General features: G+C 42.6%; 40 protein-coding genes and 1 pseudogene. 21 read left to right on the top strand and 20 right to left on the bottom strand.

The annotated features are described in order from the left end of the window. Positions 1-595, top strand: a 595-nt coding sequence (locus EO95_RS06905) for a bile acid:sodium symporter family protein (RefSeq protein WP_048133488.1), incomplete at its 5' end; no start/stop codon positions are given. A 228-nt stretch (positions 596-823) separates the two neighbouring features. Here EO95_RS06905 and EO95_RS06900 read toward each other — a convergent pair. Further along, positions 824-1,708, bottom strand: coding sequence for a hypothetical protein (locus EO95_RS06900; protein ID WP_048133484.1), 885 nt, complete (start codon positions 1,706-1,708; stop codon positions 824-826). 591 nt (positions 1,709-2,299) lie between these two features. Here EO95_RS06900 and EO95_RS06895 point away from each other — a divergent pair. Then, a complete protein-coding gene (locus EO95_RS06895; protein WP_048133483.1) occupies positions 2,300-4,513 on the top strand; it encodes a CHASE4 domain-containing protein in 2,214 nt (737 codons plus the stop codon). Between the two features lie 221 nt (positions 4,514-4,734). Here the strand turns inward: EO95_RS06895 and EO95_RS06890 are convergent, their stop codons facing one another. Then, on the bottom strand, positions 4,735-5,427 hold the full coding sequence (locus EO95_RS06890) for a YkgJ family cysteine cluster protein (protein WP_235282899.1): 693 nt from the start codon (positions 5,425-5,427) through the stop codon (positions 4,735-4,737). Positions 5,428-6,279: 852 nt separating this feature from the next. Here EO95_RS06890 and EO95_RS06880 point away from each other — a divergent pair. Both EO95_RS06880 and EO95_RS16725 read left to right on the top strand, forming a co-directional pair. Beyond that, positions 6,280-8,382: a CHASE4 domain-containing protein gene (locus tag EO95_RS06880; protein ID WP_235282898.1), complete on the top strand. Its 2,103-nt coding sequence runs from the start codon at positions 6,280-6,282 to the stop codon at positions 8,380-8,382. A 127-nt stretch (positions 8,383-8,509) separates the two neighbouring features. Further along, complete coding sequence (locus EO95_RS16725) at positions 8,510-9,286, top strand: toast rack family protein (protein ID WP_052733533.1); 777 nt, start codon at positions 8,510-8,512, stop codon at positions 9,284-9,286. A gap of 357 nt (positions 9,287-9,643) precedes the next feature. On the opposite strand, the gene EO95_RS06870 is transcribed toward EO95_RS16725, so the two are convergent. From EO95_RS06870 to EO95_RS06840, 7 genes are all read right to left on the bottom strand, one after another. Then, positions 9,644-10,891: an ABC transporter permease gene (locus tag EO95_RS06870; protein WP_048133479.1), complete on the bottom strand. Its 1,248-nt coding sequence runs from the start codon at positions 10,889-10,891 to the stop codon at positions 9,644-9,646. A gap of 29 nt (positions 10,892-10,920) precedes the next feature. Next, complete coding sequence (locus tag EO95_RS06865; RefSeq protein WP_048133478.1) at positions 10,921-12,333, bottom strand: COG1361 S-layer family protein; 1,413 nt, start codon at positions 12,331-12,333, stop codon at positions 10,921-10,923. Then, positions 12,330-13,271: an ABC transporter ATP-binding protein gene (locus tag EO95_RS06860; protein WP_048133477.1), complete on the bottom strand. Its 942-nt coding sequence runs from the start codon at positions 13,269-13,271 to the stop codon at positions 12,330-12,332. Before EO95_RS06860 ends, EO95_RS06865 begins: the two co-directional genes overlap by 4 nt. An 809-nt stretch (positions 13,272-14,080) precedes the next feature. Beyond that, positions 14,081-14,272, bottom strand: a complete 192-nt coding sequence (locus EO95_RS06855; RefSeq protein ID WP_048133476.1) for a hypothetical protein — start codon at positions 14,270-14,272, stop codon at positions 14,081-14,083. Positions 14,273-14,666: 394 nt separating this feature from the next. Then, a complete protein-coding gene (locus EO95_RS06850) occupies positions 14,667-15,881 on the bottom strand; it encodes a hypothetical protein (RefSeq protein WP_048133475.1) in 1,215 nt (404 codons plus the stop codon). Positions 15,882-16,100: 219 nt separating this feature from the next. Next, entirely contained in the window at positions 16,101-17,240 is a 1,140-nt protein-coding gene (locus tag EO95_RS06845) for a hypothetical protein (protein ID WP_200895014.1), read from the bottom strand. 116 nt (positions 17,241-17,356) lie between these two features. Continuing rightward, positions 17,357-17,761, bottom strand: a complete 405-nt coding sequence (locus tag EO95_RS06840; RefSeq protein ID WP_235282897.1) for a transcriptional regulator — start codon at positions 17,759-17,761, stop codon at positions 17,357-17,359. Between the two features lie 1,506 nt (positions 17,762-19,267). Here EO95_RS06840 and EO95_RS06830 point away from each other — a divergent pair. Then, positions 19,268-20,215, top strand: coding sequence for a hypothetical protein (locus EO95_RS06830; RefSeq protein ID WP_048133472.1), 948 nt, complete (start codon positions 19,268-19,270; stop codon positions 20,213-20,215). 75 nt (positions 20,216-20,290) lie between these two features. Then, positions 20,291-20,506 carry a hypothetical protein gene (locus EO95_RS18200; protein ID WP_048133471.1) on the top strand — a complete coding sequence of 72 codons (216 nt, stop codon included), beginning with the start codon at positions 20,291-20,293 and terminating at the stop codon, positions 20,504-20,506. 181 nt (positions 20,507-20,687) lie between these two features. On the opposite strand, the gene EO95_RS06820 is transcribed toward EO95_RS18200, so the two are convergent. Further along, positions 20,688-22,061 carry a HEAT repeat domain-containing protein gene (locus tag EO95_RS06820; protein WP_048133470.1) on the bottom strand — a complete coding sequence of 458 codons (1,374 nt, stop codon included), beginning with the start codon at positions 22,059-22,061 and terminating at the stop codon, positions 20,688-20,690. Between the two features lie 468 nt (positions 22,062-22,529). Continuing rightward, positions 22,530-23,228, bottom strand: a complete 699-nt coding sequence (locus tag EO95_RS06815; RefSeq protein ID WP_048133469.1) for a hypothetical protein — start codon at positions 23,226-23,228, stop codon at positions 22,530-22,532. A gap of 208 nt (positions 23,229-23,436) precedes the next feature. On the opposite strand from EO95_RS06815, the gene EO95_RS06810 reads away from it, so the two are divergent. Further along, positions 23,437-24,180 carry a carbonic anhydrase gene (locus EO95_RS06810; RefSeq protein ID WP_048133468.1) on the top strand — a complete coding sequence of 248 codons (744 nt, stop codon included), beginning with the start codon at positions 23,437-23,439 and terminating at the stop codon, positions 24,178-24,180. A gap of 971 nt (positions 24,181-25,151) precedes the next feature. Here EO95_RS06810 and EO95_RS06805 read toward each other — a convergent pair. Together EO95_RS06805 and EO95_RS06800 are read right to left on the bottom strand one after the other, a co-directional pair. Then, positions 25,152-26,324 (bottom strand): type III PLP-dependent enzyme, encoded by a 1,173-nt coding sequence (locus EO95_RS06805; RefSeq protein ID WP_048133467.1) that lies wholly within the window; start codon positions 26,322-26,324, stop codon positions 25,152-25,154. Positions 26,325-26,975: 651 nt separating this feature from the next. After that, positions 26,976-28,271: an APC family permease gene (locus EO95_RS06800; RefSeq protein ID WP_048133466.1), complete on the bottom strand. Its 1,296-nt coding sequence runs from the start codon at positions 28,269-28,271 to the stop codon at positions 26,976-26,978. Between the two features lie 344 nt (positions 28,272-28,615). Here EO95_RS06800 and EO95_RS06795 point away from each other — a divergent pair, with 344 nt between their 5' ends. Next, complete coding sequence (locus tag EO95_RS06795) at positions 28,616-29,473, top strand: hypothetical protein (RefSeq protein WP_048133465.1); 858 nt, start codon at positions 28,616-28,618, stop codon at positions 29,471-29,473. A gap of 240 nt (positions 29,474-29,713) precedes the next feature. On the opposite strand, the gene EO95_RS06790 is transcribed toward EO95_RS06795, so the two are convergent. Next, entirely contained in the window at positions 29,714-30,895 is a 1,182-nt protein-coding gene (locus EO95_RS06790; RefSeq protein WP_048133464.1) for an FprA family A-type flavoprotein, read from the bottom strand. A gap of 499 nt (positions 30,896-31,394) precedes the next feature. On the opposite strand from EO95_RS06790, the gene EO95_RS06785 reads away from it, so the two are divergent. Next, entirely contained in the window at positions 31,395-32,915 is a 1,521-nt protein-coding gene (locus tag EO95_RS06785; RefSeq protein ID WP_048133463.1) for a glutamine synthetase family protein, read from the top strand. Between the two features lie 374 nt (positions 32,916-33,289). Here the strand turns inward: EO95_RS06785 and EO95_RS06780 are convergent, their stop codons facing one another. Both EO95_RS06780 and EO95_RS06775 read right to left on the bottom strand, forming a co-directional pair. Further along, positions 33,290-33,613 (bottom strand): YbjQ family protein, encoded by a 324-nt coding sequence (locus EO95_RS06780; RefSeq protein ID WP_048133462.1) that lies wholly within the window; start codon positions 33,611-33,613, stop codon positions 33,290-33,292. Positions 33,614-33,621: 8 nt separating this feature from the next. Further along, positions 33,622-33,843 carry a hypothetical protein gene (locus EO95_RS06775; RefSeq protein WP_048133461.1) on the bottom strand — a complete coding sequence of 74 codons (222 nt, stop codon included), beginning with the start codon at positions 33,841-33,843 and terminating at the stop codon, positions 33,622-33,624. Positions 33,844-34,396: 553 nt separating this feature from the next. Here EO95_RS06775 and EO95_RS06765 point away from each other — a divergent pair. Further along, the gene (locus tag EO95_RS06765) at positions 34,397-35,236 is read left to right on the top strand and encodes an ion transporter (RefSeq protein ID WP_048133459.1); all 840 of its coding nucleotides are present in this window, start codon (positions 34,397-34,399) and stop codon (positions 35,234-35,236) included. Positions 35,237-35,710: 474 nt separating this feature from the next. Here the strand turns inward: EO95_RS06765 and EO95_RS06760 are convergent, their stop codons facing one another. Further along, positions 35,711-38,353, bottom strand: coding sequence for a pectinesterase family protein (locus EO95_RS06760; protein ID WP_048133458.1), 2,643 nt, complete (start codon positions 38,351-38,353; stop codon positions 35,711-35,713). A gap of 483 nt (positions 38,354-38,836) precedes the next feature. Here EO95_RS06760 and EO95_RS06755 point away from each other — a divergent pair, with 483 nt between their 5' ends. From EO95_RS06755 to EO95_RS06745, 3 genes are all read left to right on the top strand, one after another. Next, positions 38,837-39,733 carry a D-aminoacyl-tRNA deacylase gene (locus EO95_RS06755; RefSeq protein WP_048133457.1) on the top strand — a complete coding sequence of 299 codons (897 nt, stop codon included), beginning with the start codon at positions 38,837-38,839 and terminating at the stop codon, positions 39,731-39,733. 80 nt (positions 39,734-39,813) lie between these two features. After that, positions 39,814-40,176, top strand: coding sequence for a DUF3147 family protein (locus EO95_RS06750; protein WP_048133456.1), 363 nt, complete (start codon positions 39,814-39,816; stop codon positions 40,174-40,176). 131 nt (positions 40,177-40,307) lie between these two features. Continuing rightward, on the top strand, positions 40,308-40,736 hold the full coding sequence (locus tag EO95_RS06745; RefSeq protein WP_048133455.1) for a DUF3147 family protein: 429 nt from the start codon (positions 40,308-40,310) through the stop codon (positions 40,734-40,736). 85 nt (positions 40,737-40,821) lie between these two features. Here EO95_RS06745 and EO95_RS18005 read toward each other — a convergent pair whose 3' ends face one another. After that, a complete protein-coding gene (locus tag EO95_RS18005; protein WP_200895013.1) occupies positions 40,822-40,983 on the bottom strand; it encodes a hypothetical protein in 162 nt (53 codons plus the stop codon). Positions 40,984-41,308: 325 nt separating this feature from the next. On the opposite strand from EO95_RS18005, the gene EO95_RS06740 reads away from it, so the two are divergent. The 4 genes from EO95_RS06740 to EO95_RS18195 all read left to right on the top strand — a co-directional run bounded on the left by EO95_RS06740 (position 41,309) and on the right by EO95_RS18195 (position 47,131). Further along, positions 41,309-42,460 carry a DUF2157 domain-containing protein gene (locus EO95_RS06740; protein WP_048133454.1) on the top strand — a complete coding sequence of 384 codons (1,152 nt, stop codon included), beginning with the start codon at positions 41,309-41,311 and terminating at the stop codon, positions 42,458-42,460. Positions 42,461-42,551: 91 nt separating this feature from the next. Further along, complete coding sequence (locus EO95_RS06735) at positions 42,552-43,127, top strand: GDYXXLXY domain-containing protein (RefSeq protein ID WP_048133453.1); 576 nt, start codon at positions 42,552-42,554, stop codon at positions 43,125-43,127. A 403-nt stretch (positions 43,128-43,530) separates the two neighbouring features. Next, the gene (locus EO95_RS06730; RefSeq protein WP_048133452.1) at positions 43,531-44,019 is read left to right on the top strand and encodes a MarR family winged helix-turn-helix transcriptional regulator; all 489 of its coding nucleotides are present in this window, start codon (positions 43,531-43,533) and stop codon (positions 44,017-44,019) included. Positions 44,020-44,455: 436 nt separating this feature from the next. Further along, the gene (locus EO95_RS18195; RefSeq protein ID WP_048133451.1) at positions 44,456-47,131 is read left to right on the top strand and encodes a hydrophobe/amphiphile efflux-3 (HAE3) family transporter; all 2,676 of its coding nucleotides are present in this window, start codon (positions 44,456-44,458) and stop codon (positions 47,129-47,131) included. 390 nt (positions 47,132-47,521) lie between these two features. On the opposite strand, the gene EO95_RS06715 is transcribed toward EO95_RS18195, so the two are convergent. Beyond that, positions 47,522-48,658, bottom strand: a complete 1,137-nt coding sequence (locus EO95_RS06715; RefSeq protein ID WP_048133449.1) for an aldo/keto reductase — start codon at positions 48,656-48,658, stop codon at positions 47,522-47,524. A 278-nt stretch (positions 48,659-48,936) separates the two neighbouring features. Here EO95_RS06715 and EO95_RS06710 point away from each other — a divergent pair, with 278 nt between their 5' ends. The 3 genes from EO95_RS06710 (at position 48,937) to EO95_RS06700 (ending at position 51,052) form a co-directional block, all read left to right on the top strand. Then, positions 48,937-49,296: a carboxymuconolactone decarboxylase family protein gene (locus EO95_RS06710; RefSeq protein ID WP_048133448.1), complete on the top strand. Its 360-nt coding sequence runs from the start codon at positions 48,937-48,939 to the stop codon at positions 49,294-49,296. 220 nt (positions 49,297-49,516) lie between these two features. Further along, complete coding sequence (locus EO95_RS06705; RefSeq protein WP_082105960.1) at positions 49,517-50,065, top strand: DUF6141 family protein; 549 nt, start codon at positions 49,517-49,519, stop codon at positions 50,063-50,065. A gap of 453 nt (positions 50,066-50,518) precedes the next feature. Continuing rightward, positions 50,519-51,052, top strand: coding sequence for a DUF6141 family protein (locus EO95_RS06700; protein WP_235282896.1), 534 nt, complete (start codon positions 50,519-50,521; stop codon positions 51,050-51,052). Between the two features lie 184 nt (positions 51,053-51,236). Here the strand turns inward: EO95_RS06700 and EO95_RS06695 are convergent, their stop codons facing one another. Continuing rightward, a complete protein-coding gene (locus tag EO95_RS06695) occupies positions 51,237-52,157 on the bottom strand; it encodes a hypothetical protein (RefSeq protein ID WP_048133447.1) in 921 nt (306 codons plus the stop codon). A gap of 304 nt (positions 52,158-52,461) precedes the next feature. Between EO95_RS06695 and EO95_RS06690 the strand changes: the two are divergent. After that, positions 52,462-52,799 (top strand): annotated as a pseudogene (locus tag EO95_RS06690) (magnesium and cobalt transport protein CorA); the annotation flags it as partial.

Below are 52,799 nucleotides of genomic sequence, written 5' to 3'. Positions count from 1 at the left end.
CTCTATAGTGCTCACATCTGTCTCTACAATGGTTGCCTTTCTCGCAACTCCCTTCCTTACCTGGCTCTTTATCGGACAGTCTGTGGATGTGGATGTCATGGGCATGCTTGTAAGCGTTGTAAATATTGTTATTGTGCCTGTAGTGCTCGGGCTTTCAATCAATTATTTCTTTGAAAAAAGGATAACAGCAGTCAGGGATGTCTTTCCGGCAGTTTCAGCTCTCGCAATCGTTGTCATCATTGCCATAATCATAGGGACAAACAGCGAAAACCTTGAACAAAGCGGCCTTCTGGTCCTTGTTGCAGTGGTCCTGCATAATGGGCTGGGCCTTGCAGGCGGCTACGGGGTCGCAAAAGCTTTCAAGCTCAGCGAAAAAGAAGCAAGGACCCTGGCAATTGAGGTCGGAATGCAGAACTCGGGCCTCAGTGTAGCTCTTGCGATAAAACATTTCACTGCTGCGGCAGCGCTTCCGGGTGCAATATTTAGCATCTGGCACAACCTGTCCGGAGCTTTCCTTGCAGGACACTGGTCAAAAACCAGTGTGCCTGATACCGATAAAAGTGAGGTGCCCAGAATTAGCGGGCATATACATTAAGAAATTGGGGTAAAACCTAATGGGTTTTGCAAAAGTAGAAACGAACAAAGGTTGGAAATCAAAGAAAAGATTCCAGGGTCCACAACATAATTTCCTGGAATCTTATCCTACTTCACTTTTCCTTTTTTACTTCACTTTTCCTTTTTACTTCACTTTTCCTTTTTACTTCACTTTTCCTTTTTTTACTTCACTTTCTTTTCGAAAACCACGGCCTTCTGGAAACTGTTGTTACATATCATGCACGACAGATGGCCCGAAAGCGGGGTAAGTGTGCACATTTCGGATATTTGCCTGGACATTTCCGTTTTCAAGCGTCTGGGTGTAAGATATTCCCTGTGCTATCCCTTCACCCCATGGAGCTATCGTCGTGCAGCGGAAGGTTATTCCGTTATTTATCGTGTCCGGAATTATCGGCTCAGCGGACTGGTAGTGTATTATTAATGGGCTTGTCTTTTTGTCGCAGTAATTTTTGCATTCGTCGCAGTAATTTTTGTATTCATCGCAGTAATTTTTGCATTCATCAGATAATGTTGTTTTTATATTGTAGTCCCCGTAGACTATGAAAGAACCTGCGGGCACATTTTTCCCTTCACTTCCTCCCCAGTTCCCGTACAGTTTTGTCTTTTTCGGGAAATTGACTATAAATCCCCCATCTCGTACGACCCAGCCTTCCGGAGGGATGTTCTCGCAAGAAATTATGTATGCCCTGTACTCATTTCTCGGGTCTACCCCAAAAGCAACCGGTTCTGGCAGGCCCGGGCCGAACTCATCTTCAAAATATTTCATTGCGGCTTCTTTTTCGGCCTGTATTTCCGTATCGTTACGTCCCATTATTGCCTTGTGATACCAAACTGCCAGGTCTCCTTCGGCAGGTGGCAAACTTGCATTGTACTGGCCTGCAGCCATGAATACAACCACCTTATCAAATCCATCTAGCGTGCAGAAGGATGAATATGCACATGCAGGCGTTGAATCCGGTAGACCTCCGGGTGTCGAATCCGGTGGACCTCCAGGTGCCCAGTCAGGTTGAGATCCGGGTGCATAGGCGATTCCTATCGTGGCAACCAGCATTATAACTGCCAGCACAAGGTGTTTTTTTCTGAATAGATCCATATTTCCACTCCCTCTTACTGATTGATGCTAGCGTATTTTTTCCTTATGAATCAATTTCCCCATAGACCAATGGTTTGCAAAAAATCTTCTAATCCATGTTATTTTCGCCTTGAATCCCGCGCTGGCACTGAGGTACAGTTGAACAAAATAATAGTTTTTATTAAAGTTTCTGCCAAATACAGGATCTGTTAATATATCATCAAATTTAATATATATATTTGTTTAATTATAAATAGGGATCAATGTTCCGGGATAAATTACAGACAAATCTGAAATTCCATTTATATTCGATTAAGGAGTTTGGTTGCCCTAAATGGATACTCAAAACAATAATGCAGATGGATTTTCCATATTTAAGCTTTCATAAATTCCATTAATATAACACATTCCTGGCATTTTGTGTCTTAACCGATAACCAATGAAGTACTTTCTAATTTTTCCGTGGCACTATACTTATAAATATAAATATCGGTAATATATTTCTTATTAAAATTATTTAATAACTTTGCTAAATTTTATATACTTTCTTCTCTTTTTAATATTTATAATATCTTTAATTTTAAGCTCCTTTTTAATCTCAAGTCTCTAGAGGTGTCCACAATAGATATCAGTAAAAAGGTTCTCATAATAACCCTCTTGATTTTTGCTGTCCTTACGGCTGCGTTTACGTTCACCCATAATATGCAGCTGTCAAACTTTTTAGAGCTTGAGCAGGCTGATACCTTGGAGAATGTAGAGCGTGTGCAAAACGCAGTCTCCAACCGGCAGGGATATATTGATTACATCGTCCAGGACTGGGCTTGCTGGGATGATACCTACCAGTTTATCGAAGACGGGAACCAGCAGTACATCGATGTGGACCTTCAGAATGAAACACTAGCGGGGATTAGAGTTAATGTAATGCTTTTTGTTAATGAGTCCGGGAGCGTGGTCTATACAAAATCGGTGGATATTGATTCTATGGAAGAAAGACCGGTTCCAGCAGGGCTTCTGAAAATGATCGAAAACGGAACTCTTCTGACAACAGGAGAAAACGATACCATAAGCGGTATTGTTTTACTAGATGAAGGTCCCATGTTTATTGCGTGCCATCCTATTCTTACGACAAAATACGAAGGGCCTTCGAAGGGTACTCTCATTTTCGGGAGGTTTTTTGACAATTACCTCCTTGAATCCTTCAAAGACACTACCCGTTCTTCCCTGTCTATGTACAGGACCGATCAGGAAATGCCTTCCGATTTTCAGGAGGAATTTCAAAAGTTTTCGGAAACTCCTGACATGATCCTTGTGGAACCTCTCAGTGAAGAGAGGGTAGCAGGTTATTTTGAGTTGAGGGATATCTCAGACCAGCCTGCCCTTATCATCAGAGCCGATTTCCCAAGAGAACTCTATTTGCATGGTGAGAGAACCCTCAACTATATGTATTTATTTTTGCTGTTTACCGGGCTCCTGACCGGTATCGGGGTCAAGTTTGCTCTTGACAGGCTGTTTATCTCAAGGTTGGTAGAAATCGATGATTTCGTTACAAAAGTCCGGTCGGAAAAAGACCTATCCAAACGTTTGTCTCTCAAAGACAACGACGAACTCTACCGGCTTTCAAGGGAAATAAACGGGATGTTAAACGAAATCGATCTGGCGGAGCAGGGGGTAAAGGCCCAGGAACGTGAAAAGAAAGTCCTGCTCGATTCACTCAACGAACTTGTCGTTTTTGTGAACCCTGAAATGAAAATCATCTGGGCAAACAAGGCTGCTCTCAAATATATGCAAATGGACCTGGAAAAGGCAGTAGGGCTTTTCCTAAAAGCTGCTCCTGACATAAGTGGCCAGTTAGTTGAGTATCCTCAGCTTGAACAGGTCTTCGTGACAGGTGAGAAAAAGTCAGGAGAGTTTACTTCAAAAGACGGAAGGATCTGGTTTTTCCAGGCAATTCCCGTGGCAAATGAAAATGGAAAGATTATAGGGGTTATGGAAACCCGCAGAGACGTTACTGAAAGCAAGAAAGCCGAGCAGCTTCTCCGGGATAAACAGATCGCAGAGGTCGCAAACCGTACGAAGAGCGAATTTCTGGCAAACATGAGTCATGAACTGAGGACCCCGCTTAACTCAATCATAGGCTTCTCCGATCTTCTGTACGAAAAGGTTTACGGGGAACTTAATGTAAAACAGATCAAGGCCGTTGGGAATATTTCTAGGAGCGGAAAACACCTTCTGAATCTGATAAACGATATCCTTGATCTTTCTAAAGTGGAAGCCGGAAAGCTTGAACTCGATTATGAAGAGTTTGAGCTTGCCAGTAAACTTAATTCAATAAAAAATCTGCTATCTCCTATTGCAGACAAAAAAATGATTGAGGTTGAAATCCAGGTGGATAAAAACCTTGCCACAATCCGTGCTGACGAAGCTCGCTTTGTTCAGATCCTGTACAACCTGCTGGATAATGCTATAAAGTTCTCGCACGAAAATGGACTTGTGAAGATAGAGGCAAAAAAGAAAGGGGACTTGGTAGAAGTAACGGTTAAGGACAATGGAATAGGGATCAAAGTTGAGGATCAGAACAAGCTTTTCAAACCTTTCAGTCAGGTAGATACCTTTTCCTCAAAAAAGTTCCAGGGAACAGGGCTCGGACTTGCACTGGTTAAACAGCTTGTTAACCTGCATGGAGGATATGTCTGGTTCAGCAGCAAGATCGAGGAAGGAAGTACCTTTGCCTTCACACTTCCGATAAACAGAGATGACAGAAATGGGGATAACGGCGAAATAAAATCCCTTAACCGCGCAGAAACGGCTGAAAACCCGGACTTTTAAGAGGAGCCCGAAAAATAATAAATTTGAATAAAATTAAATAAATTTGAATAAATTTGAATAAATTTGAATAAAATTGAATAAATTTGAATAAAATTGAATAAATTTGAATAAAATTGAATAAATTTGAATAAAATAGAATAAACTATAATAGAAGCCAAATTGACTGAAAATCGTTTCAATATACCATTTCGCCCTTATCCATAAATTTTTCAGTCTCTTATTTAAAAGGTAGGCTCATCAATTTCCTGACCGAAATCAATACCTGAAACTGCTGTTTTTATCTTATACGTTTCTACCTTATACGTTTCTACCTTACTTGTTTCGACCTTATATGCTTCTACACTATCTCTCTGAAGGTTTAAAAGTTCTTCCAGAGTAAAAACTGCGTACTGATTTTTTCCTTTTCTGCATTTTCTTAACTGGTCATAATCAAAATAAAGGTCATCATAGCTTACCACATGGTTGAACCATTCAACCGGGATAGGAAGACGGGACAAAAGGGGGATTGCAGATTTGAAATAGTTCCTGCAAACTTTTTTTCTTGATAACTGGCACCAGTTATCTATTGTGAAATTTACCTTTCCCTCTTCAACTGTAAAAACAACAGGATATATTTTACAGATTATAGGTTTGAAATCACTACATTCACATGCTTCTGTTTCTTTGTTCAAAAAAGGACATAATTCCCCAAGCTTTAATACATGAACAAGAGTTCCATCATTCATTTTCAAAATATCCAGATACCTGAGTTTGAATTCGGAAACACTGATACCCATTTTTTTTGCCATATATTCTTTTTCTCCGGGCAGCAGAGTTCCTATTTTGTTGTGCTCGCAAGCTCCTCCGCATTCCCTGCAGATATTAAAAGTATTCTGGTTACTTCCACTAAATATCTTATGAAAGTTCTCATACATATGCATGGGTATCTTTTTAAATCTCAATCTAAAAACCTCGACCATGTAAAACTGAGTATATTGATTATATTTTTATTAAGTCATATTTACACCTATGCTTCAGGAAGCTTTTTTGTCAGGCTTAAAAAAACGAAATAACGAGTTTAACTTGTAAATAAAAATATTAACAGATTTATAATTTCTGAAAGCTAAAGTGGGTATAAAAAATTTACCTGGCTAACCTAAATTTTTTATGGTTTAAGCTGCAAGTCGCAAAAATGGTATATACAGGATACCTGTGGCTGTGGGCAGGAGGACACTCAATAAATTATTGTGGATAGCTTCAAAGCAGTTTATTACTTTTGTTTTATCTTACTTTACACGTATAGGTATGCAGTTTACAGCTTCGGCAAATGCTCGGAAAAAATATGAGTTTAAGGACCCTGCCCTGCATCCTAATTTTATCTCAAAATATAATGGCTTAATATTGACCTTTATCTATTATCAGGAAATCATGCAGTCAGGGCGGAGAGTTTTACTTAATTCATAATTTTGTTTAAATGTATGGATATTTATCCATAAGATCCAGGTCTAAACACACTTCTTTTTCTTTTTCTTCTTGAAACATAAAAATGATGCTAATAACTGTAATGGGCTTGAGTATCTACCTGAATTATACAGAAATTTCTGTTTCACTTCGCAACATTTATATATAATTCTATCTGATATATATATATATTAGATATCTGCACTTTAACTTTTGTCATGGACAAAGCTTTATGCTACCCAGTTGCAGGTATGTGATTTTGCTTCCTGCAGCTGTTGGTGATGTGTATGAATGTCAGTAAAAAACTGTTTATAGTTACATTCACAATGTTTGCTTTGTTAACTGTACTTTTAATAGCTGCATCTCATACCATCCTTTTATCGAGTTTCTCTAATCTTGAAGCTCAGGATACTATCAAGAATACGGATAAAATCGAACAGGCAATTGCCTGGGAAGCTTTATCTATCGACAGAACCGCAAGGGATTGGGCTTACTGGAACGATACATATAAATTCGTAAATACCTTAAGCCCTGAATACATAGAGTCGAACCTGGACGAAAATACCCTTTACGATCTGGACCTCAATGTTATGCTTTTTGTAAATAAATCCGGGGTCGTGGTCTATTCAATGTCTGTAGACCTGGTAAACGGGACAAATGTTCCGGTTCCGACAGGGCTTCTGGAGAGGATTGACAGTGGGCTCCTTATGCTTCGGGAAAATAGGGATTATATGCAGGGAGTCATACTTCTTGAAGAGGGACCGATGCTTATCGTTGGCCGCCCCATTCAGGCAGGTTTCGAAGAAGGTCCTTCTGCGGGAACTCTAATTCTCGGAAAATATATTGACAGCTCTTACATTGCCTCTCTTGAAGAGCGTACCCAGTCTTCCCTATCTCTCTATACTTTAAATGAGGAAATGCCCCCGGACTTTCAGGATGCATTTGATGAGGCTGTCAGTGGAGGGGGAAGTGCTGTTAATATTCTTGGAGATGAGAGGGTAGCCGGGTATTTCATACTAAGAGATACTACCGGGGAGCCTGCAGCCATCATGAGAGCTGATTATCCCCGTGAACTCTATGCACAGGGTAAAAAGACTCTGAATTATATTTACGGTTTCCTGCTGCTCAGCGGGATATTTATGGGAACTGCGACCAGGTTCAGCCTGGATCGTCTCCTTGTATCAAGGCTAATTGCTATTGACAGTTTTCTTGACAAAGTAAAAAGAGAAAAAGACACCTCAAAGCGGCTGGAAATGGAAGGTGAAGATGAGATCCACAGGCTTTCAAAAGGTATCAATGAAATGCTTTCCAGCATCAGACTTGCTGAGCAGGAGCTTAAGTCCAAGGAGTATGAAAAAAAGTTTATTCTCGATTCCCTTGAAGAAATAGTGGTGCTCAGAGATCCGAACTTCAATATTCGCTGGGCAAACCAGGCTGCCCTCAAAAACAAGGATCTGCTAATGGTTGAGGCTAAAGAATTGACCTCTGATAGCCCTCAGGCTGCGGATAAGGACATTATCCCGAAATCCCGATATCCCCAGGCTCCCGGCTGGACGGATCAGGAGTTTACCTCTTCTGAGGGAAAGACCTGGCTTCTCAGGTCAAAACTCGTGTGTGACGAAACCGGAGATACCATTGCAATTCTTGAAACCGGGGTGGAAATTACGGAACGGAAGAAATATGAAATTGAACTCTTCCGTGCAAAACAGGATGCCGAAGTCGCAAACCATACCAAGAGCGAGTTCCTTGCAAACATGAGCCACGAACTGAGGACCCCGCTTAATTCAATAATAGGCTTCTCCGACCTTTTATATGAAAAGGTTTACGGGAACCTTAATGCAAGACAGCTCAAGGCTGTCGGAAATGTCTCATGTAGCGGAAAAAACCTGCTAAACCTGATTAATGAGATCCTTGACCTTTCAAAAGTAGAAGCCGGGAGCTTTGAACTGCATTACAGTACTTTCTGGCTGGCTGAAGCACTTGCTGAAGTTCGGGATATGCTATTTCCATTTGCCGCCAGCAAAGGAATAAAAATAGAATTTGAGCTTGAAAATAGCCTGGCCAGAATTTCTGCAGACAAGGAGAGAATCATGCAGGTTCTCAGTAACCTGATGACAAATGCAGTCAAATTTTCAAATGAAAACGAGTGTGTAAGAGTTAAAGCAACACAAAGCAACGACTTTATACAGATAGCCGTAGCTGATGACGGAATAGGTATTGCGGCAGCTGACCACGACAAGCTCTTCAAGCCTTTCAGCCAGATAGACTCTTCCTCATCTAAAAAATATCAGGGAACCGGACTTGGTCTTGCCCTTATAAAAGAAATTGTGCAGCTCCACGGCGGCAGTGTCTGGTTTGAAAGTGAGGTCGGAAAAGGGAGTACCTTTGGTTTTTCGATTCCCCTAAAAAGGGGAAAAGCTGATTTGTAAGCTCTAAATCCCTCTGACACTTATATTTATTATTTCATAGTTTTGACTTATTTTCCGGCTAAATTGCTTATAGGTTTGCGGCTATTTCAGACTATGTAATTAATTAAAAGAGGGATAGGCGAGATCTATGAGAATTTTCAAATTTTTATGTTTATTTGCTCTTATAGCAGTCCTGGTCCTGACTTCCGGCTGCACCGAACCCGGAGAACTGCGTACTGAGTCCCATTCTGTAGATTTGGGAGATGCCAAATCGGTCCATGCTCTGGTCCGTATGGGTGCAGGAAACCTGGAGCTTTCCGGAGGCTCAGAACAGCTTCTGAACTCAACTTTTACTTATAATGCTGATGCCCTGAGACCTGAGATCGAGTACGAAGTTACCGATGAGAGCGGCAGGCTTGTTGTCCGCCAGAGGGACGTCTCCGAAAGCATCACCAGACGCGAGTTCCGGAATGAATGGAAGCTCCGCTTCAATAATGATGTGCCGCTTCTGTTGAGTATCGAATTTGGTGCTGGTGACGGAAACCTTGAGCTTGGCAGCCTGAACCTGACCGAGGTGGACCTTCAAATGGGAGCAGGGGATGTTCAGATGAACCTTTCCGGCAGCCAGGCCCTTACCAGGTTATCCCTGGAAATGGGGGTTGGAGATGCCGTTGTGGATCTCAGGGGAGATTGGGGACAGGACCTGGATGCCAGGATTGAAGGAGGGGTCGGGGCCCTCACCCTGCGGCTTCCGGAAACATCAGGAGTGCGCATAAAAGTTAAAGGAGGGCTTGGAGAAATCAAGGCAGGTGACCTGGTACAAGATGGAGATGCCTACGTAAATGAGGCTTATGGAAGTTCGGATGTTACTCTAGATATTGAGGTTGAAGGGGGTGTAGGAGAGGTCTTTTTGGAAACCGGGTGAATGGAAGGTAGATAAATTGAAAGGCAGGAAGAAGTCCTGCATGCGGGGCCAGCTCCAGAGACCACCCCGATAAGGATTGCGAGACCAGGCCCAAAAGCCATCAGGTCAGGGGGAAGAGGAACTCTAGCTTCCTGCTCCCCTCATCTGGGTCACGTTACCAGGGCAGCTAGAAAAAAATAGTGATTCTTTTCACGCTGTGCCTGCCTCCTTTTCTTGTTATCTTCTCTAATTCTCCCTGGTAATTAATAAAATTAAGAATGTAAAATTAAGAATGTAAAATTAAGAATATAAAATTAAGAATATAAAATTAAGAAGGGTTTGCTCCCTTCTCTTTTTCATTTATTCGTATCCTTCCGTTTATTCGTACCTCAGTGCATCCACAGGTTTCAGTTTCGAAGCCCTGTATGCTGGTACAGCTCCAGAGACCACCCCGATAAGGATTGCGAGACCAAGCCCAAAAGCCATCAGGCCAGGAGAGAGAGAGGAACTCGAGCTCCCTGCTCCCCTCATCAGGGTCAGGCCCAGGTAGGGGAAGAGGGTGGAAATAAAACCTCCGAGCATCACTCCAAAAACACCTCCCACGAAGCCTACCATTGCGGAGTTGAAGACGAAAATCATCAGGATGTCCCGGTTTTTCGCTCCGATGGCTTTCATCGTGCCTATTTCCTTTGTCTTTTCAAGGACCGAGGTAAACATCGTGTTTGCAATCCCTACGGCTCCGACAAGCAGGGACACGGCAGCAATGGCTCCCAGGAAAAGGGTTATTGAGGAGGTCATCTCGGTTACGGATTCGGCCATAGACTTTGAAGCTGACACTGAAAAGTCCCTGTCCTTTTCCTGATGGATCTGGCGGGAGACCATGAGTTTTTCTTCGATATCTTCTACTACGGTGTCAACCACATCTTCACTTTCGGCTTTAACCCGGATTGAATCAAAGACATCTTTTTCCGCGTCTTCAAGCAGGTTCACTGCCGAATCAATCGGTATGTAGATCTTCCTGTCCTCACTTCCGCCTTCCTCTGCCAGAATTCCGACGACGCGCACGGACTTACCGTTGATAGTTATCACCTGGTTGATTCCTATGTCCTGGTCGAAAATTCCACTGGCAATGCCGCTTCCTATGACCGCCACGTACTTATCAGCCGGTTCGAGCAGCCTGCCAGAATCCACTTCCAGAGAGTTCATGTACTTCCAGACCTGGGGGTCAACTCCTGTAATGGAAAGGGTTGAGCTTTCCCCGGTATAAGTTACTTCTTCATTTCCGGAGATCTGGCCGGTAACGTACATTATGCCGTCTATACCCTGGAGGGCGTCTATATCATCATCTGTCAGTTCGACATCCGTGGTCGTATCTCCTCTGTCTCCGCCCCCTCCATGTCCTGGCATTCTTGATTGGGCACCTGAATAACCCGGGGTGATGGTGATGCTTGTCAGGTCCATGTCGGAAAGGCTGCTCTGCACGCTTGCTTCCATGGCATCCCCGAGGGAGATTATCCCGACCACCGCCCCTACCCCGATAACAATCCCTATGATGGTCAGCCAGCTCCGGAGTTTGCTGTGCAGGAGCATGTTCAGGGCCATTTTCACGTAGGTTGCGTTTCTCATTGCACATCCTCCAGTTTTTACTGATCTTTTCAGTTCTTCAGCATTCCTGAGCCGGAGTTGTTTTCAGATGTTTTATCTTCAACTTTTTGAGTTCCCATTTTAACTCCCTGTTTTTTCCTGCGGTAAAGGAAAACTCCTGCCCCTGCAACTACAACGATAAGGAGATAGAGCAAATAGGAACTGGTTCCGCTGCTTGTGTTGGTTTTTCCGGCTCTGCCCGTGCCTGTAACTCCGGCGGAGGCTGTCATCTGGACAGGGACGTCCTTCTGGACCGTGATTCTTTCTCCCTTTGCATCTGTATATTCAATTTGAACTTTCATGGTGGGATCGGTTCCGGAACCAGCAGATCTGGTGACCGCAGATTTGTTTCCTGAGGGTGCTGCAGTAGCTTTTCCGGCACTTGATGAGTCTTCCGAGTTTGTTCCTGCAGCCTGTGTATTAATGACATTGAAAGATGTGATTGTGTAGTCTCCTTTCTCCAGGTTCCCCACAATTGTAGACGAACTTCCGGTTGTACTGTACCCTGCCTGCTGCGGGACCGAGACTTTTACGGAATAAGCGATGTTATTACCTATGTTTGCAATGGAAAGGGAGATCTCCCCTGCGTTGCTTTCCGAAAAGGAAACATCAAAATCGGTTTCTCCCCCAACAAAGAGCCCTGCATTGGTTTCTATCGTGTTAATATTGGATTCGTAGTCTTCAAAAGTCAGGTTAATGTCAAGTGTATAAAGTCCTGGCACTGCGTTTACGTCTGCCATGACCGAATAAGCTATGGTTATGGATTCCCCTGCATCAAGGTATTTGATGTACTTGGTGTTGTCCGAGTAGACAGGCAGGATCACACCTTTTGGGTCTTTCCAGGAGATAACCATGTTTTTCAGGGGTGAGTTCCCGGTGTTGGTGATGATGAAGTCAAGGGGCTCTTCCTTTGCCAGGTCGATGTTCGACTCGCTGATGGTCACGATCTGAGCGTATTCCTTTCCCCTTACCTCAAGCTCGAAGGTTTTTGTGGTGGTCGTGGTTTTTGAGGAGGACCCGTCAGCGGTTTTGGCAGAGGTTGTGATGTCGATCTCGTACGTGCCTTCGGAAGCAGCAGCATCGGTCATGAGTTTGAACTTCACGATGGCAGCGTCGTCATCGTCCTGCCGGGCGTTGAGATAGGATATCTCTTTTGTCAGGCTCTCCCCGGAAACCTGGCTGAAAGGGTACTCGGGCGTGATTTCAAGAGTGATATCTTCCAGGTCATTATACCCGATGTTCTGCACGCTGAAGGTAAGCTCCACAGGCTCTCCGGGACGGGCAGCATCAGGGTTCTGTTTTGTAAGGCTGATCTCAACTGAAGATGAGTCTATCAAGCCGGTGGAAGCAAGGGCTGGTCCGGAGCTCAGCGGTATGATTGATGAAAGTACCAGCAGGAGCGTCAATAAGGATAACGTTTTCATTTCATTCCTCCATCATTTTTTCCCAACTTACAAAACTTTCCTTTTGTGTTCTCGATTTTTTCTATCTCGCCATCCCTGATGTACACGACTCTTGTCGCATACTTTACCAGTTCCAGGTCGTGGGTGACAATGATAATCGTCTTACCTTCCTTTTCGTGTAAATTCGCCAGAAACTCCAGGATGTAATTCCCGGTCTTGCTGTCCAGGTTTCCAGTCGGCTCATCTGCGAGGATTATAGGTGGGTTAACGGCAAGGGAACGGGCAATTGCAACCCTCTGCCTCTGCCCGCCTGAAAGCTGTGAGGGAAGGTTGGATTTTTTGTCCGAGAGCCCCACGATTTCGAGCAGGTATTCCCCCCTTTGCCTGGCTTTTTCAGGTTCTTCTTCCTGGAATTCCAGCGGCAGGACGACATTTCCCATAGTGTTCAGGGTAGGAATGAGGTTGAAACTCTGAAAAATAAAGCCGATCATCTGTCCCCGGATGCGGGCAAGCTCTGATTCATCAAGTTCTGAGATATCCCGTGAGTTCAGGAAAACCGTGCCTTTTGAAGGCAGGTCCAGGCATCCCAGTAGGTTCATAAGTGTGCTTTTTCCGCTTCCGCTGGGACCGAGCACCACCAGAAACTCCCCTTCGTAGATCTCCAGATCTATTCCCTTTAAGGCTGCAAACTCGACTTCCCCCATCCGGTAAATTTTCCAGACATCAGTCAGTTTGATAAGTGGTGCTTTCTCGTTAAGGGCGATTCTGGTTGCTTCAGAGCTTTTGACAGACCCGGTGGCTGAATTGCTGTAAGGGTTTTTTAGACTCTCTCCGGAATCACTTTCTTCTGAGCCACGATCTGATTCATCGTAGAAACTCGTTGTTTTTTCGAGTGAATCCATAATTTTTGAGGAATTTAACTTCGTTTTAAATGTCTCTATAATTTCGGTGAGTGTCATAAATTACCTCTAAAAAGCTAGTCATATCTGAGCTGAATCTTTCAGGCTGAGCTGAATCTTTTCAGGGTAGCTTGAATTTGAGTAGCTTGAATTTGAGTAGCTTGAGTTTGATCTTCCTTTTTTTCGTCCGGTTTCTATCTTTCTCACTACCTTTTTCGTGATCCGATCTGATGTTATTAGACAGAGCATCAGGTTGATAGTATATATCAACTTATGTTATTTATTTTATCTGCAGTGGCATATTTTGTTGAGGTCTTAATTATTGTGGTCTGGTTGGACCTTATAATATGGTCCAATCAGATCCGATGTGGTTTAATGAGATATTTATAGGTCAATGAGGCACCTGCGAGATGCACAGTGCCTCACCTTCTGGGGTGTAGGGTTTCTGTTTGATTGCTTTTTCCTCAATTCTTAAACAGGTAACACCTGGCTTTTGTGAAGGGTTTCCAGTTTTCTGGTGGCGAGGTATCCTTTCCAGATGTTAGTTCCCGTTTATTCCTTCTGACTGAAGCACCTTTCATATCGATGCTTTGTCAGGTGACTGCTCAGGAGGGACTTGAGGCAGTCAACCCCACCATGGGCATTTAATAATAAAAGCATACTTAGCTGAGAAAAGGAACTCTAAGGAATGAATTTCGCAATGAAGCTTTTCTAGGGGATTTTTGGCTAATTTATTCTTTAACCAGCCTCTAATCAATAATCAGAATCTCTATAAAGTATTATTATCTGTAAGGATTATTCAAAAGGGCATGCAGGCTTTCCCTGAAAGCTGTTTTCATTGGAATAAATTTCGGGATTCGGATATTGTATTAGTTCCACCATTCCGTTTGTCTCCATTTTTCATGGTTGATGTTTATGAGTAAAAATGAGACATGGGCAGCTCGAAATCCCGGAGCCTGAATATTGACCTTTGCAACGTCATTCGTCGTATCATGTCGTTCCTGGAAGTTAATCCATGAGTAGCTTGGTATTCTGATGCTGGTCTTCTTTATTGCCCACATTGTTCTCCGCTGGAGATAGCTAGTGTGCACCACAAAGAACTTTTTCAGAAGAGAAATGGAAATGAAAGCCTGTGTAATTATTGAGGTGAACTATATTTCTGTTGATTAAGGTTCAAGAAAAGCGGGGAAAAATTCCAGTTATTTGGAAAATTCCAGTCATTTGGAAAATTCCAGTCATTTGGATATACAAATAAGTTATTCAAATATACATACAGGTTATCCGGATATACAAATAAGTCATCCGGATATACAAATAAGTCATCCGGATATATAAATAAGTCATCCGGATATACGAATAAGTTGCTAGAATTTGCAAAGTTTGCGTGTGTTATCACGGTATGCAGATATGAAAAAACCATCGAGGATGTGAGATCGAGGGAAAGCACCGGGAACTTTATCTTCCCTCATCCCGCAGGATCACAACATTCCCGCGTCCCCGCTTGAACTTCTCTATCAGCTCTCTTCTTTCCAGGTCTGCAAGCATGAGGCTGACTTTTCCTTCGGAATATTTCAGCTTGCTGCGGAGATCTTTCTGGGTAATCCGGCCTCCCTGGCCCCGGATTATATCCATGATTTCCTGGAGATCCGCCGGAAGAGGGAAGTTCTTTTTGATAACAGGGGCTTCTGGTTCGGGAATCTTAGTGGGCTCAGGCACCAGTACTGGTTCTTCAGGAGATGTTTCTTTGTCTTCTTCTGCTTCCTGTTCAAGGTCTGCAGGTTCTATTTCAGGTATGGGATGCCCTTCTTTGCTTTCGGCCTGTTTTTCATTTTCCCTTACTTCAAGGCCTGATTCTCTTGAAAGCTGGGTTTCTACGGACTTTACCGGAAGCTTTTCCTGTTTATTTGTTTCCTGTTTATTTGCTTCCAGTTTATTTGCTTCCAGTTTATTTGTTTCCAGTTTATTTGTTTCCTGTTTATTTGCTTCCAGTTTATTTGTTTCCAGTTTATTTGTTTCCAGTTTATCGTTTTCTGGCTTATTTTTCTCCAGCTTATTTTCTTCTATACTTCTATGTTTCCGGAACTTGTAGCCGCCAGCTAAAAGGAGATACATCACAAGGGCTGTAAGCAGATAATATCCGGTTGAAGAGGTAGATCCGTTTATTTCGCTGGTTTCAGTGATACTCACATTACCAGCGCTTGAGTTGTCGGCATCTGAGTTGTTAAAAGCATCTGAATTACTATTGACTGCATTGACCGTTCGTATAATAGTGCTATTTTCCGTATCTTCCGGCTTTTCGGAAATCTCTCTTACTTCAGAATTGTCCATCAGTTCTTCGGAATAGACAGGGAGGAGGAGGAGATCAAGCACATAGCTTCCTTCTCCTTTAATTTTGACCGTCTCTTCGGTTGAATAGATAAGAGTACTGTTTTGATAATAACTGGCTTCAATAAGGTAATCTCCGGGCTCCAGTTCAAAAGAGTACAGGCCGTATTTAGCTACCATGGACTGGGCGGGGGTGGAGTTTACTTCAACCACAGCATTTTCCAGAGGTTCGAAGGTATCCCAGCCGTACACCTCTCCGTGAATTGTGGCTGTGCTGTCTGCCGAGGCAGGTCCCGCAAAAAGCACTGCGGCAGCAACGCAGATTATGTAAACATTCAGATTCATTTTTATCAGGAAACCCGGGCTACGGTTTGGATTCTCTTATCTTTTCGAACTTGATTCTCTCATCTTTTCGAACTTGATTCTCTTATCTTTTCGAACTTGATTCTCTTATCTTTTCGAACTTTCTTCATATATATTTTACATAACTTTACAGATTCTCTTTAATAAAGCTGATTCTCTTCAATAAAGTTACTTTTATCCCGGTTTCCGAACCATGTATGCCTACCGCAGCAATTTTATTCTCCATTCGTCCTGGTTTTTCTGGGCCCATTTTTCTTCCAAAAATGAGTTTACAGCCCATTTTTCTGCTGTCTTTATTCCATCGGCATCTTCAGTGCTGTATGTCCCGTTTCCAAATAAAGCCGCGTATCCTTCTCCATCTGCCTCAACAGTGATATTTTCGCCACTAAGCAATAGTATTTTTCGGGAACCGGAAATCTCCACATCCGCAGACTGTATATGGTAGATGAGCACATTTCCCGGTCGCCCATCTTTAATACTATGTGTGTAATTCCCTTCGATTTTGTTGTGGAAGCCGGAAATCTTGACATCCTCAGACTGCATGCGGTAGATGAGCACATTTTCCTTTCCCCCTTCTTTAACATCAAGTGTGTAATTCCCTTCGATATTGATTACAGAATCAGGAGAAAGATCCATTACTACCATTTCACCTTCTTGCAGGTGAAGATTGAGATCAAAACTGCCCATCAGGACAACTCTCCCTTCTCCTTTTGCACTGAGCCGGTCCGTTTCGTTCAATTCTTCATTTCCGGGCATAAGGCGCTTAAATTCTTCAAATATGTCTTTAAGGACCAGGTTGGCTCGAATCATGCTCTTCTGTGACTGGATCAGATACTCCTTTTCTGAGCTTTCGACTGGTAGTCCGTCTTCTGACTCTTCATTCATTCCAGGGCTGCTGTCTTCTCCGCCTGAGGAAGATGCTGCAAGGGCCCGGTAATGCTTTGCCTCTTCTACAAGGCCGTTGAATTCTTCAAGCAGGGATTCAAGCCTGTCCACGTCTTTTCCCTGCTCTTTAAGGTACTGAACCCCTGGCTCAAGCTTTGCAGATATAGCTTCTGCCTTTTTGATGTTCTCATCGAGCAGAAGTGTTGAATTTCGCAGGGAATGGGCTGACCCCTTACCCTCATAAAGCATACCCGGAGGCGGACCATGAGGACCTATATGCATGGCGGGTATCTCATAATCTCCTTTATTCAGGAATCCGGCGTAGGGATCAAAAATACTCCTGTAAAGGTCTCCTGGAGCTTTATAAGTAGAAGGCTGTGCCTGTGAATCAACACAACCCGAAATTACAATAACTCCCATAAGTATAAGAATCAAGGACAAGAGTTTGATTTTCATGCTGGTCTACGCCTTCTGGTAAATATCACTGGACTCCATATTTTTATATATGGTTTTATATTTTAATATTTGCTTTAGCTCCGAAAATTTTTCTCGAAAGCATGCCTGCGGCAATTTCATATTCCGGGCTCACAACAAATCCCCGAAAACTCAATCCCCGAAAACCCCGAAACATCCGATCCTTCCGGACTTTTCAGACTGAGCTGCCGGAGCATCGTTAAAATGAGGGACATATCCGGAATTTTTTTTCCTGGCAGAAGGATGATTATTTTCTCGACTGCCTCATACACCTTTATTTCTCTTCCTTTCCTGCTCCACTTTACCTGCCTTACTCTGATCAACCCGGCTTCGAGAAGAGAATCCAGGTTGTATTTGAGAGTATTCAGGCGCATTTCAAGTTCATCTGCAATATCAACCGCAGACATCGATCTCCTGTCAAGCAGCTTGAGGATCCTGACCGAAGTCTCATTAGAGAGAAGCCGGGCAATTTTCCTGGAATCTTCGGAAAGCTGCAGGATCAACAATTTTTCCTCCCCGGTTTTCAGGCATTTTTTGTCTCCGGTACGTTCTCTGAATAATATGATAATTGTTTCTGAATTATATGATAATTTATAGTAACTTCTCTAATAGCTTCTTTAAAGCGCTTATGAGAACTGTCAGGAATACCCGAAGCCGTTATTTTACAGGTATATTTTGCAGGTCTAATACAATATATGGTACAACATATGGTACAACATATGGTAAAACATATGGTCTCGATTATTTGCTTCAGCCGAACCTTTCATAATTGTACATTCAGAAATGGCACGGTGTGAAAGTGTATTTGAGGGTTTATTGAGTGAGGATTGCAGTGGGTTGGATGGTGTATCATTCGGTATATTCCTGACTGCAGATGTTGTATCTGGATTTAAAGATAAAAGCATACTTACTTTTCCAGTTCTATTAAATTATTGGGTTTAATAATTATCCTTTAAGAGGGCTTATTTTTACATTTAATGCTTTATAATCCTTAAATATCGCGTTTTAAGAGTCCTGATTTCCGGAAAACTCTTGAGCAATCTTATACTTTATTTATAAGCCGCCTTCACATTTGGGAAGCACATCCTGATTCCTGGTTCATATAAAACGAATCCCTCAAAATAACTTCATAGAAACCATATGTTGTAAACAGGTAAAGAACAAAAATCTATATCTGGCCTTGCTAATCTGCTGGCTTTGCCTTTTTGCCGCTTAAAAATTCAGGCCGTGTCCGTGAGTTGTTGATCAATTCTGAAAAAACGAGTGCACCCCCCATGTTGGAGGAAAATGAAAAGAGATTCTCATGTTCACGGTTTTCAATAACTCACCCCCACGACCAAAATTCATTATTTCTCCTAATTTCTTCCCCTGGGTTTTCTGTCTTTTTATATTATCTCTTAATTTCTTTACATGGCAAATGAACCTGAGTATCATTAACATGTGCCTTTTTTTCGGCTCATTTTTCATTACACTAATCTAAGGCAGGTGAAGATCTATGGAAAAATAGGTGGAATCTATGGAAAAAGAAGTGGAATCTATGGGAAAAGAAGCGAGCTAGCTGGTGAAGTTCTGCATTTCAGTACTCTGGGGTAGGTTTTCATACCTGACTTGATGGGCAGATCGCCTGTACTGCTGCACCCTAAAATCACTATATCCTAATCGATAGGGTATCCCTAACTGTTCAGGTGGCTAATCTATTACATACATTTCTCCAACATACATTTCTCCAACATACATTTCTCCAACATACATTTCTCCAGTTATAATCAATGGCCATTTAGAACTTTAATAAGTATCATACTATGTATTTAAGTTTAATTTCTTAAATAAAGTCTAATAAAAGCTTCTTTTCTAAATTTAATTCTTAATTTTCCTCTAATTCAGAAAGTAAGCTTATATTTAAGCCAGCTCATTTCAGGAATGTCAACCGGCGAAAAGCCGCCTGGCTTGAATTAAACAAAACAAAGTGAAACAAAGTGAATTAAATGAGTAATTGACGGAGGTATACTATGAAAAAACAAGCAATAAAATCAGTTGCCATTTTTGCGGTGGTACTGATGGTCTTAAGCATCATTCCTTATGGCGCTTTTGCTTTTGAAAATGGGACAAGTACAGATCAAACAAGTGCAACAAATGAAAAAGAATTTGGAAAGATGATGCCAGGAGGTATGAGGCATGGGGGTGCAGGGCTGAATGGAATGCTTGGCATGGGTTTTTGTCCTGCTGAAAATATAACCGAAGAAAATTTCACCGATATTCAGGCTGAAATGCTTAATTCAATTACTGAAAAGATTGCTGAACTTCAAAGCATGTATAGCAACGTAAGCGAGGCTTCAACTGCAGAGGAGTTACAGGCGGTTTTGCTCGCAGAAAGGCAGGCAAATGCTGAAAGGGCGGGTCCTGGAGAAAAGAATGGATTCCCCGGTGAAATGTGTGGACTGTGTCTCTTTGAAATCGGAAACATAACCGAGGAAAACTTTACTGATGTACAGACTGAAATGCTTGATTCCCTTCAAAATATGACGGAACAGCTCGAAGATATACAGACCCGGCTCACAGAAGCAGGTGAAGACGACAGGGCTGAAGAGCTCGGTGAGAAAATCGCTGAGCTTCAAAACTTATCTACTGAAGTGAGGGAAGCTTCAACGGCTGCAGAACTGAATGAAATTATATTTGCTCACCTGCAGACACAGGCAGTTGATTCCCTTGAAAAGAAAATTGAGTTCCTTAACGCCAGGATTGCAGAGGATGGAAACACAAACGATGAACAGCTTGAGGACAGGATTACAGAACTCACTGCCCTGATTGCAGATGTCAAAGGTGCTGAATCCCTTGATGAACTCAGAGAAATAATATCCTCTGAAACTGGAAAAGGTCTGATGCAGCAAGGCGGTCGCGGAAAAATACCAGGGTGCTCTGACAGAATGCAGAGGCTTAATGCAGAATTACAGTGCTGAGGTCTGAGCCTCTGAGATAATCAATTAAAATCCCTCCTTTGAAGATCCAGTGTAAGAAACCCAAACTGAAAATCTATGTTAGGAGATCAGTCCACTAAAATCCATGCAAGGAGCATATCAGTCCAGAAAAAATCGAAAAGGCTTCTGAAGGAAGCCCCTCAAAACTACACCAGATATGATACAGAAACCAATATAAAGGGAATGGATAGAGAGATAGAGTATCATACTCCTCTTCCTTTCTTTTTCTGGTATCGTTTACCTTCAGGATACCTGGATGAGTTTTGGGATTAGTTTTTTCCGATTACAGATTCCAAAGTATGATCCGAGTTCAAGATTGATTAGAGGTTAGATTGATTAGAGGTTAGATTGATTAGAGGTTAGATTGATTGGAAGTCATATGCATGAAGCTTTTTGATTTGATTAAAATCTTTAACCTGAAAAATATTTCCATATTGTAACCTTTTCAGGTGCCTTATTCCGAAACCTCGAAGCTTGAATTTCCGATGCTTTTTACCTTTTCCAGTGCAATGCCGGATTTCTCAACATTTTCGAGAGCCTTTGATGCAGCTTTTCTTACGGCAGTGTCAGGATTCTCAAGTGCTCTTGCAAGACCTGAAATTGCTTCAGGCGTGCCTATTTTTTCGAGTGCAGAGATTACCGCTTTATGTATCAAAGCCTCAGGGTCTTCAAGGATTTTTATCAGTTCAGGAACAGCTTCTTTTGCCTTCAGGTCTCCAAGTGATGCTGCCGCCGCCTCCTGCACAGTACTTTTTGTATCATGGAGAGCTTTCAAAAGCCCTGGAATAGCTTCTGTTTTTCCTGTCTTTCCAAGTCCCAGAGCTGCAGCCTCCCGGACCGAATTGTCAGTGTCATCAAGGGCCTTAACCAGACCTTTAACGGTTTCAATCGTCCCGATTTTCCCAAGGGCACTTACTATTATTTTCCTTACAGGACCATCGTAGATATCAAGGGCTTTTACAAGGCCCAGAGCAGCTTCAGGGGAAGCGATATCCACAAGGGCATCCGCAGCCCGGCTTCTCAGATACCAATCTGAATCATCAATCTCCCTCAAAAGGGCGGAAACGGCTTCAGGTGTGCCTACTTTCCAGAGAGCTTCTATTGAAGCCTTTCTTACGTTTCTGTCAGAAGAATCCAGTGCCTTTACAAGAACGGGTACTGATTCTGATGCACCTATTATTTTGCGGAGGGCTTCTGATGCCGCCTCCTGTACTGGTTGTCTTGAATCCTTCAGTGTTTCCATTAGATTTGTAAGGACATCCGGATTGCCTCTTTTTCCAAGGGTTTCTACAGCTTGCTGCCTTACCCTGTTATCCGGGTCTTCAAGCGCTTTTATAAGCCCGCAGGCTGCTTCATAAGTATTTATTTTCCCAAGGGCCATTATTGAGATTTTTTTCAGGGGGCTATCTGAACAACCAAAAGTTTTCGTAAGCCCTGAAACAGCTTCTGGAGACCCAATTCTCATCAGAGCTTTTACCGATTCTTTCTGTACGAACTTATCCGAATCACTGAACCCTTTAACAATTCCGGAAACTGCCTCTGGAGTGCCTATTTTTCCGAGAGCAATTATTGCAGTCTTTTTTACAGAACTTTCAGGATCGGCAAGCATTTTTGTCAGCTCCGGTACCGCTTCAGGGTCATTAATTGTTCCCAGAGCTTCTGCAGCAGCAGTTTTTACCTTCGGGCTGGAGTCTTCAAGTGCTTTAAGTAGAATGGGAACCGCATCAGGGTCTCCGGTTTCCCCCAGATCTTTTGCAGCAGCTGCCCTGTTCCCCGCGAAAACAGAGCGTTCTACCTTCTTTTTCAAACTCTTTGTATTCTCATTCATTTCTTTCCATCCCCAATAAATGTAAAGACCCATCTATAAATCTTGAAAAATTTCAGGCTATTTTTAATATATATTGTAAGCCTTTAAAAAATAATTATTTGTACAATGTTATTATTAGAAAGTTAGTGCTTCAGTAAGTTGAAGTTCTATTATGTGAACATTTAATTTAGAGCATGAAAATCTGTAAATTCCCCTATTAATATTTTATATAGCTTATCCCCTAACACAGTCTATTTTTTAATATATTACACTCAAAGATATAAGAACTTTTAGATTGTTGATTCTGAATAATTTAAAAACATAAAGGCTTTCAAGTCAGGCTTTCAAGAAAGGAAAGATAATATTGAAAGATAATATTGAAAGATAATATTGAAAGATAATATTGAAAGATAATATTGAAAGATAATATTGAAAGATAATAAGGAACAATTCTTTGGGAGATTCTTTCAGTAAAGGATACTGAAAACATCAATAGAGAGAAATGGTGAATGAAGGAAAATAATAGTAAGCTCCGAGTAGAATAAATAAGCTAACTGCAGGTACTGTGATATTGTCGTCCATATTTTCTATTCTTTCCACGAATGAGCATACTATTCCTGCAAGAACTCCTGCCGCCCCCATTTTTGCGCCGATAATTATGCACAGCACGAGCATACCTGCAGTCCCTTCCCAGGCTTTTGTTCTTTTATTATATTTCAGGTTCCTTATTATTCCAGTAATCCCGTCTCCGTATGCCATGAAAAGCACCGGAATCACTCCAAGCCAGAAAGTCCTGTCAATATACCAGGTAAAAAACACTATCAATCCCCAGCTCAATGTGAAATCCACATCATAAATGTTTTCCGGGTCCTGGAACCAGTACATCCGCCTGTTAAGTTTATGTGGCACATATGTCGCAAGAGCAAGCCCTAAAGCCATCACTGCCGGCAGGATAGGTTCGTGAGCAACAAAGGGGAGCAGCATTGCCGTCAACCCGCCTGCTAAAAAATGGATTGCTTTTCTGGAGAAGTATATTGAAGAATTGATTGACCTTCCCTTTTTCAGAGAAGATTCGTACACTTTTTTTGAGAGAACAAGGAGAACAAACAAATTCCAGACTGCGAGCACCGAAAATACAGGCAGGTCGGAAACTATTAATTTCCAGGGAACTTGAAGCACAGCCTCCATAACATCCTCTATATCTTTTAAATATAAGGCTTTTTGGATTTGATAAAGACCCAGATAAATTGAGCTTACTGATAAGTTATATTGAAAATGTTTGCACGTCCAGTTTCCAGATCAAAATATTTCTACATTTATTTTTTTATCTATTTTTAAATAAAAATAGAAATGTCTAAATAATTTATACTCTTCACGCTGTTATTGGAGGACTTCTATGAAACTTAACAGGATCTTTATGGCTCTTCTTCTATCCCTGGCACTCACCCTCGCTGTAAGCGGGTGTGTCTCGCAGGGCGGAGAAATAGAAGAAGGCGAAAGTGTGGAAGCAGAGGTTGAGAGCGAGGTTTCGAACATCCAGGCAAATCCTGTGACTCCCTGGAATCCCGAACCAACCGAACCGATTATTGACCCAACTGCCTACATCCACCCCCAGGCAGCAGTAATAGGTGATGTAACAATAGGCGCCAGTGTAATGGTTTCCCCGATGGCTTCAGTCCGGAGCGACGAAGGCATGCCGATTTTTGTTGGAGACGAGACCAATATCCAGGACGGAGTTGTGCTCCATGCCCTTGAGACGATTGATGAGGAAGGCGAGCCTGTGGAAAATAATCTAGTTGAGGTTGACGGTAAAAAATACGCAGTTTACGTTGGAAAAAGGGTTTCTCTTGCCCACCAGTCCCAGATCCACGGCCCTGCCTATGTTGGAAACGACACATTCATTGGCATGCAGGCCTTCGTTTTCAAGGCTAAGGTAGGAAACAACTGTGTGCTTGAACCGACATCAGCAGCAATTGGTGTAACTATCCCTGACGGCAGATACATCTCTGCAGGTACTGTAGTAACCTCTCAGGCTGAAGCAGACCGGCTGCCCGAAATTACGGATGACTATGCCTACAGGCACACTAATGAAGCCGTAGTATATGTAAATGTCAACCTGGCTGAGGGATACAACGCATAACAACACTACTGTTAAAGTAGAAGCCGTTAAAGTAGAATAATAAACAGAGCATATGGAAAAGGAAATATGCAGGAGATAAAATTTCAAAAAATTCAATGGTCTTTTAACTAAAAAAACCTTTACCGAATCTTTATTTTCTTTGCCCGGAACTACCTGCCTTTTCCTGCTTTCGGGCAAACTCACTATTTTGCGGTCTTTTTCTCGCAAGAGTTCTGGACTTATTGTTTCAACAAGAAAAGGCAATTTTAAAACCTGGCAAAAGACCACGCATATGTGTTATCGCGCATACCTGATGAGCACAATATATAATAAATTTAGACATTTAGACATTTAGGAACGGTCATAAGGTTTATTTAAAATAAATACATTATAAAAAAGAGCAAGTCTTACTGAAAATTAATTCGGAAGTAAAGGTCTTTTGAGAATTTTGTTTAAAATTAATTATTTGTTTAGAAGTAGATGGTAGGGTTCGAGTCCCTATTCTCGAGATCCCTACCTGCGATCCAACCCTAGATTGAGAGGAAACCCTATTACTCTCAATCTACTATCTTTTATAACGATGCGGTAATATATATCATCACCGACCCGAAAAACCTTTTTTGATTCAAATTTTCAAATTGGCCATATATTTTCTTTGCGATTAAACTTTCAACGGCGTTGAATATTTTAGCCTAAATATAATAAAAAAGTATTTTTATAAATATCATTTACAGCACTTACGTCATCTGATTACCAGATTGTAGTTTGTTTGATAAAACATCAATCCAGCAATCTGTTATTCCACATAATATCAGTTTCCCACTTCCTTTATGCTATTAAAAGAAACTTAATGCCGGAAACGTCCCCAGGTGGCCTGAGTACCTATTTTTTGACTCCTGAACCACATCTTAACCCACAGGTAAATATAAGCGCCTCCGCTAACTTATCTGGCGGTCAGTCGAAAAACAAAAAATAGTAAGGGCATCTGCCCTTTAAATAATGTAGGCTTTGAGAGGTGGAAAGCCGTTAAAATTCACGGAACAGTAACTCTGGGTGTAAGCTCCGGTAGTGAAGATATATACACGGTTACCTTCTCTCATAGTATGAGGGAATGAATACTTATGGTGCTCATAGAGGATGTCCATGCTGTCGCAGGTGGGGCCTGCAAGGATGACCTCTTCTGCACATCCTTTTTTATCACAGAAAATGGGGTATTTGATGCATTCGTCAAGGGTCTCAATAAGGCCGCCGAACTTTCCGATATCAAGATAAACCCACTTGTACTGGTTGAACCTGGCTTTCAGGGAGATCATAACGACTTCACTTACGATTATGCCAGCATCGGCAACCAGAGAACGCCCTGGCTCGATAATGATTTCGGGAAGCTCTTCTCCGAAGTCGTCATGCAAAAAGCGGCGGATTTCACTGGCATAAGTCTCAAGGTCGTGGGCCTGAGCCTGATATTTTGCGGGGAAGCCTCCACCGAGGTTAATCATTTTCAGCTGAATTCCTTTTTCGGCCACTGCTTCAAAAAGGTATTTGCACTTGGAGATTGCATTGTCCCACTGCCCGATATCCCTTTGCTGGGAACCAACATGGAAAGAAAGCCCATAAGGTTCAAGCCCGAGCTTTTCGGCTTTCAGAATCAGTTTGTATATCAGGTCCGGATGGGAGCCGAATTTTCTAGAAAGTGGCCAGTCTGCACCATCACTTTCTGTAAGGATCCTGAAAAAAACCCTTGAGCCGGGAGCTTTTCGGGCTAACTTTTTCAAATCACTTTCTGAATCAGTAACAAAGAGCCTTACTCCTTTCTCATAGGCATAACCTATGTCCTTTTCTTTTTTGATCGTGTTTCCATAACTTATCCTCTCGGGCTCTACCCCGAGCCTTAGCAACTGATCAAGTTCGTAAACAGTTGCAACATCAAAGTTGGAACCTTTGTTCTTCAGAGCGAGCACTACCTTATCCATAGGATTGGCCTTTACAGCATAGTGAATTTTTGCAAAAGGCATGTGCTCTACAAGATCGTCATAACTTCGCTCTATTCTCTGAAGATCAATGATCAGAAATGGTGTTTCTTTATCCCGGGAGAACTTTTTAATTTTGTTAAAGTCTTCTCTTGGAATGAAATCCTCCAGCGGGAACTCATAAGGCTCTTTTCTCATATCTACTCCCTTTTTTAACCTGAAATTATTTGTAAGCAGAACTGAAACTTTATTATGGTCTGAGTGACAAATCCGTTTAAAAACTATTTAGTTCTATTTAGGCAGTTCTGTTTATAAATTTTTAGTATACTCCGGATTTATTTCAGTTTTGAAATTTATAATTTATAATATAGATAATCCCTGAAATAAAACGAATCAAATTGGATTTTATGTATATAAAACTAATTCTTGTTGAATATCAAGACCCAATACTAACTAAAATCGAAAAATATTCATTATAAATCGTCAGATCTTGGAAAAAAGCCAAATTAATCTTTTTTAAGCAATTAAATCTATATATATGCTTTTTTTGCCTATTAAAAGCATTAAAAGCCCATTTCTAATTATTGAACATTCCAGAAACACCTGTATGTTCCGGAAATATACAGGCGCCTTTTAAACCTGAAGAAGTAATTTAATCCTATAAAAAAGAAAAAAAACACTTTTTGAGTGACTAAATAAATATTAAAGCTTTTTTAAGCCATTAATTATATAAATATCTTCTAATTTGGTTTTTTATAATTAGCTCAAATGCCTTTGTTTGACTCAACTGTATAAATAATATTTATGTCTGTGTGAAATTTACTATAAGATAACTAGAATTAAAGAAAATCAGCCAGCCGGAATCTCAGCCGACTCTTTTCTGGTTTTAAGCAGCACTATAAGTACGCTTATCCCTGCAAGGAAAAACCCGTAAACCATGACTTCTTTACTGATCTGGGAAAAAAGAAAAACAGCAGATAGAGCACCAAGAGCCGGAAACAGGGGCAAACGGCCGATGCTGAACGGCACTCTAAAAGGGCGTTTTCTTCCCGGGTCGGTGTATCGGAGCTTTATAAGGGAAATATTGACTATAAAAAAGACAATAAAAATCATGAAATTCGCAATATTTGCTACCGTTGTTATGTCTCCGAGGAGGATGAACAGACTCGAAAAGCATGTAATTCCGAAAATTGCAGTCCAGGGAGTCTTGAAGAAGTGGTGTACACGTGCGAAGATTTTCGGAAGCGAACCTGCGTCTGCCATGCCGTAGACAATCCTTGACCCTCCAAGCATAACCACAAGTACGGTGTTCGTTGTGGAAAAAAGCGCGATCCAGGAAAGAAGGATAAAAGCCTTATTCCCAAGAGAGACCGCCGCAACATCAGCAAGCGGAATATCTGAAATTCCGAGAACCCGAAAATCAAGCACACTTACAGTAGCTACTGCCACACAAATATAGAGGAAAACAGTGACGAAGATGGCAATAAGCAAAGCTTTGGGAGTTGTTTTCTCTGCATCTATTGTTTCCTGGGATAATCTCACAATATCCTCAAAACCCAGAAATGCAAAAATAATCAGGGCAGAAGCCTCAAAGACTCCTGAGAGGTTCGGAGTCTCAAAATAATTTACCGTACCAAGATAAGGAATTCCCACGTAAATAATAATCAGAAGTCCCGAAAGTTCTATAAAAGTCATGAGAATAGCCAGCCGTGCGGACTCCTTGATGCCGTAAACCATGATAAAGCTGAGGACAATAAACAGGCTTACTGCCGCTATTATAATTCCACCCCCGAAAAGGTTACTGAAGTACCTTCCGAAGCCGAGAGCAACCGCAGAGCCGGTAATTGCTACATAATAGATAACTAGCAGCCCTACAAATAGACCCGTACGTTCTCCAAAAGCTCTTTTTGCAAACTCATACTCCGCCCCTGCTCGGGGATACATTGAAGAAAGCTCCATATAACTAAGGGCGGAAAGTGCAGCAGTAAATCCTGCAAACAGAAAGGAAAACCAGACCATATTGCCTGCAAGTCCTGCAGCTTTTCCCATCAGCACATAGATCCCGGCTCCAAGAATATTGCCAATTCCTACCAGAGTAATTTCCGGTAAACTCAGGTCCCTTTTTAGTTCAGATTCCCTTTCCATAAGAAAACCCCTTTTTCGTAAGAAAACTCCTTATCTGAAACTTGAAATCAGGACCTGAAGGTAATCTTGAAAATTGAACCTCGGGCCTGCTGAAAAGACCAGGTCCGGAAAAGCCTATAACCAGACCTACTAAACAGATCTATTATGCACTATGTTCTATGCGCTATGTTCTCGAAAATTATTTTTGATATAAAGCCTTATTTTCCATAAATCATAATTTCCTTAATTATGTTAACTTCAATAATTATATCACAGATGAAATTCTATTTATGAATTCCGGATAATAAACACAAAAGTTAAACATTTTCACAAAAGTTAAACATGTTCAGCTCGCAGAGGTAAGAATGAAGGTTGAAAGGCTAAGTTCACTTACTCGCTCAATAGACCTTGATTATCCCACAAACAGGGCAATTGTGGTAATTACCCTGCTTTTCCTCTTTGGAATCTCAGGCTTTCAACTTTTCCTGGGAAGAAATATTTCTGCAGCTTTGTACTCAGGCTTAAGGGCAGGAGCAGCGGTATTTCTTGCCTGGGCATTTGGAAGGGAACTGGACCCGGACAACGAACTCTCTGCGTTTTTTGCAGCTTTTTTGGGCTGCACAGGCTTTCTATTTTTCCCGTCTCCTTTTTTGCTTGGTCTCTTCCTGGAACTCCTGCTTATTCGTATAGTTAACAGGAGTACCGGGATGCCTTCAAAAACTTCCGATTCTCTTGCGGTACTTCTGCTTTCAGGCTGGATTTCGCTGCAAGGAAACTGGATTTTTGGTTTATTTACTTCACTTGCATTTTTACTGGACTCTTTCCTTCCTGCACCCAATCGTCACAACCGAATCTTTGGAGGAGCGGCCTTTATAGTTTCAGTACTTGCTTTCTTAAAGGCTGCAGGACAAGAAAACACTTCTCTGAATATAGAAAGCACTTTTCCGGCTATTCAATCAGGCTTATTCATGCTAACAGTTTCTCTCCTTTTTATTCCCCTTGTCCTTAGCTCCAGAAAAATAAAATCCGGAGGGGACATGACAGGAATTCCTTTAGATCCTCTTCGGATGCAGGCAGCTCAGCTGACAGCTCTGCTGAGTGCAGGTTTGTTGACAGCTCTAAGAGGATGGGCAGGAGCCGAAAGCCTCATGCCTTTATGGGGAGCAATTTTAGGCGTTTCCCTTTACGGATATTTGCACATGCTACTGAAAAAAATTACATAAGGATTCTCAGCCAGATTAATCCATTAGCCATATTTACCTCTCAGCCAGATTAACCAATTAGCCATATTTACCTCTCAGCCAGATTAACCAATTAGCCAGATTAACCAATTAGCCAGATTAACCCATTAGCCAGATTAACCAATTAGCCAGATTAACCGTATCTTGTTGACGTGGAAGAGCCTTAGAGTTCTTCCTGATAGGATTCTTCAGGCAGAACTCTTCCTCCTGCAATTCACGGAGTCATGCTTTCATTTTTTGAGCCAGTTCTCTGCCTATTTCCTCTACTCTTTTTAAGTCTTCTTCACTAGCTTTGCCTTTCACCTGAAGGGTTCCTACAATCTCCATTTTCAAAGGAGCCAGAATTTCTCCTGCCTGCTTCAGCGCCCCTCCACCCCAGCCAAAGGACCCGAGCACAACCCCATACTTTGCCGGTGGGTTGAGAGCTTTTACCAGAGACGTGCCGTAAAGGGCAATCGGGTGCATGCCTCCAAGAACTGTCGGCGCTCCAAGGATAAGAGCACGGGAATCAACCAGTTCTCTTGCAACATCTCCTATATCCGAGACTGCAAGATCATACATCCTGACATCCACTCCTTCTTTTAGCAAGGTTTCTGCAATTGTCCGGATCATCTCTCTAGTTGAGCCCCACATGCTCACATAAACAATAAGGGCTTTATTCTCGGTTTTTCCTGCAGTCCATTTCGCATATGGATCCATAATTCTCTTCGGGTTTTTGTAAACAGGCCCGTGGCTGGGGGCAATAATTTCGATATCCAGGTCCTTTATCTTTTCAAGAGCCTTTGCCCCCATTTTCCCGAAAGGCATCATAATTTCTCCGTAGTAGCGTTTTGCAAAAGGAATAAGCTCTTCGATATCTTCATCATAGATGCCCTGAGCTGTATGGGCTCCGAAAAAATCGCATGGAAAAAGGACTTTGTCTTCAGGCAGGTATGTGAACATTGTTTCAGGCCAGTGGAGCCAGGGTGCTTCTATGAAACGAAGGGTCTTTCCTCCCAGATCAAGACTATCTCCTTCAGCAACGATTTTGATCCGGGCTTCAGGCAGCTCATGGTAGAGCCTGGCCATCTTTACTCCTTTCTCAGTTGTGACAAATAGGGCATCAGGAGCTTTTTCAAGGATAAATCGAATTGCATTGGCATGATCCGGTTCGGCATGGTTCATTATCAGGTAATCAAGTTTTTCCAGGTCCGAGACCATATTGATTTTTACCTCTAGTTCCTCTTCAAAACCCGGATTCACGGTATCTATGAGGGCTGTTTTCTTCTCGCCTTTTACGAGATAAGAATTGTAGCTGGTACCCTCTGGCAGAGGGATTAAAGAATCGAACATCCTGCGGTTCCAGTCTTTTGACCCGACCCCAAAAATATTCCTCGCAATCTCTGGAATATTATAAGTTTCCATACTTTTCCTCCATTCTCCCTTATGGAATAATCAAGAATCTGCCATAAAAAAATCTGCCATAGAAAATCCTGCCATAGAAAATCTGCCATAGAAAATCCTGCCATAGAAAATCTGCCATAGAAAACATATTGAAATCTCTGGCTGTCCCCACCAATCTTATAATTTGTTATAGTTATATTTATTAAATATCTATATCACATTCGTCCAATATATTTATTGGGCAAAAACCCTATTTTCTCCTGTCCGTCGGTCCGAAAAACAGAATTATGCAGAACAAGCCCAGGATGATCATCCGCTGTTTATATTTCCTCTAAAAAATAAAAAATAGAAAACTTTATATAGACCGCAGTAAGTTATCTCTTTCCTAGTCAGGCAGAAATTTACTAAATTACGATTAATACGGCAATCATTAAGCCTGAACAATATTGTTATTGAAATGAGGCTTTGAATACTCGAATATTCCAATCAAACATATTTCAATCAATAAGAAGGGATAACAATGAAAACATCATCTGTAGAACTGAATCCGAACAGCCTGGTACAGTACCTTAAGAAGCCAGCAAACGAATTCACCAAAGACGACATCATAAAGTTCATCAAAGAAAACGGCATTAAGATGCTGACCTTCCGCTATGTTGGTGGAGACGGCAGGCTCAAAGCCCTCAGCTTCGTTATCAGAAATGAAGAACACCTTGACGCCGTGCTTTCTACCGGAGAAAGAGTGGATGGATCCAGTCTTTTCAAATACATAGAAGCCGATTCAAGCGACCTTTACGTCGTCCCGAAATACCGAACTGCTTTTGTAAACCCGTTTGAGGAAATCCCGACTCTTGATTTACTCTGTTCTTACTTCGACAAGGATGGAAATCCCCTTGCAAGCTCTGCTGAAAACATCATGAAGAAGGCTCATGCTGTTCTGAAGGATGAAACCGGGTACGAGTTAAATGCAATGGCTGAACTCGAGTATTACATCATCAGCGACAAAGAACAGATTGATACTGACTTCCCGGCTGTTGACCAGAGAGGCTACCACGAAGCAGGCCCCTTCACTAAGTTCGACCAGCTCAGGAAAGATGCCATGCTCGCAATCGCCGAAGCTGGCGGATCAATCAAATACGGACACTCTGAAGTCGGAAACTTTACCGATGAAAAGTACTACTACGAGCAGAACGAAATCGAGTTCGAGACCACAAGCCTCGAGGATGCTGCTGACCGCCTGATCATCGGAAAATGGGTGCTCAGGATGCTTGCAGCCCAGTATGGTGTTTCAGTCAGCTATGCCCCGAAGATCACCGTCGGAAAGGCAGGCAGTGGACTACACATCCACATGAAGCTCATGAAAGATGGCAAGACTGCAACCGTCGAGAACGGAGGACAGCTCACCGATGCCGCAAAGAAAGCAATCGTTGGCTGCCTGGATATTGCCGGATCAATCACTGCTTTCGGAAACAGGATCCCGACATCCTACCTGCGTCTTGTACCTCACCAGGAAGCTCCAACCAATATCTGCTGGGGAGACAGGAACCGCTCTGCCCTTATCCGTGTGCCTCTCGGCTGGTCCGGGGAAGCAAGCAAGATGATCACCATCGCAAACCCGAACTACAGCGAAGAACTCAAGGACCACTCCAGCAAGCAGACCTACGAGTTCCGTGCAGCTGACGGTTCTGCTGACGTCTATCTCCTCCTCGCAGGGCTCTGTGTCGGTACCCGTCACGGTCTCCAGATGGACAATGCCCTTGAACTTTCCAAGAAGCTGTACATCAGTGTAAACATCTTCAAGGACGAGCACAAGGACAGGCTTGCCGAACTTGAGCACCTCCCTGCTTCCTGCTACGAGTCCGCCCAGGCCCTGAAGAAACAGAAGGATATCTTCATGCAGTACGATGTCTTTACCGAGGGCATGCTCGATGGAATCATTGGTGGCCTTGAAGCCTTCAATGACTACCAGCTGAGCGAGAAACTCTACGGTAAGACAGAAGAAATCAAGAGACTTGTGGACACTTACATCCACGTCGCTTGATGTCGACTGTAATGATTTAAAAACAAATCTTTTTTTCTTTTTTCTTTTTTCCTGCCGGAAAAAAGAGCAGAGGCTCTGCTCCTGTGGGGCAGAGTCCCTGTAAAAAACGATTTTCCTCCTTTTGTAACTTTTTCGGTGCCCTGAAGGTACTATATATACCTCACAGGATTAAAAAGATCTAATTGAATAGTTTACTAAAAAAGGAAAGCAGCCACCGAATTGAAAATATTCATAAACTAAAGCCTGATTAACAGGAATAGCCTTCTCCGGTTGTTTGTTAACTGCGCAGTGAAGACTTATTCCCTGAGGAACAATGATTATTCCTTTGATTATTCCTTGATTATTCCTTGATTATTCCTTGATTATTCCTTTGATTATTCCTTATCCCTTATCTTTACAGCCGTTCCGTATGCAAGCATCTCGGCTGCTCCTGCCATTACCATGGAGGTCATGAACCTGACATTTACCACGGCATCGGCTCCCATCTTTTCGGCATCCTCAACCATGCGGTTGATCGCCTTCTCCCTTGCCTCTTCAAGCATCTCGGAGTATTCTGTCAGTTCGCCCCCTACGACGCTGCGCAGACCTGACATAATATCCTTGCCAATATGCTTGGCCTGAATGGTACTGCCACGGGCCATTCCAAGAGTACGTGTGATCTCCTTTTCTGCTATTGTATCCGTAGTTGCGATTATCATGTTCTCACCTAGTATCTCCTTTCAATCTCCTTATCCTTGACACTCATTTTTTCCTTTATCAGGATCAATAAAACCAGCCCTATACCTGCTACAATTGCCGTGATAGATATTTTAAGTATGAGGCTGGACTCTGTGGTAAAAATATCATAAAGGGCATATCCCACCAGCAAGATTAAGCCTGTGACTGTCAGTCCTATGCCAAGATTTCTAACTGCTGTGTTGCTGTTCATAAGAACACCTCTTCAAACAAAATTGGAAATCACCACAGAACCCAGGTTGCTTGAGAAATTCTATAAGTACAGGATATACTATATCATTTTCTTTATATTTATAGACATGTTTTATCTTATGTAAATTTCCTATAATGCAACTTTCCCTTTACAGAATCATGGCAGAATAGAAAAAACTTCGCAAAAACGAAAACATGAGAAACAAATGAAAAGGGAAAGAAGATAGGGAAAAGGAAAGAGGAAAAGGAAAGAGGAAAAGGAAAGAGGAAAAGGAAAGAGGAAAAGGAAAGAGGAAAAGGAAAGAGGAAAAGAAAAAGGAAAGAGGAAAAGAGAACACATCAATCATAATTTTGGAAGTTCCAATATTATGAGAACAGGTCAAAAACCTGATGTATTCAACTGTTATTTAACTATAATATTAACCCACTGTAAGTAAATACTTATTATAGTGTGAAACATAGGGGGATGTAACTGCTTTTTAAGATGTTGCATCATAACTGAATTTTCGAAAAGTTAGATTGCATATCAAACTCTTGCTGCGTGGATGTTAACAATGGTTGCTTCAGTGAAAAATAACCCGCAAAATAGGCCGGCTGATAGTAATTGGCGAAATACGTTATATACAATAATATTTGAAGCCGACACTCCCGCCGGAAAGATTTTTGATGAAGTCCTGATTCTTACAATCCTGCTGAGTATTATTGTCGTTATGCTTGATAGCGTAAGTAATCTCGCAGCTTTATATGGCGGTTTGTTCTATTCCCTGGAATGGATTTTCACGATACTATTTACAGTGGAGTATCTTTTGCGCCTGATCTGTGTTGGGAGACCTCTCAAATACGCCACAAGTTTTTTTGGAATCATAGACTTGATGGCAATTCTTCCGACATATCTTAGCCTGCTTCTGCCAGGCGGCCGGTATCTGGTAGTGATCCGGGGTCTACGTTTACTCAGGGTTTTCAGGGTGCTCAAACTTGTCCAGTATCTTGGTGAAGCTGAGTTCTTGATAAGAGCTTTACGTGCAAGCCGGCGAAAAATAATCCTGTTCCAATTTACGGTTTTGACTCTGGTGGTGATATTGGGCTCCCTGATGTATGTTATTGAAGGGGCAGAGAGCGGGTTTACCAGCATACCCCGGAGCATCTACTGGGCAATCATAACACTTACAACCGTAGGATACGGGGACATAGTCCCTGAGACGAATCTCGGACAGGCACTGGCGTCATTTATCATGATAATAGGTTACAGCATCATAGCGGTTCCGACAGGTATTGTCACATCCGAGATGACCTATGCAAGCAGAAACCTTAAAGGAAAGGTGTGTCAAAATTGCAGTTTTGAGGGGCATGACAGCGATGCTAAATTCTGTAAGCGTTGCGGAGCAGAATTATAAGCTCATATTTGTCCGGTTTATCGATTCATTTCTGAGGCCTTAATAACCGGAATAGCCTTCTCCAGTCGTTATTGTTCCGGAAGCCAAAGGCTTCCGGCTTTTCCCTGAAAATACATAAAAAGCAGAGGAAAAAATGGAAGCGACAAAAAAAACTGTGCGATACAGCAAAAAAGCAGTAATATTTGAAAAAGGTGCATTTTCAGTATATTCTAAAGTTCTTTAGCCCAAACGTTAAAAAAATACTCCTGTTATATTTCCTTTTAAATTTCTTTTTGGGAAAGGGCCGCCAGGCAAGCTGGTGGAGGCTTCCTATCCCTTATAAGACAAAACGGTTTTTGGGTCAAAATAAGCATTCTGCAGACCGGAAAGCGGAAAATCTTCACGAAAAAGAAAAATGAAATAGAAGAAAAAAAGAAAGAGGGAAAGAGGGTAAAAGGAAAGAGAGAAAAGTAACCCCTCAATCATAATTTCGTTTTACTCTTTTCTGGTGGAGTAGAGAGTCGCCAGCATGCCTGTAACTGCGAATACAAGTTCAAATCCTGGGGTCTCTTTTCCTTCGTTATTTCCTCCGTTGTTTCCTTCTTCCCCGGAATCTTTTGTTACTTCAGAAGCTGTGGAGTTTTTGGATGTACCCGTATCTCCTGAGGAGGTAACCTGCATAACTGACCCGTCAGATTCGTCTTCTTCTTCATCAGACTCCTCCCCGGTTTCATCTGTCCCCACGGAGATTATCCTGGCTTCCCCTGTCCCGCTTCCGCCGCTTCCGCCGTTTCCGCTACTGATGCTCACCGAAGTGTATGAATCATAATCATCAGGCAAACCTTCGATGTTTCCGTAGACATCCGTTGCGACAGTGTAGAAGTAGTAGTCACCTGCTGAAGCGGTAGAGAACGTGAAGCTGCCAGTGCTGCTATCTCCGTATTTGCTCCAGTCCCCACCATCTTTCTTGTAGTAAAGCTCAACCATGTCCACACCGACACTTGCCAGGTTGGTAAACGTGGTACTGACGGTAAATGAAGCCGTGCCCGAACCGCTGGCTGTGGACGGGGCGCCTGCCTCGGAAAGAAGGACGAGCGGGTAGTAATCGGTTTGCGTGCCATGGTTGGTATTGTAATGACTGCTGGCAATATCGTATTCACTGTCGGCAATGCCGTCCCCGTCAGTGTCATAACTGCTTGAAAGAGTGCGGATTACCGGGGTGCTGAATGAGGTCTCGTTCCCGTACTGTCCTGCCCTTGCAACATGGACAAGCTCTTTTGCGTGTATGGAAGAATTGTTGCCCAGGTACAAACCGCTGTAGAGGGAAGTATCAAAGTAAGAATATTCAATCCTCTTAAAATTGAACCTGATGGTGCCGTTTTCATACAGCACAACCTGGAAATCGAGGGGGGATTCGCCGTACTCACGGTTATGATACGAATCCCCATATGTAATCACATGATAATCGATAACAGTCAGATTGCACGGGATGATGTTGTCCTCGGAATCAGTGTCTCCAGTTGAGTAACTTGTGTACCCGTACCACTGAACGTCCGGGAAAGTGCTTCCCATGAGGGCAGTTTCAACTGTATTTGATTTCATGGAAACCTGAACATTCTTTTCCCTGTCCTTTTCTGTTACAGCTTTTTCGCTAAAGGTTTCAGGTTCAGCAAAATTAACTGCGGAGGTATTTTCAACCCCAGGTTTTTCTGATGTGGCTGCAAGCTCGGTAAATGCAAAATTTTCTTCTTCATATCCTTCTGCGGTAAGGTCGTCACAGAGGGCAAATATGAACGTTTCGTCAGTATATGTGTCAACCCAGTGTTTGAGACCATACCAGGAAGAAGCATTAAGCTCTCCGGACCCTGCCGGAATTAGCTGGATCACCCCGTTGCTCCCGATCTGCATGCCGGTGTAGTTAACCCCGTCGAGGGTGAGGTTAAAGCCTATAGGGACCTTTTCCGAATAATCTTCATCTGACGTGTCATACCAGGTTGCATTGTCCCTGGTGGTGTTGATCCATTGATAAGAGGATTCAGTCAAAGAGTATTTGCGGTAAACGTCCCCGTAGTAGTTCCCGATATAAGAGCCGGAAACTTGATTGGACATATAGTCGTTGTTCGAATCATAGCTGTAAATGGCACGCCAAGTTTTGCCAATAACGTTTCCGTAGAAAGTGTTATCATAACAGTCGTAAAGGTAAATTCCGCTAGAATACTCCAGATTACCTTCATTTACCGTGTTACCGGTAAATGTGTTGCTGCTTGAAGAAGAAAGACAGATACCGTAGAGATTTTCCGTAAGATTATTGTTTTCCAGTTTCGAGTCCGTAGTATTATAAAGGAGTATTCCGAACCCTTCCTTTTCAATAGTCAGGTCTTTTACAGTGATATTTTTGCAGTCAATCAAGTAAAGAGTCCCTGCATTTGAAGATGAGTTTATTTCAAGATCCGAAACTTCAACAAGGTAATAAATTGGCTTTCCGTCTACGTTATTATTGGCATAGACAATATTGGTGTCCAGAGAATTACCATATGCGTAGAAATTGTAATTGTTGTCCTCCATCCGGTTTTCAGAAAGAATACTGTTGCTTGTAAAATTAAGAAATATGCCGTTTTCGTTGTTTGATGCTGTGTTATTTTCAAGCGTGTTGCTGCTCGAAGAATCAAGGTATATGCCGTTATAGTTGTCCGATGCTGTGTTATTTAGAATACTGCACCCTTCAACGGAATCAAGATAAATCCCACTATATGGATAGTTGACCGTCCCGGTTACGTTAAACCCATTGATCGTAACGGAATTTGCCATTATTTTGAAAACATGATCCTCTGAATTAGAAGCCTGAACCGTGGTAAGTCCGGGTCCGCGTTCGGAACGGATAGTCATGTTATCCTTATCCGCAGAGACAACGACGTTTTCAATGTATTTCCCTTGAGCCACAATTATCGTATCGTAATTGGATGCGTTATTTACGGCTTCCTGAATTGTCTGGTAATCCCCAGATCCGTCAGGGTTAACATGGATCTCACTGGCGGCTGCAGTGCCGATGCTTATCAAAAGGAGGACTGCGACTGCAGCCAGGCAAAACATTATATGAATGTTTATCTGGGTTCTTTCGGAAATATTCATCTGGATCATACCAAAATATTTAATGTGATCTATTATGTTATCCACAGTTTATATTTGCAATTTCTTAACTAATTTCAATGCAGTTTGTTGGCGCTTGGATGTGAAATTCACTCCTGAACCGCTTGAATCTATATAATTAAGTTATGTTATTTTTTTTAATTATGTAGTTAATATATTATAACTGTTTTTATGTCACTTTGAGCAGGGTTATAATAAATTAATGATTTATTTCAACAGGTGGCGGCTTCTTATTTTTTTCAGGACAAAAAGGTTCTTTGGATCGCAGTTAGCATTCTCCAAAAAGGGAAACGGGACTTTTTCCCGGAGGTCAAAAATAAAACAGCAATTTTTTTGATTAGAGCCGGAATTTTGGGGTTGGTTTTATCTATCTTTACGAATTCTAAAGGCAATTGTTTCTGAACAAAATTGTTTCTGAACGAAAGTCCAGAATAAATCAGGATAAATTCAGAAGAAAACCGGACTGATCTGACAATGACAGATATAAGTAAGCCAGAGAATGTAAATAATTCAAAAATCACCATCATCTGTTCTGCCCCTGACCTTTCCAGCCAGAACATCAAAACTCATCTTTTGCGCCTGAGGGAATGGAAACCCCTTGAACTCCCGCCAGAATCCGGATTTTCAGCAGCCAGAGAATCAGCGGATGGAAAATTCAGGCTTGTAGATATTGAAGAAATCCATGTTTTTCAGGATGGACTTGATAAAAAACTCGAAGCTGCAGGGCTGCCAGCTTCCCTGATAATTTTCGCATCCAAACACAGGAGCAAAGAGGAAATCAATTCCCTTACCGTGCACTGTACTGGAAATTCCTCGGGTGAAGCCAGGCTCGGGGGCCTCCCGAAATCCCTTGCAGTCGCTTCCCCGGCTGCTATGAAATCGATCCTGAGCGAAATGAAACGGCTTGTCGGAGAAAAGGGGCTGAAGTACGACGTAACTCTGGAAGTTACCCATCACGGTCCAACCGAACTCTCTGTACCCTCCATCTATGCCGAGATCGGCAGTACCGAAGTACAGTGGACAGACCCTGAAGCCGGAGAGGTTGCTGCAAAAGCTATTCTTGCAGTTTCTCTTGAAAAAGTGCCTGTAGCTGTCGGTTTCGGAGGCGGGCACTATGCCATGCGCCAGACAGGGCTTTTGCTTGAAACCGATATATCTTTCGGGCACAATTTCCCCAAATACCAGCTGGAATTCGCAGACGAAGCTCTTGTCCGGCAGGCGGTTGAGAAATCAAATGCCGAATTTGCTTACTTTGACCGGAAATCCATGAAAAGTGAAGACAAAAAACGGATCTCCGAAATTCTGGAAAAACTCGGGTTAAAAGTCTTAAAAGAGTCTGAAATTCGGGAGAAGTACGGCAGGGAAGAATAAAGTTCATTGCATGGCATCCCAATATCCATGGGTATTCCAGTACCCATAAAGGTCATTCTGGTATCCGGGGCAGAAACATCATGTTTAACATTGATCCGTTTTCTTTATTCCTCCGCTTCCTGTTCGGAGGAAGCGCGGTTTTAGCTTCCACCCTGATCGCCCGGACTTTCGGGGGCAGGCTCGGAGGAATCTTTGCTGCCTTTCCGGCAGTGTACCTGGCAGCAGTCATGGGCTTGAGCATGGAATATAAGGGTAGCGAACTGCTGTCTGTGACCGAGCAGCTTTCGAAAGGAGCATTGGTGGGAATGGCAGCAGACATCTGCTGTGCACTTGCCGCCAGCTACTTTATTCTCAGGTATGGATGGAAAAGAGGCCTTGGACTTGCCCTTCTTTTCTGGGCGGTGCTTGCTCCGCTGATTTACCTCGCATGGTTCGGGTTTTGAGAAGGGAAATACAAATCAAGGGAAAAACAATCAAGGAAAAAACAATCAAGGAAAATATCTTCAAAGGAAAAATATCAATCGAGGACTAAACCAATGGAAATCAAAACAAGCCCTGAATCACGAGGCAGCCCATGAAAGTTGATATCCGTGACCTGGGCCTGAGGTTCATCTTCGGGGGTCTGGCTGTCGCTGCCTGTTATGTTGTGCTCCAGCTCGTTCCTTCAAAATCTTTTGCAGGAATTTTTGCCGCTTTTCCTGCGGTAATGGCTGCAGCGGTCATCATGGCCGGACACTTCGGAAGCTCCGAACAGGCTGCCGATATCGCCCTTGGAGCCAGTGCAGGGATGCTGGGCTGCACCATGTGCGTGCTCACGGCCGCCTTTTGCATGGAACATCTGAACCGGTGGGGTTTGTCTCTGGCAATCGCCCTTATAGTCTGGTTTGTTAGTTCTTATGCAGCAATTATGCTGATGCAGGGCTTTCTGGAAAAAAGAAAAAGAATGACAGGGAATCGGCCAGCAGGAAAACAGCCTCTTGAAAGTTCCGGAAAACAGCCCTGAACTAGAAACATTTCTTCATGACTTATTTCCCGTACCCGTTCCTTCCTGATTTGTCCTTTTATAACATCCTGTTGCTCTTCAGGAGTTATTTTTTTACTTTCATCGGCTCTCCGCAACATGTTATGTTGCCTGTACAGCAAGTGTCGGTCGTGCAGCAGGCTTCTCCACATTCGTTTACTACCTTAAGTTCGAACCCGCACTCTTCACAAACAAGAATCTGACCTTCCTTCAATTCGCCGCAGTTCATTTCATGTCACCTCAATTTGCTTGATGTAAAAAATATGTAATTCAGGTTCAAACTGCTTTTGAAACAATGATTCTGAAGATTGTTCTATAAACTGAGAATCTTTTTGAACCTGAATCTAAAGGAAAAAAGAGGGAGGAGCAGAAGTTGAGATCCTGCCCCTATTTCGGCATGTAAAGCCTTATTCAAATCCACCGGAACTATCCTTTCTGGCCCCCTGTCCCAAACACAATTCCAAAAGCCATGATTATCATCTGGACCAGGGACAGGAATCGGGAGTTTATGTGCCTGAAAAGAAGTATATAGAACATATTGATATAATTTACATATGTTCGATGAAGACCTTATCCTGAAATGGCTGGATGAAGGCACCATTGATCACGTCCAGGCAGAAAAGATGAGGGAAGACCTTGCGGAGTATAACAGGGAACGCAGGTCAAAAAAACAAATCATTGCCTTTTCGACCATAGGGGCGATTTTAATCGGGATCGGTGCCATTCTGTTTGTGGCTTCCAACTGGGAAAAAATCGGGGATACTGTCAAGGTTTTGCTGCTTGTTGGAAGTACAGTGGGCATACATTATGCGGGTTATCTTTTAAAATACGAGAAACAGAAATACCCCCGGCTGGGTTCTGCCCTGATTTTACTCTCAGCCCTGCTCTTTGGAGCCAGCTTCTTTTTAATTGCCCAGATTTACAATATCAACGCCAACAACAGTACCCTTGTCCTTATCTGGGTCCTTGGAGTTTTTCCCCTGATCTACGGCTACCGGTCCGCTCCAATTGCCGGGCTTTGTTCCCTGCTCTTTTATCTCTGGATTAGCCTTCTGTACCTGGAAAGGACTGACCTTAATAAATTGATTAACATCTGGGACCTCTACCTCATATCAGGCATTTCCATCTATTTTATAGGGGTTTTGCACGGGCTGGCAGAAAAAGTAAAACATGCTGAAACCGCGTTTAAGTTTATGGGGCTGCAGGCAGTACTCTTTGCATTATTTGTACACACTTTCGAACTTGGGGAATACCAGGTTGAAAAAATAGTTCCTGTGATTTACGCCATCTCAGGAATCCTATTCCTGGCAGTCCTGCTCCCAAAATCACTCCGAGAAAGGCTTAAAGGCTTTCAGACCGATGTGAGCATATCCATAGTTGCATTGTTAATGGCAGGGATCACACTCACAACAATATACAGCCCTGCATCGGAAAAAATTTACATGATTCTTTTCAATATTATCTTCCTCGGACTTTTGACCTTGCTCCTGTATGCCGGGTACAGCACCGAAAATATAGGGATAGTAAATACCACAATGTTCTGGTTTGTCCTCCTGATTTTTGCGAGATATTTTGACTTCTTCTGGGAACTGCTTCCAAGATCACTCTTTTTCATGCTTGGAGGGCTTGTCCTGCTTTTCATAAGTGTTGTTCTGGAAAGAAAAAGAAGGGAATTGAAGGTCCAGTTTTCAGGAGGGGAACAATGACAGGAACAATGACAGGAACAATGAAAAGCAGCTGTTTGGGATTAAAGGGCTATGAAACTATGGCTCTTTCAGGAGCAGGGGGAATCCGGGGATGAATCAAAAGAAGATCTTTTATCTCACGATAGTCTTCTGGCTCCTGATCTTTTCAGGTTTTATCCTGTACAAAGAATATACCCTGAGAACCGGGACAGAAGTCGTACTTAAAACCGAACCTGTAGACCCGAGGGACCTTTTCAGGGGAGACTACGTGATCCTTAATTACGAGATCAGTACCCTGGACCTGGATGAGGTGGCAGCTGAGGATACTTCTTTTGAGTATAATGACCGGATATACCTGGCACTTGCACTGGAAGACGGGTACGGAGTGCCCAAAAAAGTGTACAGGAATCCTCCCGGTGATGAACTTTATATCAAAGGCACAGTAAAAGAACTGATCTACGACTGGGAAGAAGATGAAGACGGCATTATAACAGAAGAACCCCAAATTAAAGAACTCAGAGTTGAGTACGGTATTGAGAGTTATTTTGTCCCCGAAGGCAGGGGGCTAGAGATCGAAAGTCAACAGTGGACCGGGGAAGAAGGAGTCGATGTAAAGGTTGTTGTTGACAAATATGGAAATGCCGTAATTAAGAGCTTATTGATTGACGGAAAAGAGGTTGAAATTTAACTCCGGGAGCGCGGAGACATAGCGGGAAGTCCCCTCCTTCGCCTTCATCAGAAAATAGGTGGGGGTAGTTCACGGAGGCGTGTAAGAAATTAAAATTCCTTAACAACCTGTATTTCAGGCAGAGACTTTTTTATAAATCTGCCTGAATATATTCCATCCATAATCATTTTTTGAATGTTTAATGAGATTTTTATAAATATTCGATAAACTTAAATATCATCTAATTAATTTGTTGTAAATATCAATTATTTATAATTGCATCAGTTGTGGCTGTCAAACAGTATGTTTTCATTATATGAAAATAAAGTAGATCATCAGACGCTTACAGACCGACGCTGTAATCTGGCTATGGTATCCATGCATCTGTACTCTGCAGTTACATGTATGGCGTCCTGGAGGAAGCATGTTAGATGATCAAAAAATAAGAGAAATCAGGCTGTTGATGCTTGAAAGGACAGTACTTTTCAACAAATTGTTCGAAAGAAACGTCTATCAAAAAATATCCCAGGCCAGATTGGACGAACTCGAAAAACTCAGCAAACAACAGCCTCTTGCCATCATAATAATTGGCACGGCAGGAGAAATAATTCCTTCATATCTCGGCCTGTGCATGAATCTGGACAGGAGCAGCCTCTCAAGGATGATAGATTCCCTGGAGCATAAAGATATTGTCAGGAGAAGAATAGACCCAAATGACCGCAGAAGAGTTCCGGTATCCCTTACTGAGAAAGGGAAAAGGTACTATGAGATCCTGAACAAGAAAATGGAAGAAGTTGACGCTTTTCTAATGGGACATCTTGAGGAACAGGACATCAAAGATTATGAAGAATGCCTTAAAACAGAGGTGCGGATCATGAAGAAAATCGATTCCGTAAAGGAGGCAGGAAATTGATCCTGGAAAGAATAAATCCCGAAAGAACGGATTCAAGCATTAGGTCCTATATGACGGATTCTCCTGATAAAACATTTACAGAACTCGGTCCCCTGCACCCGGGGATCTGAGCAAGCATTTTTTCAGGGGGTCCTATGAAAAATATCCTTACCTGATTATTAGAGATAATGCTAATCTAAGCCGGATTTCCTCAGTAGACATCAAGATACCAGGAAAATTTTTTGAATAATTTTCATGGAGAAATCAGTTTTGACTAGCTGTGGCTGTGGATTTTTTCCTGAAAAACTGCTGATGGTGCTTATGATCTTCCAGTAAAATCTGAATTCCACAAAATTTGAAAATTCCAGTGAGACCTGAGAGTCCAGGTAAAATCTGTCAAAAATAAAGATTGTTCAGAAACAAAAAGAGTAAACGCAGCCTGTAAGGGGGTACTGCCATAAAAAACATATTCGAAAAATTAGGGGTTTTTATTCAGAGTAACCGCCCAACTATAATTGCTGTCATGTTTCTTCTGATCCTGCTGTCCCTTGAAGGGGCACAGATGATTGAGATGGCGTCAGGGACGGAAACTTTTGTCTCCAAAGGCACGCAACTGTATAAAGATTATGATCACCTTTTCAAGAAAAACTTCCAGACCGAGAACATTATAGTGATGGTTGAGGGAACCGAGGTCAAATCTTCAGCCGTTATGAAAGCCGCAGATAGGCTGGAACATAATATGCTGACCGTCCCGGGAGTTCTGTCTGTCACAAGCCCTGCTACCCTGATAAAGCAAATCAATTACAAAGTCTCCGGAAGGGCAAAAGTCCCGGATTCAGATCGGGAAGTCCAGGATATACTTAATATCCAGCCGGGAATGTTCGAATCTCTCATGCCTGACGATACTCATATGGTCCTCGTGATCAAAGTCGCAGGCAGTTCAACTGACCAGCAGAGGGGAGACATCCTTAATACCCTGGACATTTCCCTGAAAGAAGCCGGTTTTCCTCCTGGCTATGGCCTCATTGTTACTGGTTCCCCCGCCCTGAGACTTGATATTAACAAAGAGATAAGCCAGAGCATGGGCATCCTGCTCGGGATAGCTTCCCTCTTGATGATTGTCGTGCTCCTCCTGGTCTTCAGGCATGTAAGGTGGGGGCTGCTTCCTTTACCGGTTGTGCTGCTGGGAGTCCTTTTTACTTTCGGGCTTATGGGATATGCCGGAGTGCCCATGACAATGGTATCTATGGCAGCTTTTCCTGTCCTGATAGGATTGGGGATTGACTATGCTATCCAGTTCCATAACAGGATGGAAGAGGAAATCCGTGCTGGAAAAAGTTCAGGAAAAGCCCTTGTCCTCACCATAAAACACACAGGTCCTGCCGTCTTGATAGCCCTGGCAATGACTGCTCTTGGCTTTATCCCCCTTTTTACCTCCACCATACCCATGATCCAGGATTTTGGGAAATTGCTCCTGATAGGGGTTGTCATGTGTTACATCTCTGCGCTCTTTTTCGGACTGGTAATCCTTTACAGCTTCGACTGGATTTCCAGGACGAATCCATTTGGGTTGTTTAAGAAGAAAAAAGAAGAACTCGATACCGAAATTGATCCTTTCAATTCTTCCGCGGCAAAGGTGCAGAAGGCCCAAGCTCTTGAAAGATTCCTTATGAAAGTCGCCGACTTTGCCATAGAACATTCACGGGTCATCCTGGTGATTTCCCTGCTTACATGTTTTATGGGGATTTATGTAGACCAGGCAATCCCTATCCAGACCGACATTATTACCGATCAAAGTGTGACGATGATTGACATAATCAGTGCCCTTACAAGTGGGAGGGTATTTATGATAATGTTTGGAATTTTCTTAGGACTGGTAGCCCTTTACAGCTTCTACTGGATTTCCAGGAAGAACCCCTTCGGGTTGTTTAATAAGAAAGACGAAAAAATCGAACCCGAAACCGATCCTTCCAATTCTGCAATGGCAGAAGTCCAGAAAGCCAAAGCCCTTGAAAGAGCCCTTATAAAGATCGCCGACTTTACCATAGAACATTCACGGATCATCCTGGTGATTTCCCTGCTTACATGTTTTGCTGGGATTTATGCAGACCAGTCAGTCCCTATCCAGACCGACACAAATACTTTCATTCCCCAGGACATGCCTTCCCTTGTAAATTATAAACAAATGCAGGACCTGATTTCCGGAACCGGAGACCATCTAAACATTATTCTTAAAGTAAAGGATAACAGTGACCCGGAAGTTCTGAAGTGGATGGATGAGTTTAGCCAGTATGAAGTTAAAAACCGGGGCCATGTGTACGAGGCTACGAGTATTGTAGACCTTTTAAAGGAAAAAAACGGCGGTACCATACCCGAAACTTCTGAAGAAATACGGAAAATATACGGGGAAATCCCGGAAAGCCAGAAAAAAGGATACATACAGGGCAGCCAGTTGCTGACAATTGACCTTGATATAGGGCAGGCCATGGAGAACCTCGAGATAACAGGCATTAAAGAACTGCGGGATATTGTAGGGGAAGACCTACAGTGGCTGCAGCCGCCCCCCGAAGTTACTGTAATTATTACCGGTCAAAGTGTGGCGATGATTGATATCATCAGTGCCCTTACAAGCGGGAGGGTCTTTATGACCATGCTTGGAATAGTGCTGGTGTTACTTGGGCTGCTTGTGGTTTACAGGGACTACGTAAAAGCGCTCTCCCCGATCGTCCCCATGTTTATTGTAGTGGGCTGGTCAGGCCTCGTCATGTCCGGGCTGGGCCTTTCATACACGCCAATGACCGCGGTGCTTGGAGCCCTGATCCTGGGTGTGGGGTCCGAATATTCTATCCTGATGATGGAACGCTACTTTGAGGAAAAGGAAAACGGCCTGGACCCTGTGGAAGCAATCAACCAGGCTATGACAACCACCGGCTCAGCTCTGATAGCTTCGGGAGCTACAACGGTCTTTGGGTTTTCAGCCCTTATTTTCTCCCCCTTCCCCATCCTGAGCAATTTCGGGCTTGTTACGGTCATTGATGTTTTCCTGGCAATCTTCGTCACCTTCGTGGTCTTCCCACCCCTGATTGTGATGATGGACACTCACCGGGAGAAGAAAAAAGCAGGAATAGCCTGAGAAAAGGATGAAAACCATGGGAGCGGCTCAGGGATCAAATGCCTTTTTTCAACTCTTTTTTCTTTTTGGTCCGGTCCTTAGCCACTCCATGCACTTACATTGCAAGCGGAATCTACTTCTTAAATGGAATATTCCCGCTTTTTGCAAAAAGATAATATCTGAAAATTTAATTAAAAACTCGATTTGTTTGAATTTTAGGATCCTGTTAGCTGATGACTATTATCTGACGCTCTCAAATATAGCGATCGTCCCCTGCTACATGGTTAATATTTTGGCATTAGAGCTCTCGGCACGGCTATTGATCACGTTTATATCTACTGTACGCAGACGGGATCAAGCCTTGTACGGTGCGTGAAAAGAAAGAACGTAAAAAAATTGGGGGTCTGCTCTTCACCCCTCCATAAACTCCTTAACTTCCTTCAACATCTCTCTTATCTTAATATTCTGCGGGCAAACCTCCTCACATTCCCCGCACTCAACGCAGTTCCCGACTTTTTCCTCCGGAGACAGAAGGACTCCATACTGGAATCTGGCATTTGCCACGTCATCGAGCATAAAAACGTCATTAAGGTAACTGAGGTTTCGTGGGATATTTACTCCTGAGGGGCAGGGCATGCAGTACTTGCAGCCGGTGCAGTTGACCTTTGTCCGGGTTCTGTAGATCTCCTTAACTTCTGCGATCAGGCTTTTTTCCTCGGCTGAAAGGGAGTTCGGGTGCCCTTCTTCCGCAATTCTCAGGTTTTCTTTCAGGTGCTCTATTTCCGACATCCCGCTCAGGACAACACTGATTTCGGGATAGTCCCAGAGGTAGCGAAAAGCCCATTCTGCCGGGCTTCTTTTAGTCCCGGCTCCGGCCCATACCTTCCGGGCTGCTTCCGGGACTTTTGATGCGAGGTTCCCGCCCCTCAAAGGTTCCATGATAACGACGGCAAGCCCCTTTTCAGCTGCATATTTCAGGCCCTCGACTCCTGCCTGGTAGTCCTCATCAAGGAAATTGAACTGGATCTGGCAGAGCGCCCAGGGGTAGGCGTCCACGACTTCCTTGAAAACGTCCAGCTCGTCGTGGAAGGAAAAACCGGTGTATTTGATTTTTCCGGCTGCAAGGGCTGAGTCAAGGAATTCGATAATGCCGAGTTCCTTTAGTTTTTCCCAGTAACTCTTTTTTACGGCGTGCAGGAGGTAGAAGTCGATGCAGTCCGTCCGGAGCTTTTCAAGCTGCTCGTTTAAGAAACGGTCCATGTCCTCCCTGGTCTTCACGCGCTTGCAGGAAAGCTTGGTTGCCAGGTGGACTTTTTCCCGGTAGCCATCGGCAAGGGCTTTTCCCAGGAAAACCTCGTTCATCCCTCCGTGATAGGAGTATGCCGAATCAACGTAATTTACCCCGTGGTCAATGGCGTAACGGAGGAGTTCAGTTGCCTTTTCCTCGTCTATTTTCTCGGGCGCTCCTTCGAGAACGGGAAGCCTCATGCAGCCGTAGCCAAGAATCGATACCTTTTCGCCCGTGTTTCCTAATTTGCGGTATAACATTTTTTTGCCCCGGTGATCGTGTCTGCCCGACAATATATGGGTAATGGCTCTAAACCTTTGCCGCCCGAATTGCGACTCGCCCGAATTGCGCCTCGGGATCACAGGAAATCGGAGATTTTCTGGGAGTTGCTATGTAATCGCAACAGCCCGCAGTCCGTTTCGCTTCGCTCAAGCGGACTATTTTATGGGTTTTAGTAGTTAGTTTTTCTCAAGCTGATCCGAAACACTGTTAAGAGATACTGTTATATCCGATCCTTGCCTATCACATATCGATAATTATGGGGAAGAATATCCACGAAATCAAAGAAGTAAAGGGCTTTTTGCCCAGGTCTGTTGTTTATGCTGAAAAGATAAATGAGGATTTTGGCGAAGGGCTTGCAGGCTTTTATAAAGCTATCTGGGCTGAAAGGGAAGGCGGGCTTTCCATGAAACAGAAGCACCTGATGGTCTTTGCTATCGCCTGCTCCAACAACAACACGGAAAGCGCAGTCAAGATCCTGGAAAGGCTTCATAAATTCGGAGCTACAAGGGCTGAGATCTCGGACGCCATGATGATGGCTGCCTGGACCGGCGGGATTCAGAATTTCACGGATTTCAGTGCAGCTGTACTGAAGGAAATGGATAAACTGGGCTATTAAAAAGCCATATTTCTCTACTTTTTTATTTCTCTACTTTTTTAGAATCCTTTTTAAATCAGTTTGTCGTTTTAGTTATTATAATTCCTATGTAGGTTTATTCTCATGGGAGTATACAATATTTCACTCCTGGAATACTTTCTATAAATTTTCTATCATATTTCATAAAACTCTCCTGTAAATTCCATAAAATATTAATAAAATATTCGGAGACCGGCAAAAAATGTACTGCACAACTGAAGGAATGAGCAGGATACGTAATCCAGTTCTCTTTAGAGAAGTCCAGAAGATGGATCAGGTGTGGATCAGGCTTGTTGTTGGTATTCCGGTATTTTTTTCCTGGTACGGTGCCTACCAGCAGCTCTTTCTCGGGAAACCTTTTGGGAACAATCCTGCTCCTGACTGGATGATGCTTGTCTTATTGCTGGTTTTCGGGGTTCTTTTCCCTCTTTTATTCTATTCCCTCAAAATGATCACCGAAGTCAGGAAAGATGGCCTGTATGTCTGCTTTTACCCTTTTCATTTTTCTTTCAGATCCTTTCCTTTCGAGACTATCCAGAGTTACGAAGTCATAACCTACAGCCCAATCAGGGATTACGGAGGTTGGGGGATACGCTACGGGTTAAAAGGGACTGCATACAATGCAAAGGGTAACAGGGGCGTTCTTTTAGAATTTGCGGAAGGGAGCAAAGTAAAAAAGCTGATGATTGGCTCTCAGGTCCCGGAAAGACTTTCCGAAGCTATTAACAGGGCAATAAAAAAGCAGACTTAAAGGATAATTCTGCCAGTTTTTCAGGCTTTTAACTTCAATATCTGTAATCCAAAAACAATTTTAATTTTCTCACATATAAATTTTTCCAGAATGTTTTTGTATTTAACATTTTATCCCAGATTTTCTTTAAGCATTTTATCACTATAGTTAATTTTTGATCATTAATTGTATTTTTAAATTAAATCTGATATAATATTCCTATTTTTTTCGGAAGGTTTATTTACTCTGTTTTAGTAGATAAAAATAAAAAGATTTTCAATTAATTGACTTTTAAAGTCAAAAATATTATCAAGCAGACATTTACTTATTAAATCAGTTTCTTTAAAAAGCATGTCTTCGGATTAAGGTACGACATGTATTTTCTGTGAGGTTACTAAAGTAGGTGTAAGGTGCCTGTTTCGTATAATAAGAGCATTGCCTGATAAGTTCTGTAAGGAATGCGTTGATCAGTGTATGTGTCTGGTTAGTTCATACTATAAGGGAGGGATTGTCACGGTACATCCGGAAACAGGTTTGATTTTTAGAGAAGTACAGGATCTGCATAATAACGTTTTTTTGGTTTCTGTCCTCTATCCTGCCCTTCTGCTCTGGTACGTCGGGATCTACAGCCTGGTCTTCGGAAAACCTGCAGGGGTTCAGAATATCCCTGACCTCTACATATTAGCTCTCTGGTTTGTCTTTGGGGTATTTTTTCCTCTTTTGTTCCACTGTACAAAACATATAACCGAAGTTAGAAGGGACGGAATCTATATCCGTTTAATACCTCTGAATACCTCATTTAAGAAAATCCCTATTTATGTGGTTGAAGATTGCAGGATTCAGGCATATGACCCTTTTATCGGAAAGAATTGCAAAGATACGACTCTTTCCAGGAGAGCAAATTTTTTTGTAATCCTGAAACTCATAACCGGGAAAAGAGTAGTTATCAGCTCTAAGAATCCAAAAGAACTCCATCAGGCGATTATGTCTGCCGTGGCCAGCTTTTGATCAAAGACTAAAGGATTGTGGGATTATAATGGAACTCTTTTACAGAAAGAGAATTATCATTTTTTGAGATGTGACGTAAAGAAGCCCATACATTGACTATAGAATGGTTACATTCGAAACTATAGCCGGGTATTAAAAGTGTAATTAATTGCTGAGTTGACTATAAAAAAATGAAAGGAAGAAATTACTTCCTTTCTTTTGCATACGCAACAATTGCGTCCTTGACCCCGTATTTGAAGGCAACCACAATCGCAATTCCCCAAGCCAGCGGCCCGAAGAAGAGGTAGAGGATACTGGTATCAATCAGCATTGTGTCCAGGGCAACCAGGACAAGAATAAGAAGCAGGAAGCCCCTTAGGAGGGGAAGAATTATATCTGTCCCTTCTATATCCATGCTTTTGACAGTAACACTCAGGTAGTCCATTACCAGATCTATAGAAAGAATTCCTATCATCAGGATCAGGATGGCTATGATTACACGTGGCAAATACTGAGTGATATCTATCAACAGTTGAGTAATCATGGTCTGCTGCAGGATATCCGATGCAGCCGTGAGGAAGATCAGGTACCCGAATATTCTAACTATTCCAGCTATAATGCCTGAAGCTGTCAGTCCTCCGGATCTAACTGAAGCTCCGAGAGCTGTCTGTTCAAACTTATCATCCACTCCGGTTGAACTAAGTACCTTCTGGAGTAGATCGCTGATGAAATCAACAATCAGCAAACCTATGAGCAGGACAATGAGAGCAGAGATCACAAGCGGAATATAGAATATTATGATCTCGACAAAGCTGTTCACTACCTCAATATTTAGAAGATCCAGGATGATTAAGGCGAAAATGATGTAGACGAACCAGCGGATGACTGCATCAAAAAAGCCGACCGTACTCATCTGTGCTCTTCTTAGCATTCCCCCTATCACCGTTTTGTCGACCAGATCATCGAGTCCGATTTTATCCAGTATCTTTGCCCCGATCTTCCCGAGAGCTTTCCCCAATACTATCCCTACAATAAGAAGAAGAATTATGGCCACTAATGTCGGAATAAATGCTATAAACTGATCAAACATATCGTATAGACTATTCGTAATCTCCGTTTGAACCATATTAATCACCCCTATATCCAGTTTCAAAACTGACAATCTTTCCAAATTCCCCTATTTTTTGGAAAACCTAATATTATATTTATTATAATATTCTATTTAATGAATAATACATAAAATTATCTGCAATTTATCTGCACATTTAAAAACTCATTTCCAGGCTGAGAGTCGGGTTATGCTGAATATTATAGAACCGGTTTCAATAGCTTAATAATTATATTCCAAGAAAAAAACCATACATAGGCTTAAATCAGTGAAGTTTTAATTAAATAAGATACTTATTTTTATTATAAAGTGAGGCAAAGCCGTGAAACCGGAAACTTTGGGAGGAAGACAATCAAATGTCGGGCTTGCCCCCGGAACTCTTGTCCACGTGGGGGAAAAAAAGGTAGAGAAGGTCGTAATTCAGGCATGGATCTATAACAACGAGAAACTTATCGAAAAAGAACTGCAGACCGTGGAGGAATGTCAGGCTTTAAAAGACCAGCCTGGAATGAATTTATGGATAAATGTCGACGGTCTAGACCGGATTGAGGTTATAGAAAAGCTCGGGAAATATTTTAAGATCCACCCTCTGACTCTCGAAGACATACTAAACACGGGGCAACGGCCCAAGATGGAAGACTATGAGTCCTACATCTACAC

It is taken from the genome of Methanosarcina sp. 1.H.T.1A.1 (assembly GCF_000979295.1).
GTDB lineage: Archaea > Halobacteriota > Methanosarcinia > Methanosarcinales > Methanosarcinaceae > Methanosarcina.
Note: the sequence above shows the minus strand (reverse complement) of the source record. Positions and strands in the feature narration are given on the sequence as shown.

Excerpts from the sequence above, each read along its gene's own strand:
- EO95_RS06900 (WP_048133484.1), bottom strand. The coding sequence starts at position 1,708 with ATGGATCTATTCAGAAAAAAACACCTTGTGCTGGCAGTTATAATGCTG.
- EO95_RS06890 (WP_235282899.1), bottom strand. The coding sequence starts at position 5,427 with ATGTATGAGAACTTTCATAAGATATTTAGTGGAAGTAACCAGAATACT.
- EO95_RS06880 (WP_235282898.1), top strand. The coding sequence starts at position 6,280 with ATGTTTGCTTTGTTAACTGTACTTTTAATAGCTGCATCTCATACCATC.
- EO95_RS16725 (WP_052733533.1), top strand. The coding sequence starts at position 8,510 with ATGAGAATTTTCAAATTTTTATGTTTATTTGCTCTTATAGCAGTCCTG.
- EO95_RS06870 (WP_048133479.1), bottom strand. The coding sequence starts at position 10,891 with ATGAGAAACGCAACCTACGTGAAAATGGCCCTGAACATGCTCCTGCAC.
- EO95_RS06865 (WP_048133478.1), bottom strand. The coding sequence starts at position 12,333 with ATGAAAACGTTATCCTTATTGACGCTCCTGCTGGTACTTTCATCAATC.
- EO95_RS06860 (WP_048133477.1), bottom strand. The coding sequence starts at position 13,271 with ATGACACTCACCGAAATTATAGAGACATTTAAAACGAAGTTAAATTCC.
- EO95_RS06855 (WP_048133476.1), bottom strand. The coding sequence starts at position 14,272 with ATGTGGGCAATAAAGAAGACCAGCATCAGAATACCAAGCTACTCATGG.
- EO95_RS06850 (WP_048133475.1), bottom strand. The coding sequence starts at position 15,881 with ATGAATCTGAATGTTTACATAATCTGCGTTGCTGCCGCAGTGCTTTTT.
- EO95_RS06845 (WP_200895014.1), bottom strand. The coding sequence starts at position 17,240 with ATGAAAATCAAACTCTTGTCCTTGATTCTTATACTTATGGGAGTTATT.
- EO95_RS06830 (WP_048133472.1), top strand. The coding sequence starts at position 19,268 with ATGAAAAAACAAGCAATAAAATCAGTTGCCATTTTTGCGGTGGTACTG.
- EO95_RS18200 (WP_048133471.1), top strand. The coding sequence starts at position 20,291 with ATGTTAGGAGATCAGTCCACTAAAATCCATGCAAGGAGCATATCAGTC.
- EO95_RS06820 (WP_048133470.1), bottom strand. The coding sequence starts at position 22,061 with ATGAATGAGAATACAAAGAGTTTGAAAAAGAAGGTAGAACGCTCTGTT.
- EO95_RS06815 (WP_048133469.1), bottom strand. The coding sequence starts at position 23,228 with ATGGAGGCTGTGCTTCAAGTTCCCTGGAAATTAATAGTTTCCGACCTG.
- EO95_RS06810 (WP_048133468.1), top strand. The coding sequence starts at position 23,437 with ATGAAACTTAACAGGATCTTTATGGCTCTTCTTCTATCCCTGGCACTC.
- EO95_RS06805 (WP_048133467.1), bottom strand. The coding sequence starts at position 26,324 with ATGAGAAAAGAGCCTTATGAGTTCCCGCTGGAGGATTTCATTCCAAGA.
- EO95_RS06800 (WP_048133466.1), bottom strand. The coding sequence starts at position 28,271 with ATGGAAAGGGAATCTGAACTAAAAAGGGACCTGAGTTTACCGGAAATT.
- EO95_RS06795 (WP_048133465.1), top strand. The coding sequence starts at position 28,616 with ATGAAGGTTGAAAGGCTAAGTTCACTTACTCGCTCAATAGACCTTGAT.
- EO95_RS06790 (WP_048133464.1), bottom strand. The coding sequence starts at position 30,895 with ATGGAAACTTATAATATTCCAGAGATTGCGAGGAATATTTTTGGGGTC.
- EO95_RS06785 (WP_048133463.1), top strand. The coding sequence starts at position 31,395 with ATGAAAACATCATCTGTAGAACTGAATCCGAACAGCCTGGTACAGTAC.
- EO95_RS06780 (WP_048133462.1), bottom strand. The coding sequence starts at position 33,613 with ATGATAATCGCAACTACGGATACAATAGCAGAAAAGGAGATCACACGT.
- EO95_RS06775 (WP_048133461.1), bottom strand. The coding sequence starts at position 33,843 with ATGAACAGCAACACAGCAGTTAGAAATCTTGGCATAGGACTGACAGTC.
- EO95_RS06765 (WP_048133459.1), top strand. The coding sequence starts at position 34,397 with ATGGTTGCTTCAGTGAAAAATAACCCGCAAAATAGGCCGGCTGATAGT.
- EO95_RS06760 (WP_048133458.1), bottom strand. The coding sequence starts at position 38,353 with ATGATCCAGATGAATATTTCCGAAAGAACCCAGATAAACATTCATATA.
- EO95_RS06755 (WP_048133457.1), top strand. The coding sequence starts at position 38,837 with ATGACAGATATAAGTAAGCCAGAGAATGTAAATAATTCAAAAATCACC.
- EO95_RS06750 (WP_048133456.1), top strand. The coding sequence starts at position 39,814 with ATGTTTAACATTGATCCGTTTTCTTTATTCCTCCGCTTCCTGTTCGGA.
- EO95_RS06745 (WP_048133455.1), top strand. The coding sequence starts at position 40,308 with ATGAAAGTTGATATCCGTGACCTGGGCCTGAGGTTCATCTTCGGGGGT.
- EO95_RS18005 (WP_200895013.1), bottom strand. The coding sequence starts at position 40,983 with ATGAACTGCGGCGAATTGAAGGAAGGTCAGATTCTTGTTTGTGAAGAG.
- EO95_RS06740 (WP_048133454.1), top strand. The coding sequence starts at position 41,309 with ATGTTCGATGAAGACCTTATCCTGAAATGGCTGGATGAAGGCACCATT.
- EO95_RS06735 (WP_048133453.1), top strand. The coding sequence starts at position 42,552 with ATGAATCAAAAGAAGATCTTTTATCTCACGATAGTCTTCTGGCTCCTG.
- EO95_RS06730 (WP_048133452.1), top strand. The coding sequence starts at position 43,531 with ATGTTAGATGATCAAAAAATAAGAGAAATCAGGCTGTTGATGCTTGAA.
- EO95_RS06715 (WP_048133449.1), bottom strand. The coding sequence starts at position 48,658 with ATGTTATACCGCAAATTAGGAAACACGGGCGAAAAGGTATCGATTCTT.
- EO95_RS06710 (WP_048133448.1), top strand. The coding sequence starts at position 48,937 with ATGGGGAAGAATATCCACGAAATCAAAGAAGTAAAGGGCTTTTTGCCC.
- EO95_RS06705 (WP_082105960.1), top strand. The coding sequence starts at position 49,517 with ATGTACTGCACAACTGAAGGAATGAGCAGGATACGTAATCCAGTTCTC.
- EO95_RS06700 (WP_235282896.1), top strand. The coding sequence starts at position 50,519 with ATGTGTCTGGTTAGTTCATACTATAAGGGAGGGATTGTCACGGTACAT.
- EO95_RS06695 (WP_048133447.1), bottom strand. The coding sequence starts at position 52,157 with ATGGTTCAAACGGAGATTACGAATAGTCTATACGATATGTTTGATCAG.